General features: G+C 68.4%; 53 protein-coding genes and 2 pseudogenes (2 of these 55 running past the window's edge). 19 read left to right on the forward strand and 36 right to left on the reverse strand.

Features of this window, described 5'->3' with window-relative positions; all coding sequences use genetic code 11:
- Positions 1-657 carry the 5' portion of a YjgN family protein gene (locus tag ULB03_RS09755; protein ID WP_322482963.1) on the reverse strand. The gene continues 420 nt to the left of window position 1, outside the view, so 657 of the gene's 1,077 nt are visible here — the first part of the coding sequence; its start codon is at positions 655-657; its stop codon lies off the left edge, out of view.
- A gap of 134 nt (positions 658-791) precedes the next feature.
- On the opposite strand from ULB03_RS09755, the gene ULB03_RS09760 reads away from it, so the two are divergent.
- Both ULB03_RS09760 and ULB03_RS09765 read left to right on the forward strand, forming a co-directional pair.
- Entirely contained in the window at positions 792-1,343 is a 552-nt protein-coding gene (locus ULB03_RS09760; protein ID WP_322482964.1) for a DUF924 family protein, read from the forward strand.
- A 176-nt stretch (positions 1,344-1,519) separates the two neighbouring features.
- Entirely contained in the window at positions 1,520-2,404 is an 885-nt protein-coding gene (locus ULB03_RS09765) for a tetratricopeptide repeat protein (protein ID WP_322482965.1), read from the forward strand.
- 4 nt (positions 2,405-2,408) lie between these two features.
- Here ULB03_RS09765 and ULB03_RS09770 read toward each other — a convergent pair whose 3' ends face one another.
- Entirely contained in the window at positions 2,409-2,804 is a 396-nt protein-coding gene (locus ULB03_RS09770) for a VOC family protein (protein WP_322482966.1), read from the reverse strand.
- 93 nt (positions 2,805-2,897) lie between these two features.
- Here ULB03_RS09770 and ULB03_RS27405 point away from each other — a divergent pair.
- Together ULB03_RS27405 and ULB03_RS09775 are read left to right on the forward strand one after the other, a co-directional pair.
- Positions 2,898-3,017 (forward strand): annotated as a pseudogene (locus tag ULB03_RS27405) (cupin domain-containing protein); the annotation flags it as partial.
- A gap of 44 nt (positions 3,018-3,061) precedes the next feature.
- Entirely contained in the window at positions 3,062-3,670 is a 609-nt protein-coding gene (locus ULB03_RS09775; protein WP_322482967.1) for an AraC family transcriptional regulator, read from the forward strand.
- Here the strand turns inward: ULB03_RS09775 and ULB03_RS09780 are convergent.
- The 5 genes and pseudogenes from ULB03_RS09780 to gloB all read right to left on the reverse strand — a co-directional run bounded on the left by ULB03_RS09780 (position 3,643) and on the right by gloB (position 7,777).
- A complete protein-coding gene (locus tag ULB03_RS09780) occupies positions 3,643-4,554 on the reverse strand; it encodes a LysR family transcriptional regulator (RefSeq protein ID WP_322482968.1) in 912 nt (303 codons plus the stop codon). The two genes, ULB03_RS09775 and ULB03_RS09780, sit on opposite strands and share 28 nt — an antisense overlap.
- Positions 4,555-4,689: 135 nt before the next feature.
- Positions 4,690-5,787 carry a redox-regulated ATPase YchF gene (ychF, locus tag ULB03_RS09785; RefSeq protein WP_322482969.1) on the reverse strand — a complete coding sequence of 366 codons (1,098 nt, stop codon included), beginning with the start codon at positions 5,785-5,787 and terminating at the stop codon, positions 4,690-4,692.
- Between the two features lie 73 nt (positions 5,788-5,860).
- Entirely contained in the window at positions 5,861-6,325 is a 465-nt protein-coding gene (locus tag ULB03_RS09790; protein ID WP_322482970.1) for a cupin domain-containing protein, read from the reverse strand.
- Between the two features lie 19 nt (positions 6,326-6,344).
- On the reverse strand, positions 6,345-6,950 hold the full coding sequence (locus ULB03_RS09795) for a glutathione S-transferase N-terminal domain-containing protein (RefSeq protein WP_322482971.1): 606 nt from the start codon (positions 6,948-6,950) through the stop codon (positions 6,345-6,347).
- A gap of 39 nt (positions 6,951-6,989) precedes the next feature.
- Positions 6,990-7,777, reverse strand: a pseudogene (gene gloB / locus ULB03_RS09800) (hydroxyacylglutathione hydrolase).
- A 138-nt stretch (positions 7,778-7,915) separates the two neighbouring features.
- On the opposite strand from gloB, the gene ULB03_RS09805 reads away from it, so the two are divergent.
- The 6 genes from ULB03_RS09805 to ULB03_RS09830 all read left to right on the forward strand — a co-directional run bounded on the left by ULB03_RS09805 (position 7,916) and on the right by ULB03_RS09830 (position 13,039).
- The gene (locus ULB03_RS09805; protein WP_322482972.1) at positions 7,916-8,539 is read left to right on the forward strand and encodes a hypothetical protein; all 624 of its coding nucleotides are present in this window, start codon (positions 7,916-7,918) and stop codon (positions 8,537-8,539) included.
- Between the two features lie 8 nt (positions 8,540-8,547).
- Positions 8,548-9,084 (forward strand): hypothetical protein, encoded by a 537-nt coding sequence (locus ULB03_RS09810; RefSeq protein WP_322482973.1) that lies wholly within the window; start codon positions 8,548-8,550, stop codon positions 9,082-9,084.
- 225 nt (positions 9,085-9,309) lie between these two features.
- Positions 9,310-9,810, forward strand: a complete 501-nt coding sequence (locus ULB03_RS09815; RefSeq protein WP_322482974.1) for a hypothetical protein — start codon at positions 9,310-9,312, stop codon at positions 9,808-9,810.
- A gap of 178 nt (positions 9,811-9,988) precedes the next feature.
- Positions 9,989-10,363: a c-type cytochrome gene (locus ULB03_RS09820; RefSeq protein ID WP_322482975.1), complete on the forward strand. Its 375-nt coding sequence runs from the start codon at positions 9,989-9,991 to the stop codon at positions 10,361-10,363.
- 208 nt (positions 10,364-10,571) lie between these two features.
- A complete protein-coding gene (locus tag ULB03_RS09825; RefSeq protein WP_322482976.1) occupies positions 10,572-12,431 on the forward strand; it encodes an autotransporter domain-containing protein in 1,860 nt (619 codons plus the stop codon).
- Positions 12,432-12,535: 104 nt separating this feature from the next.
- Positions 12,536-13,039, forward strand: coding sequence for a hypothetical protein (locus ULB03_RS09830; protein WP_322482977.1), 504 nt, complete (start codon positions 12,536-12,538; stop codon positions 13,037-13,039).
- Positions 13,040-13,046: 7 nt separating this feature from the next.
- Here ULB03_RS09830 and ULB03_RS09835 read toward each other — a convergent pair whose 3' ends face one another.
- The 12 genes from ULB03_RS09835 to ULB03_RS09890 form a co-directional block, all read right to left on the reverse strand.
- On the reverse strand, positions 13,047-13,535 hold the full coding sequence (locus tag ULB03_RS09835; protein ID WP_322482978.1) for a GNAT family N-acetyltransferase: 489 nt from the start codon (positions 13,533-13,535) through the stop codon (positions 13,047-13,049).
- 5 nt (positions 13,536-13,540) lie between these two features.
- Positions 13,541-13,831, reverse strand: coding sequence for a type II toxin-antitoxin system TacA family antitoxin (locus ULB03_RS09840; protein WP_322482979.1), 291 nt, complete (start codon positions 13,829-13,831; stop codon positions 13,541-13,543).
- A 71-nt stretch (positions 13,832-13,902) separates the two neighbouring features.
- Entirely contained in the window at positions 13,903-16,281 is a 2,379-nt protein-coding gene (locus ULB03_RS09845; protein ID WP_322482980.1) for an efflux RND transporter permease subunit, read from the reverse strand.
- A 73-nt stretch (positions 16,282-16,354) separates the two neighbouring features.
- On the reverse strand, positions 16,355-17,407 hold the full coding sequence (locus ULB03_RS09850) for a WD40/YVTN/BNR-like repeat-containing protein (RefSeq protein WP_322482981.1): 1,053 nt from the start codon (positions 17,405-17,407) through the stop codon (positions 16,355-16,357).
- A 107-nt stretch (positions 17,408-17,514) separates the two neighbouring features.
- Positions 17,515-19,740 (reverse strand): DUF1302 domain-containing protein, encoded by a 2,226-nt coding sequence (locus ULB03_RS09855; protein ID WP_322482982.1) that lies wholly within the window; start codon positions 19,738-19,740, stop codon positions 17,515-17,517.
- A 239-nt stretch (positions 19,741-19,979) separates the two neighbouring features.
- Positions 19,980-22,952 (reverse strand): EAL domain-containing protein, encoded by a 2,973-nt coding sequence (locus ULB03_RS09860; RefSeq protein WP_322482983.1) that lies wholly within the window; start codon positions 22,950-22,952, stop codon positions 19,980-19,982.
- Positions 22,953-23,090: 138 nt separating this feature from the next.
- Positions 23,091-23,477 carry a hypothetical protein gene (locus ULB03_RS09865; RefSeq protein ID WP_322482984.1) on the reverse strand — a complete coding sequence of 129 codons (387 nt, stop codon included), beginning with the start codon at positions 23,475-23,477 and terminating at the stop codon, positions 23,091-23,093.
- Between the two features lie 74 nt (positions 23,478-23,551).
- Positions 23,552-23,971, reverse strand: a complete 420-nt coding sequence (locus ULB03_RS09870) for a VOC family protein (protein WP_145617217.1) — start codon at positions 23,969-23,971, stop codon at positions 23,552-23,554.
- 147 nt (positions 23,972-24,118) lie between these two features.
- Positions 24,119-24,931 (reverse strand): GIN domain-containing protein, encoded by an 813-nt coding sequence (locus ULB03_RS09875; protein ID WP_322482985.1) that lies wholly within the window; start codon positions 24,929-24,931, stop codon positions 24,119-24,121.
- A gap of 210 nt (positions 24,932-25,141) precedes the next feature.
- Entirely contained in the window at positions 25,142-27,397 is a 2,256-nt protein-coding gene (gene ligA / locus ULB03_RS09880; RefSeq protein WP_322482986.1) for an NAD-dependent DNA ligase LigA, read from the reverse strand.
- Between the two features lie 55 nt (positions 27,398-27,452).
- Positions 27,453-29,141 (reverse strand): DNA repair protein RecN, encoded by a 1,689-nt coding sequence (recN, locus tag ULB03_RS09885; protein ID WP_322482987.1) that lies wholly within the window; start codon positions 29,139-29,141, stop codon positions 27,453-27,455.
- A gap of 113 nt (positions 29,142-29,254) precedes the next feature.
- Positions 29,255-30,241: an outer membrane protein assembly factor BamD gene (locus tag ULB03_RS09890; RefSeq protein WP_322482988.1), complete on the reverse strand. Its 987-nt coding sequence runs from the start codon at positions 30,239-30,241 to the stop codon at positions 29,255-29,257.
- A 366-nt stretch (positions 30,242-30,607) separates the two neighbouring features.
- On the opposite strand from ULB03_RS09890, the gene ULB03_RS09895 reads away from it, so the two are divergent.
- From ULB03_RS09895 to ULB03_RS09930, 8 genes are all read left to right on the forward strand, one after another.
- Entirely contained in the window at positions 30,608-31,528 is a 921-nt protein-coding gene (locus tag ULB03_RS09895; RefSeq protein WP_322482989.1) for a hypothetical protein, read from the forward strand.
- Between the two features lie 258 nt (positions 31,529-31,786).
- Positions 31,787-31,924, forward strand: a complete 138-nt coding sequence (locus ULB03_RS09900) for a hypothetical protein (RefSeq protein WP_322482990.1) — start codon at positions 31,787-31,789, stop codon at positions 31,922-31,924.
- Between the two features lie 32 nt (positions 31,925-31,956).
- Positions 31,957-32,088, forward strand: a complete 132-nt coding sequence (locus ULB03_RS09905) for a hypothetical protein (protein WP_322482991.1) — start codon at positions 31,957-31,959, stop codon at positions 32,086-32,088.
- Positions 32,089-32,157: 69 nt separating this feature from the next.
- On the forward strand, positions 32,158-32,298 hold the full coding sequence (locus ULB03_RS09910; RefSeq protein ID WP_322482992.1) for a hypothetical protein: 141 nt from the start codon (positions 32,158-32,160) through the stop codon (positions 32,296-32,298).
- Positions 32,299-32,653: 355 nt separating this feature from the next.
- On the forward strand, positions 32,654-32,791 hold the full coding sequence (locus ULB03_RS09915) for a hypothetical protein (protein ID WP_322482993.1): 138 nt from the start codon (positions 32,654-32,656) through the stop codon (positions 32,789-32,791).
- 77 nt (positions 32,792-32,868) lie between these two features.
- The gene (locus ULB03_RS09920) at positions 32,869-33,006 is read left to right on the forward strand and encodes a hypothetical protein (RefSeq protein WP_322482994.1); all 138 of its coding nucleotides are present in this window, start codon (positions 32,869-32,871) and stop codon (positions 33,004-33,006) included.
- Between the two features lie 384 nt (positions 33,007-33,390).
- Positions 33,391-33,528, forward strand: coding sequence for a hypothetical protein (locus ULB03_RS09925; RefSeq protein WP_186455583.1), 138 nt, complete (start codon positions 33,391-33,393; stop codon positions 33,526-33,528).
- A gap of 77 nt (positions 33,529-33,605) precedes the next feature.
- Positions 33,606-33,758, forward strand: a complete 153-nt coding sequence (locus ULB03_RS09930) for a hypothetical protein (protein ID WP_322482995.1) — start codon at positions 33,606-33,608, stop codon at positions 33,756-33,758.
- A 172-nt stretch (positions 33,759-33,930) separates the two neighbouring features.
- On the opposite strand, the gene lpxC is transcribed toward ULB03_RS09930, so the two are convergent.
- The 17 genes from lpxC to ULB03_RS10015 all read right to left on the reverse strand — a co-directional run bounded on the left by lpxC (position 33,931) and on the right by ULB03_RS10015 (position 54,986).
- Positions 33,931-34,890: a UDP-3-O-acyl-N-acetylglucosamine deacetylase gene (lpxC, locus tag ULB03_RS09935; protein ID WP_322482996.1), complete on the reverse strand. Its 960-nt coding sequence runs from the start codon at positions 34,888-34,890 to the stop codon at positions 33,931-33,933.
- A gap of 494 nt (positions 34,891-35,384) precedes the next feature.
- A complete protein-coding gene (gene ftsZ / locus ULB03_RS09940) occupies positions 35,385-37,139 on the reverse strand; it encodes a cell division protein FtsZ (RefSeq protein ID WP_322482997.1) in 1,755 nt (584 codons plus the stop codon).
- Between the two features lie 157 nt (positions 37,140-37,296).
- Entirely contained in the window at positions 37,297-38,574 is a 1,278-nt protein-coding gene (gene ftsA / locus ULB03_RS09945) for a cell division protein FtsA (RefSeq protein ID WP_322482998.1), read from the reverse strand.
- A gap of 13 nt (positions 38,575-38,587) precedes the next feature.
- A complete protein-coding gene (locus ULB03_RS09950) occupies positions 38,588-39,538 on the reverse strand; it encodes a cell division protein FtsQ/DivIB (RefSeq protein ID WP_322482999.1) in 951 nt (316 codons plus the stop codon).
- Positions 39,526-40,458, reverse strand: coding sequence for a D-alanine--D-alanine ligase (locus ULB03_RS09955; protein ID WP_322483000.1), 933 nt, complete (start codon positions 40,456-40,458; stop codon positions 39,526-39,528). The genes ULB03_RS09950 and ULB03_RS09955 overlap by 13 nt, the downstream gene beginning before the upstream one ends.
- Before the next feature lie 248 nt (positions 40,459-40,706).
- On the reverse strand, positions 40,707-41,660 hold the full coding sequence (gene murB / locus ULB03_RS09960; protein ID WP_322483001.1) for a UDP-N-acetylmuramate dehydrogenase: 954 nt from the start codon (positions 41,658-41,660) through the stop codon (positions 40,707-40,709).
- Between the two features lie 22 nt (positions 41,661-41,682).
- Complete coding sequence (gene murC, locus ULB03_RS09965) at positions 41,683-43,128, reverse strand: UDP-N-acetylmuramate--L-alanine ligase (protein ID WP_322483002.1); 1,446 nt, start codon at positions 43,126-43,128, stop codon at positions 41,683-41,685.
- 106 nt (positions 43,129-43,234) lie between these two features.
- Positions 43,235-44,347, reverse strand: coding sequence for an undecaprenyldiphospho-muramoylpentapeptide beta-N-acetylglucosaminyltransferase (gene murG / locus ULB03_RS09970; protein WP_322483003.1), 1,113 nt, complete (start codon positions 44,345-44,347; stop codon positions 43,235-43,237).
- On the reverse strand, positions 44,344-45,468 hold the full coding sequence (locus ULB03_RS09975; protein WP_322483004.1) for an FtsW/RodA/SpoVE family cell cycle protein: 1,125 nt from the start codon (positions 45,466-45,468) through the stop codon (positions 44,344-44,346). Before ULB03_RS09975 ends, murG begins: the two co-directional genes overlap by 4 nt.
- On the reverse strand, positions 45,465-46,889 hold the full coding sequence (gene murD, locus ULB03_RS09980; protein WP_322483005.1) for a UDP-N-acetylmuramoyl-L-alanine--D-glutamate ligase: 1,425 nt from the start codon (positions 46,887-46,889) through the stop codon (positions 45,465-45,467). The genes ULB03_RS09975 and murD overlap by 4 nt, the downstream gene beginning before the upstream one ends.
- A 9-nt stretch (positions 46,890-46,898) precedes the next feature.
- The gene (gene mraY / locus ULB03_RS09985; protein ID WP_416211149.1) at positions 46,899-47,981 is read right to left on the reverse strand and encodes a phospho-N-acetylmuramoyl-pentapeptide-transferase; all 1,083 of its coding nucleotides are present in this window, start codon (positions 47,979-47,981) and stop codon (positions 46,899-46,901) included.
- Positions 47,982-47,994: 13 nt separating this feature from the next.
- Positions 47,995-49,461, reverse strand: coding sequence for a UDP-N-acetylmuramoylalanyl-D-glutamyl-2,6-diaminopimelate--D-alanyl-D-alanine ligase (locus ULB03_RS09990; RefSeq protein WP_322483007.1), 1,467 nt, complete (start codon positions 49,459-49,461; stop codon positions 47,995-47,997).
- Entirely contained in the window at positions 49,458-50,954 is a 1,497-nt protein-coding gene (locus tag ULB03_RS09995; RefSeq protein ID WP_322483008.1) for a UDP-N-acetylmuramoyl-L-alanyl-D-glutamate--2,6-diaminopimelate ligase, read from the reverse strand. Before ULB03_RS09995 ends, ULB03_RS09990 begins: the two co-directional genes overlap by 4 nt.
- A 105-nt stretch (positions 50,955-51,059) precedes the next feature.
- The gene (locus ULB03_RS10000) at positions 51,060-52,811 is read right to left on the reverse strand and encodes a peptidoglycan D,D-transpeptidase FtsI family protein (protein ID WP_322483009.1); all 1,752 of its coding nucleotides are present in this window, start codon (positions 52,809-52,811) and stop codon (positions 51,060-51,062) included.
- Entirely contained in the window at positions 52,808-53,512 is a 705-nt protein-coding gene (gene ftsL, locus ULB03_RS10005; RefSeq protein ID WP_322483010.1) for a cell division protein FtsL, read from the reverse strand. The genes ULB03_RS10000 and ftsL overlap by 4 nt, the downstream gene beginning before the upstream one ends.
- The gene (rsmH, locus tag ULB03_RS10010; protein ID WP_322483011.1) at positions 53,509-54,495 is read right to left on the reverse strand and encodes a 16S rRNA (cytosine(1402)-N(4))-methyltransferase RsmH; all 987 of its coding nucleotides are present in this window, start codon (positions 54,493-54,495) and stop codon (positions 53,509-53,511) included. The genes ftsL and rsmH overlap by 4 nt, the downstream gene beginning before the upstream one ends.
- Positions 54,492-54,986, reverse strand: coding sequence for a division/cell wall cluster transcriptional repressor MraZ (locus ULB03_RS10015; RefSeq protein ID WP_322483012.1), 495 nt, complete (start codon positions 54,984-54,986; stop codon positions 54,492-54,494). Before ULB03_RS10015 ends, rsmH begins: the two co-directional genes overlap by 4 nt.
- 796 nt (positions 54,987-55,782) lie before the next feature.
- Between ULB03_RS10015 and ULB03_RS10020 the strand changes: the two genes are divergently transcribed.
- Positions 55,783-56,677: the beginning of a PAS domain S-box protein gene (locus tag ULB03_RS10020; protein WP_322483013.1), read on the forward strand. The gene runs 2,174 nt beyond the window's last position; the window shows 895 of its 3,069 coding nt (coding positions 1-895); it begins with the start codon at positions 55,783-55,785; the stop codon falls past the right edge of the window.

Below are 56,677 nucleotides of genomic sequence, written 5' to 3' on the forward strand. Positions count from 1 at the left end.
GGCCAGCAGGCTCAAGGGAATGAAGATCGCCAGCAGCAACAGCGCAATTTTGTAAAACTGCCGTGTCGCAGGCACCATGCGCAGGGGGGTGTCGCCATAATGGCAATTATCAATGCGCCACCGATGCTGCTGATGCAGAACGTAGGGGTAGAGCAGGCCCCCCGTGAACACGCTCAGGAACGGCAGTCCCAGATAACATATGTACGCCCCCTTCAGGGCGTCCGGCGCATGGGAAAAGCCGAACCGCACGCCCCGGTAGGAGGTGACGCGCAGGCGGAAGCGTAAGGCCCGGACGGCCATCCAGGGCATCAGTAGCAGAAACACGCCCAGAGGGATGAACGCGTAGAGCGATTGCTGGTGATTCAGGATGACGTACGGCACCAGCAGGCACAAAGCGATGGCCCGGCCGATCAGGATGGCTAAAGGCGCGCCATGATACCCAAAGCGCGAACCATCCAACTCCGTCGCCTCGTGGAAATAGCGCTGGGTCCGCACCTTGGCCCAGGCGGAATAAACGCCCAGGGTGACGATGGACAGCAATACGTTCACGATCCAGATCGGGAAATACTCGCGGCCTGTTCCGTGGAAGCGGAAGGTGTACAGCTCGCGATGCGCCGGGTAGTCTGCGGCGCTGGACACATCGACAGAGTCAGGCATTGTTCCCCCATGTGCTGGCGCGGCCACTTCCCCAAAAGCAAGCCACGTCACCACTCTAACGTAATTTTATGTAAGCGATACACGCGCCGGATGAGCCGTTGCATGAATTCGGCAATCCTTGAAGGATGGGCGGCATGGGTGTGCTGACGGCGGCGGAGGTCTTGGCCTTTTGGTTCGGGGATCTGACGCCGGACGATTGGTTCGAGGGCGGGGCGGACATCGATGCGCGCGTCCGCGACCGGCTGGCCGACAGCTACCACGCGGCGGCCGAGGGGGCGCTGGACGCCTGGGCCGGCACGTCGGACGGGGCCTTGGCCTTGCTGATCCTGCTGGACCAGGTGCCGCGCAACATCTTCCGGGGTGACGCCCTGGCCTTCGCCACGGACGGGCGGGCGCAAGAACTGGCCACCCGCGCCGTGGCCCGGGCGCAGGATTTGGAACAGCCGGTGGAGCGGCGTGTCTTCTTCTACCTGCCGTTCGAGCATGCCGAGGAGATCGTGCTGCAGGATTGCTGCGTCGCCCTGGTGGCGGAGCGCATCGGGGCCGGCGATCACCTGGACCATGCCGAGCGGCATCGCGAGGTCATCCGCCGCTTCGGCCGCTTCCCCCACCGCAACGGCATCCTGGGCCGCGCCTGCACGGCGGCGGAACGGGAGTATCTGGACCAGCCGGGGGCCGGCTTCTGACGGAGGGGGTGCGGCGGACAGCCGCAGGCCATCCCGCAGATGGGCACGTCCTAAAGTGGTTCTATGACCGATCCGTCATCGCCGTTACCATCCCCACCGAAGGGTTCGACCGGACCCATCGCGGGGAGCATGAGATGAACGCGTACACCAAGGCACTGACCTTGAATGGAATTTTAATGGGTGTCGGTCTGGGGCTGCTGTTGGGGGCCAGCGTCCCGGCCTGGGCCGCCGCGACGCCGGAGCAGGTGAAGAAGGCGGTGGACGCCGGTGACCTGCCGGCGGCCGAACACATGCTGCGCGACGCCATCCGCGAGCATGGCGACAGCGCCCGCGCCCATTATGAGTTGGGCGAGGTGCTGGGCATGGAGGGCCTGCACCAGGACGCCGTGGGCGAACTGGAACTGGCCCGCAAGATCGACCCGACCCTGCATTTCGCGCGCAGCCCGGAGACGTTCCAGCAGCATCTGGCGCGCGAACAGTCCTTCCTGAAGCCGGCGGCGGCGGAACCCGCCCCGGCGCCCAAGCCCACCCCGGAGCCCAAGCTCGCCGCGCCCGTCGCGTCGCAGGCGGTGTCCCACCCGCCGGCCCCGGCACCCAAGCCCTCCGACGACGGCGGCATGACCGTCATCCTGGTGGTGGGTGGCCTCCTGCTGGCGGCCCTGGCCATCTTCATGGTGTTCCGCACCCGCCGCCCGGCCTATGGCGGCGGCTATCGCCCGGCCACCGGCCCGGTGCCGCCGCCCTATCCCCAATCGGCGCCCCCTGTCTACGGCCAGCCCGGCTATGCCCCGGTGGTGGTGCAGGACAACAGCGGCTCCGGCTTCCTGACCGGCATGGTCGTGGGGGAACTGATGTCCGGTGGCCATCGCCACGACACCGTGATCCACGAGACGGTGGTGAACAACGTCACGGAAAACCGGGTCTATGAGACGGAGCGCCGGCCGGACCCCAGCTTCAATTCCGGCAGCTCGTCCAGCGATGGCTGGGGCGGGTCGTCGGACGGCGGTGCGTCGTCCAGCAGCTTCGATAGCGGCAGCAGCAGCGACAGCAGCAACTGGTGAGGTTTCAGAAGAACGCGGCGGCGTAGGCCGGGTCGTACTGCATGGCGCCGACCCGGTTGCCCTCCGTGTCCTCCAGATAGATCAGGCGGCCCACGCCGTCGATGGTGTAGGGCGGCATCGCGATGGTGCCGCCATGGGCCGTCACCTTGGCCATGATGGCGTCCAGGTCATCCACGCCCACGGTGCATTCAAAGCCCTTCATGCCCGTGCCGGTCACGGGTTCGTGCCGTTGCTGCAGGGCGCCGCCCACGGCCCGCTCCCCCTCCGCCCCGGTCTGGATCAGGTAAAAGCCCGGTGGCCCCCAGGGGGTGATGCGCCAGTCGAACACCGCCTCATAGAACGCCTTGGCGCGCTCCACATCCTCGGCATGGATGGCGAAGAAGCGCAGGTGGTTGGCCATGGGGACCTCCGTGGTGGGAATGACTGGATGATGCCGTAGGCGGGCTTGGCCGTCTTGCGCTAGGATGACGATCTATGTCGCAAAGGCGCCAACATGGCCGACCCCTTCCTCATCCGCAGCCTGGCCCTGACCTTCAGCGATGGCCATCGCCTGCACACGCACCGGCATGACTGGGGCCAACTGCTGTACGCCGCGCGCGGTGTCATGCGGGTGACGGCGGGCGACGTCGTCTGGCTGGTGCCGCCGGCGCAGGCGGTGTGGCTGCCCCCGGGGCCGGCCATGCGGTGGACATGCGCGGCGCCGTCGCCATGCGCACCCTGTACATCGCCCCCGCCCTGGCGGCCGACGCCGGCGCCTTGCCCGATGCCTTGCCCACCGCCTGCCAGGTGCTGGGCGTGGCGCCGCTGCTGCGCGAACTGATCCTGCATGTGGTGTCCGTGGGCATGCTGCGCGCCGATCACGCGGACCAGGCGCGGCTGGCGGGGGTGCTGATGGACCGGCTGGTGGCGGCGGAACGGCTGCCCCTGTCGCTGCCTTGGCCGCGCGACCGCCGGGCCCTGGCGGTGGCTGAACGCCTGCGCCGTGATCCCGCCGATGACTCCGACCTGGATGCGCTGGGCGCCGCCGCGGGCGCCAGCGCCCGCACCCTGCAACGCCTGTTCATGGAAGAGACGGGCCAGCGCTTCGGCGAATGGCGGCAGCGCCTGCGCGTGCTGCACGCCGCCAGCCTGCTGGGAAGCGGCCTGTCTGTCACGGAGGCCGGGCTGGAGGCGGGGTACGCCAGCACCAGCGCCTTCGTCAGCGCCTTCCGCCGCCGCCTGGGCGTGACGCCATCACGCTACCGCGCCCCCATCTCGGCCTCATAGGTCTGGCGCATGAAGTCGATGAAGGCGCGCAAGGGGGCCGGCACGTGGCGGCGGCTGGGATAGTAGAGATACGGGCCGGGGAAGGGGGGCAGCCAATCCTGCAACGCCGGCACCAGCCGCCCGGTGGCCAAGGACGGGGCCAGGAAACCTTCGAAGGTGCAGATCCAACCCAGTCCAGCCTCCGCCGCGCTGACGGCGATGGGCACGCTGTTTCCCACCAGGCGCCCGTCGGGCACGATACGCACCACCTCATCCCCCCGCTCGAACTCCCAGGGCAGGGCGGCGCCGTCGGCGAAGCGGTGGCGCAGGCAGGGGCGGCCGATCAGGTCGCGCGGATGACCGGGCAGACCCTCGCGCGCGATCAGGTCCGGTGATGCCGCCAGGACATAGCGCTGCGGCGGGCTGATGGGCACGGCCACCACGTCCTGGGCCAGCGCCTCGCCATAGCGGATGCCGGCGTCGAAGCCCTCGGCGAAGACATCGACGAAGGCGTTGTTCTCGATGATCTCCAGCGTGATGCCGGGATAGGCCGCGAGAAAACGGGGCACCAGCGGCGCCAGGGTCAGCGACGACACGACGACGGGCACGTTCAGGCGCAAGAGGCCCGTGGGCGTGTCGCGGAAGCTGTTCACCTCATCCAGCGACTCCGCCACCTCGGTGAACACTGGCGCCAGCCGGGCCACCAGCCGCTGGCCCGCCTCGGTCGGGGTGACGCTGCGCGTCGTGCGGTTCAGCAGGCGGACGCCCAAATCCTCCTCCAGCCGTTTCAGCGCCAGGCTGAGGGTGGAGGGGGCGACGCCCCGCTCCTTGGCGGCGCGGCGGAAGCTGCGGTGGCGGGCCACGGCCAGGAACAGGTCCAGGTCGGCCAGGTTGGGCGCGGGCATGGGGGCACCGTTGTTCGCTTGCCCGAACAGGGTATCGGTGTGGACGCGCCGGGCAAAGAGAAAGGCGGCCGGTATGACCCGCCGCCTTTCTCATTCCGTTAGCGAAACGGGCCTTCCGCCCGCCGCTCCGAGGTATCAGACATTAAACCGGAAATGGAAGATGTCGCCGTCGTTGACGACGTATTCCTTGCCTTCGATGCGCAGCTTGCCGGCATCCTTGGCGCCGGTTTCGCCGCCCAGGGTGACGTAGCTGTCGAAGTCCACCGTCTCGGCCTTGATGAAGCCGCGTTCGAAGTCGGTGTGGATGACCCCGGCGGCCTCCGGCGCCTTGGCGCCGCGGCGCACGGTCCAGGCGCGGGCTTCCTTCGGGCCGACGGTGAAGAAGGTCAGCAGGTTCAAAAGGCCGTAGCCGGCGCGGATCAGGCGGTTCAGGCCCGGCTCCTCCAGCCCCAGGGAGGACAGGTACTCGGCCTTGTCCTCATCGCTCAACTGCGCCAGTTCCGATTCGATGGCGGCGGAGATGACGACCGACACGGCACCCTGGGCCTTGGCCATCTCGGCCACCTTGGCCGACAGGCTGTTGCCGGTGGCGGCGGACGCCTCTTCGACATTGCAGACGTACAGCACGGGCTTGGCGGTCAGCAGCTGGAGCTGGCGCCAATACGGCCGCTCCTCCTCCGACACCTCGGCCACGCGGGCGGGCTTGCCGTCGCGCAGCACGACCAGCGCGCGCTCGATCAGGTCGGCGAAGATCTTCGATTCCTTGTCGCCGCCCTTGGCCTTCTTCTGCAGCGCGGGCAGGCGCTTCTCCAGGCTGTCCATGTCGGACAGCATCAGCTCGGTCTCCACCGTCTCCGCGTCGCGGGTGGGGTCGATGGAACCTTCGACATGGGTGATGTCGCCATCCTCGAAGCAGCGCAGCACATGGACGATGGCGTCCACTTCGCGGATGTTGGCCAGGAACTGGTTGCCCAGGCCTTCACCCTTGGAGGCGCCGCGCACCAGGCCGGCGATGTCCACGAACTCCAACTGGGTGGGGACGGTCTTCTGCGACTTGGCGATGGTCGCCAGCTTGTCCAGGCGCGGGTCGGGCACGCCGACGCGGCCCACATTGGGCTCGATGGTGCAGAAGGGGTAATTGGCCGCTTCCGCCGCCGCCGTGCTGGTCAGCGCGTTGAACAGGGTCGACTTGCCGACGTTGGGCAGGCCGACGATGCCGCAATTGAATCCCATGGGAATACTCTGGATGTAAGGGGCCGCTTTGGCCGCGTTTATCGGGCAAAGCCGGCCGGATTGCAAACCGCCGTTATGCAGATCCGCCATCGGCGGGATGGCCGTTCCCGGGCACCCAGCCGGCGGGCGCCATCTCGAACGCCTGGAACTCGAACGCCGGCGCCACGGTGCAGCCGACCAGGGTCCAGTCGCCCAGGGATTCGGCAGCCTGCCATTGCCCGGCCGGCACCACACCCTGGGGCCGCTGGCCGGCCAGCAGGTCGGTGCCCAGGATCAGCTCGGCCGTGGCCCGGCCGTCGGCGGACAGCGACAGGCGCAGGGGGGCGCCGGCATGCCAGTGCCACACCTCATCCGCATCCAGCACCCGGTGCCAGTGCGACCGCTCCCCCGCCTTCAGCAGGAAATAGATGGCGGTGGAGCTACCCCGGCCACCACCCGCTGGGGCGTGGCGGTAGGTTTCCACATAGTGCCCGCCCTCGGGATGGGGCTTGAGGCCCAGCAGGCGGATGATGCTGTCGGCGTCCAAGGGGACGTCCAAGGAGGTGGGCTCCATCGGCTCAGCCCCGCGGCGGCACGGTCAGGCGGAAGCTTTCCCGGTCCGATGCCTGGGTGAACCAAGTGGCCAGCTTGGGCGCCCGCTGACGCCAGTGGTCGCACTCCCACCGCAGGTCCAGGTAGGCCAGGGCGATCACCACCGACAGGGTGCCGATGGTCAGGCCCTGCAACTGGTCGACCTCGGTTTCCAGCAGGTCCACGGCGCGGGTCATGGCCTGGCGCTGGCGGTCCGTCCAACTGGCGGAGCGCAGGTTCTCCGGCCGCAGGCCCTCCATGCGGCGCAGGATGGCGGCGTCGCACATGCCGTCGGCGATGGCCTGCTGCCGCAGCGCCAGCCAGCGCGCCGGCCCCGCCGCCGGGAACAAGGGCTGCCCCACCGTGCCCAGGCTGTCCAGGTATTCGGCGACGACCGGGCTGTCGAACAGGGTCAGGCCGTCATCCGTCACCAGGGTCGGAATCTTGCCCAGGGGGTTCAGGGTGGGCACCACCGTTTCCGGCGACCAGACATCGGTGGGCGACAGGTCGATCCGGGACGCCAGTCCCCGCTCATGGGCGACCATCAGCGCCTTGCGCACGAAGGGGGACGTCTGGCTGTAGAAGAGCTTCATGAGGCGGGCTTTCGGGAAAGGCTGGAACGCAAGGGCTTCTTATCCCCGGAAATCGTCTTTCCGGCGGCGGATTTCGGCGAAGACGGCCACCGGGTCGCCACCCTCCAACCCCACGGCGGCGGCCAGGGCGGGCAGGTCGGCGCGCAGGAAGGGGTTGGTCGCCCGCTCCACGGCCAGGGTGGTGGGCAGGGTGGGGCGGTCGTCGGCGCGCAGGGCGGTGACCTCCCGCATGCGGGCCGCCAAGTCGGCGTTGTCCGGCTCCAGCGTCAGGGCGAAGCGCCCGTTGCCGGCCGTGTATTCGTGGGCGCAATAAACAGTGGTTTCGGGCGGCAGGGCGCGCAGCCGGGTGAGGGAGTGCCACATCTGCGCCGGCGTGCCCTCGAACAGGCGTCCGCAGCCCATGGAGAACAGCGTGTCGCCGGAGAACAGCACGGCGTCCTCCCCCCATGGTAGGCGATGTGGCCCCGCGTATGTCCGGGCACGTCGATGCCAATGAAGGGACAGGCGCCGATGGTGAAGTGGTCGCCATCGGCGATGGCGCGGTCGATGCCGGGAATACGGTCCCGGTCGGCGGCGGGGCCGATGATGGTGGCGCCGTGGCGCGCCTTCAGGTCCAGGTTGCCGCCGACATGGTCGCCATGGTGGTGGGTGTTGACGATCAGGTCCAGGGTCCAGCCGCGCCGCTCCAGCACCGCCGTCACCGGGGCGGCCTCAGCCGGGTCGACAACCGCCACCGTGCCCGTGGCGCCGCAGCGCAGCAGGTGGATGTAGTTGTCGCTGAGGGCGGGGATCAGCGCGACGTCCAGGCGGTTTTGGGGCGGTGTCATGGGCGCAAACCTATCGCAGCGTGGGATGTAATGCTAATCCTTGCGGCAACCGCCCGCACCATCGCTTGACAGGGCGCCAACGCCGGGATTGCCTACACGGGAAGTCCCCCCTCAACCATACCCGAACCGAAACGGCTTATGAGTGATCTGCTGACGGCGGTGGCGATCTTTATGATGGTGGCGGGGCTGTCCTACCTCGCCGCCCTGGCCGTTTCCCATCTGGTTGAACGCCACCTGCACCTCAGCGAAGGGGTGGACCGGGTGGATGAGCGCTTCCAGGAGGCGAACATCCTGCATCGCAAGTTCGAGGACCGGGGCGCCAAGATCATGCCGCGCGTCGCCCGCCTGGACAACGCGCTGAAGTCCGCCCGCCGCCAGAACTACATGTCCACCCGCCGCGTCGCGGATTTGGAGGCCCGGCGCGACCAGTTGATCCGCGTGCTGGGGGAGGAGGAGGCCTTTTCCCGCCCCGGCCGGCCCGCCCGCCATTTCGTGGCGGCGGTGATCAACCGCCATGTGCAACGGGCCGTGCTGGAACAAAAGGAGGTGCTGGGCCTGTCGCGCAGCTGGGCGCGTACCCAGAACGTCCACGCCTGGGCCCCCAACGCCGCCGACGCCAAGACCTTGGTGGAAAGCTATTACCCCCATTCCATGGGCTTCCACATCATCGAGATCCGCGAGCCGTCGCAGGATGGCCCGGGGGATGAAGAGGGCGATGAGGTCATCCACGACGAGGCGGATGCCTCGCCCGCCCGGTCCTGAGCCTGCCCATGACCATCAGCTTTTCCCTGCTGTTCGGCATCGCCGCCGGTCTCACCGCCGCCGGCCAGGTGGCCAGCGCCACCGCCCGGCGCATCCGGCGCATGCGGCGCGACACCCGCGCGCGCCGCATGCAGGTGGAGGAGCTGTTCCAGACCGTGCGCGGCCAGGCCAAGCTGACCCTGGATCTGAAGCGCGAGGAGCGCAAGATGACGGCGGAGCTTGAGCAGTTGCGCAGCAGCGTCACGGAACATGACCGGCTGGCCGAGGCCCGGCGGGCGGATGAGGCCCTGCTGTATGTCTATGACGAGCGCCGCATGCCGAACGACAGCGGCTTCACCGTCACCATCAGCCATTCCAATTTCCAGATGGTGTCGCGGGGCGCACCGGAGCCGGTGGTGTCGTCCTGGCGTCTGGGGCGCCGCTACCTGGTGTGGGCGTCCAGCGCCAAGCTGGCCGTGTCCAAGACCTTGCAGCGCTTCCCGCCCGAGCGGGGCTATGCGGTCAAAGGCGGAGAACTCTACCCCACCGACCCGGAGGAGTTGTAGGACGGGTGGCGCAGGGTGTCGCAGGGCGATGCGTCGCCTTGCGGGGGGAATGTGCGCTTGTCTCCAAACGCCCTGCCATGGTCCCAGCCTTGCCCGCCTTCCGCCGCAATCCCGGTGCTGAATAAGGCCATCAACGGTCGCTTTCCTCCCATGGCCCCCTAATGGTGGCCGCCAATCGGGGTAGGGGCCGGACGGATGTTCCTCCTTCGGGATCAGCGTGACGCCATGTTGCTCAAGACAGTCTTCCTTCCCCTGACCGCCGCGGGCTTCGGCGCCGTGGCCGGGTTGTGGGACCTGACGTCCGCCAGCCTCGACGGCACCTTGGTCATGCTGGCCGTCGCGGGCTTCCTGCTGGCCGTGGCCGCGCCCCAGCAATGGGGCGTGTGGGTCCTGGTCATCGGCGTGGGCGTCCTGCTGGCCCATTTGGTGACCCCCGCCCGTCCCGGCATGCTGTTCGACCTGACGGTCGTGTCCGGCCTGGTGGCGGGGGCCGTGGCCCTGCTGCCGGCGGCGGTGGGGGCGGTGGTGGCCCTGGCCGTGCTGTGGGTCCTGCGCCCCGCGCTGCCGATCGGCCAATCCACGCAGGGCAGCCTATCGCCGGCCACCTTGGCGCACCGGGGGGCTGATGCCGCCCGCCGCGTGGCCGGCCGCGTGGCGACCTTCAACGGTAACTCCCTGGGCGGTGGTCCCCTGGGTGGGCGGGCCAGCCTGGATGCCGGCGACTGAGTCCTCGCACCACCACGCACCATCCGGTGGCACCACCTGGTGGACGTGTGGAAACGGTCCGGCGTCTGTCTTCAGGGCGTTTGTTGACAGCGTCATCGCGCCCACCCTACGGTCGCGCCGCCTCTCCCGCCGTTCCAGGGCGGGGATCGACACCATGCAACGCCGTAGGGACCATCCCATGAAAATTGCTGCCGCCGTCGCCTTCCTGGCCATCGCCGTCGCCGGTTCCGCCGCCGCCGATCCGGCCGGCGATCCCGTGAAGGGTGAAAAAGTCTTCCTGCGCTGCAAGGCTTGCCACAGCGCCGAAAAGGACGGCGCCGACAAGCTGGGCCCCAACTTGTGGGGCGTGGTCGGCCGCGCGTCCGGTAGCAAAGACGGCTTCAACTACTCCCCCGCCATGAAGGGCGCCGGCAAAACCTGGGATGCCGCCACGCTGGACACCTACCTGACCAATCCGCGGGCCTTGGTGCCGGGCAACCGCATGGCCTTCCCCGGCCTGCCCAACCCCCAGGACCGCGCCGACGTGATCGCCTATCTGTCGACCTTGAAGTAAGCGCCGGTATCCGGCCCTGATCCCAATGGGTCGGGGCCGGATCGTTGCGATCGCGCGACTGCTGCCGCCGCGACACAACCGCGGACATTCGCCGGAATGTGACTTTTGATCCCTTGACGGCGGGGGATGCTTTCGTGGGACTTTGCCTCCGCGTCAAGAACGAGCAGGCCGCCTGAACGGCCCGCCGTGGAGGGAATAGAGGGAGCCCATGACCAGCCGGATGTTACGCACGACCACCGCCATGGCGGTGGCGATGATGGCGTCTTTCGTCGGTTTCACCGCGCACGCGCAGCAATATTCCGCCGGCATCGTCTTCGGCGACAGCCTCAGCGATCCAGGCAATCTGGTGCCTTTGGGCTTGGCCCCGCCGCCGCCCTATTACAATGGCCGCTTTTCCAACGGCCCGTTGTGGGATGAGAAGGTGGGCGCCCTGATCGGCGGCGTGCCGTTCAAGAGCTACGCCTATGGCGGCGCGCGGTCGACGGCCGAGCGGCCCATCGATTTCCTGAACCAGATCAACGCCTTCCTGGCGGCCAAGCCGACCATCACCAGCAGCCAGCTGTATTCCCTGTGGATCGGCGCCAACGACTATTTCCAATACGCCACCAGCGGCTCCACCGTGGATCCGGCGACGGAGGCGGCCACGGTGGTGGGCAACATCGGCACCGGCGCCAACAAGCTGATCGCCGCGGGCGCCCGTAATTTCCTGATTTTCAACCTGCCCAATCTGGGCAACACCCCCTCCATCTCGGCGCAGGGGGCGGCGGCGGCGCTGCAGGCCAACCAGCTGACGGCCATCCACAACGCCGACGTGCTGAACCTGACCAAGAGCCTGAACGGCACCAACGGCGCCCGGGTCATCCTGGTCGACGTGAACACCATCTTCAGCATGATCCAGGCCAACCCGTCGGCCTATGGCATCACCGACGCCACCCATTCCTGCCTGCTGGGCGGCAAGGCCACCGGCTACTGCACCGCGTCCAACATCAACACCATGCTGTTCTGGGATGATGTGCATCCCACCACCACCGGCCATACCCTGGTGGCGGAGTATGTGGCGGGCACCCTGACCACGGTGCTGCAGGCGCCCCAGGCCGCCGTGGCCGCCACGCAGTTGAACTTCATCGCCGATGACGGCATGACCGGCGCTGTCCGCGCCCGCCTGAACGGCATCCGCTCCGGCACCGGCGTGGCCGGTGTGGGTGGCGGCATGGGGACCGGCACCTCGACCGGCCGCGACGGCCGCGTCGGCGTGTTCCTCTACGGCAACTACGGCACCGGTGACCGCGACGCCATCGCCGGCCAGATGGGCTATAATTACGACAGCTACACCGGTGCCTTGGGCGTCGATTACCGGGTGTCGGACACCGTCACCACCGGCATCGCGCTGGGCTATGGCGACAACCGCATGCGCTTCCAGAACAATTTCGGGAAGGATGAGCTGCATGCCTACAACCTGATGGCCTATGCCACGGCCAATATGGGCGCGTTCTACGCCGACGGCATGATCACCTACGGCTATGACGAGTTCACCCAGATGCAGCGCCAGACCGGCTTCGCGCCGCAGCCTTGGGGCAACGCCACGCCCAACGGCTCGACCTACGGCGCCAGCCTGTCGGGCGGATACAGCGTCAATCTGGGCAATGTGGCCCTGGGCCCCACGGCGGGCCTGCGCTACACCCGCGCCAGCATCCACAGCTATACGGAAAAGGATGCCGGCGCCCTGGCGATGAGCGTCCCGGACTTCGACGCCGAAAGCTTCCGCGCCCAGGCGGGCGGCCAGCTCGCCGTGCCTTTCGTGATGGGCGACGTGGTGGTGGCGCCGCAGATCCAGGCCGGCGTGCAGCATGAGTTCCTGAACTCCGGCCGCATCTTCCAGGCCACCCTGCCGGGTGGCCAGGTGGCGGAGACGGATGCGGGTGCCGGTAAGCGCACCTCCTACTACGGCGGCGGTGGCATCGCCATTCAGGCCAACGGCTTCAACGTCGCCGTCTCCTACCAGGGGACGTTCGACAATGGCGACCGCACCGACCATGCCGTCATGGGCCACATCCGCGTCGGCTTCTGAAGCCACAACAACAGCGCAAGGTTGACTAGGGGCGCGGGATATTCCCGCGCCTTTTTTATTGCTACCCTTGCCCAATCCGAACAATGACGCGAGGGGATGAGATCATGTCCCGTTTGCGGTTTCCTCTGGGCCTAGCCGCCTCTGCCCTGGCCGTGCCCTTGCTGACGGGGGCCGGCCCGTTGCCCGGTGTTCCCGCCGCCATTAACCCCGCTCAGGCCATTCTGGACACCGACCGCGCCTTCGCCGCCCAGGCGCGGGAAGTGGGGGTGGGGGCCGCGTTCCAGGCCTTTGCCGCCGAGGAGGTCACCCTGCTGAACCGGCCCCAGGCCAAGGTGGACCGGGCGGCGCTGGCCACCCTGTTCCCGGCGGGGCTGGAACTGGAATGGGCGCCGGAGGACGCCTCTGTCTCCGCCGACGGCACCCTGGGCTATAGTTGGGGCAAGGCCCGCTCCCGTCTCAAGAAGCCGGACGGCACGGTGGTGGAACGCCCGCCCGTGCGCTACGTCACCATCTGGCGCCGGGCCACCCGGGACGCCCCCTGGCGCTTCATCCTCGACGGCGGCACGGTCGATCCGGAATGGGAGGCGGCGCAGCCCAAGACGCGGTGATGGCCGGTCAGGTGATCGTTCGCCGCACATCCTTCAGCAAGATGTAAAGGTGATAAAGGTCAGTGGGCGACGGGGCGAAACCATACCGCTCATAGAAGCTGCGGGCCTCATCATCCTTGGCGTGAACAACAAGCGCGCGTATGCCCGCGAGGTCCGCCGCCCGGAGCGTCCGCGTCATCGCATCCTTCAGCAGCCCAGAGCCCAGCCTTTGGCCCTGGCAATCCGTCGCCACGGCCAACCGGGCCAGCACCATGACGGGGATCGGATGGCGGGCCATGCCCTTGGTCAGTCGCTCGGCCGCTTCCGCATGGGCGATTTCACCGACGGCAAGGCTGTAGAAGCCGACGACACGATCACCTTTCAAGGCAAGATAGGTGTTTGAGGCGCCGGCTTGTTGGCTTTGCGTGGCATGACGGATCAGGAAACGGTTGAGTGCCTCCCGGCCGCAGTCGAAGCCCTCGACGCCATGGGTCCGGTCGAGCTTTTCGATACGCAATCCGTTCATTCGTTGGAAGGCCGCTCGAACACGCTCGGTTCGGTGAGGAGGGCTTTCAGTTCCGCGATTGGTTTGGCCGGGGCATCCAAGGCGTCCTGAAACGCCTGCCACCTTTCGGCATCCAGATCGAAGCGCGTACGATCCGGCAGCGTTTCCGCCGCCCGGGCCAGCGCGCTCTCTATCACGAACTCACTGACAGAGCGGGAGGTGGCGCTGGCCGCCAGCTGCAGCGTGCGCTTGGCACTTGGGGTCAGCCTCAGGTCCAGCTTCTGGGTGCGGGGGCCGGTTTTGGCCATCGGATATCTCCTTGACTCCGATTTATGCCAAAACCGCCCGACAGTGTCATGACAAAAGGTGGCCCGCCAGATCAATGCGCCGCGAAGGTCCGCTTCTGCGCCCGCTTGACCTCGCCTTCGAACAGGCGGGGGAACAGGCGGTAGAGCGTGGCGGCGATGGCGGGCAGCAGGATGATGGCGCCCAACATGTTGGCGATGAAGACGAAGGTCAGCAGCTCGCCCATGTTGGCCTGGAACTTCAGGGCGGAGAAGGACCAGGTGGCGACGCCCACCGCCAGGGTGAGGGCGGTGAACAGGATGGAGCTGCCGGTTTCCTGCAAGGTCTTGTAGTAGGCCTCGGCGAAGCCCAGGCCGTGCTTCAGGTAGGATTGCAGGCGGTTGAAGATGTAGAGGCCGTAGTCCACGCCGATGCCCACGCCCAGGGCGGTGACGGGCAGGGTGCTGGTCTTCAGGCCGATCTTCAGCTCGGCCATCAACGCGTCGCACAGCACCGAGACGACGATCAGGGGCAGGACGGTGGCGATGGTGCCGACGACGGAGCGGAAGGTGATGGCGCAGAACACCAGCACGGTGGCGTAGACCCACAGCAGCATGGGCGTCTCGGCCGTCGTCACCGCCTGGTTGGTGGCGGCCATCACGCCGACGTTGCCCGTGGCCAGGCGGAAGTGGATGGGGCCCTTGTCACCGGCATCCGTGCCGTTGGCCTTGTTGTAGGCCTCCACCGCCTTGACCACGCGGTCGATGGTCTCCGCCTTATGGTCCTTGGTGAAGATCATGACCGGCATGACGGAGCAGTCGGCGTTCAGCAGGCCGGTGGACGTCTCGACGGGGGAGACGGCGCGCACCAGCACCTGGCTGTTGCGGGGTAGCACCCGCCAGTTCAGGTTGCCCTCGTTCCAGCCCATGTTGACGGTCTTCATGACCTGGGGCAGCGACAGGGTGGACTGCACCCCATCCACATTGCGGATCCGCCAGGCGAAGTCATCCACCTTCGAGATGACGTTGTAGTCGATGCAGCCGTTGGCCGGCGCCTCGGCGATGACCTGGATGATGTCCACGCCGATGGCGAAGTGGCTGGCGATGAAATCCGCATCCTTGTTGTAGCGGCTGTCCGGCCACAGCTCCGGCACGCCGGCCTCGGCGTCGCCGATGACGCGGCGGCCGGACTCGTGGTGCGCCCAAGCGAACACGGCCAGGCCGATCATCAGGGCGGGAATGGCGCCCTTGGGCCGGGCGAACACGGTGAAGACCTTCCACACCGCGTCGAAGCGGTCCACCTGGCCCGACACGCGCCGGCGGTAGCTGTCGCCCAGAGACAGGAAGGACAAGGCCACCGGCAGGATGACGAGGTGGGTGATGACGATGATGACCATGCCCACCGACGCCGACAGCGCCAGTTCCTGGATCATCTGGATCTTGACGATGCGGATGGTGAGGAAGGCGATGGCGTCGGCCACCAGGGCGCTGGTCCCCGGCACCAGCAGGCGCTGGAAGCTGATGCGGGCGGCGGAAAAGGCGTCGGCGCCCTTGCCGATCTCCTGCGTGATGGTGCCCACGTTCTGCACGCCGTGGCTGATGGCGATGGCGAACACCAGGAAGGGCACCAGGATGGACATGGGGTCCATGGCCAGGCCCATCAGCACCAGCAGGCCCAGTTGCCACACGACGGTGACGACCGACAGGGCCAGCAGCACGGCGGTCATGCGGAAGGACCGGCCGTAGACATAGACCAGGATGGCGGTGATGACGAAGGCGACGCCGAAGAAGCCGATGACGCCCACCGTGCCGTCGGCCACGTCGCCCATGGCCTTGGCGAAGCCGATGATGTGGATCTCGACGGTGTCGTCGGCGTACTTGGCGCGGATGGCCTCCAGCTTCTTGGCCACCTCCATGTAGTTCAGCTTGGCGCCGGTGCTGGGATCGCGGTCCAGCAACTGGATGCTGACCAATGCCGCGGTGAAGTCCTCCGCCACCAGGCGGCCCACCTGGCCCGATTTCAGGACGTTGCCGCGCACCACGTTCAGCCAGTCCGGCGTGGCCTGGAACTCCGCCGGGATGACGTTGCCGCCGCTGAACCCGTCCTCCACGATCTCGATGAAGCGGACGTTGGGGGTGAAGAGCGAGGTGACGCTGGCCCGGTCCACGCCGGGGATGAAGAACACCTCGTCCGTCACCTGCTTCAGCTTGGTGAAAAACTCCGGCGTGTAGATGTCGCCCTTCTTGACGCTCAGCGCCACCACCACCCGGTTGGCCCCGCCGAATTCCTTCTGATACTGCAGGAAGGTCTTCATGTAGGGGTGTTCTTGCGGCAACTGCTTCTCATAGGCCGTGTCCACCGCCAGGTGGCTGGCCTGCCAGGCGAAGAAGGCCGTGGCCAACGCGAACAGAACCAGCACCACCTGGCGGTGGCGGAAGATCACGGCGTCGAGGAAACGGGGCAGGGAGGTCATCGGGCACTCGGGGGAAACGGGGAAACCGGAAAGGGCGTAAGCGGCCGGGGGGCCGGACTGTCAGGCGGGAGCGTCAGGGCAGCGTGCCCGCCAGCTTGGGCCCCTCGTCGCCCAGCAGGACCAGGCTGCCATCGGCGCCCCGCACCGCGTCGGCCAGGGCCAGGCGATCCGGCCGATAGCTCAAGGTGAAGCTGGCGCCGCCGTCGGCGCTGTTCAGCACCGTGCCCAGGGCGCCCACCAGCACGACATGGCCGTCCGGGGTGGCGACCCCGCCCATCAGGCCCGCCTTGGTGCCCGTATCGACGGCCTGCCAGCTTTGGCCGCCGTCGGTGGAGCGGAAGGCATGGCCCTGCAGGCCGAACACCACGACCGTCTTGTCATCCACCATCAGGCCGCCAAACAGCGAGCCCTCATAGGGCAGCGCGCGCTTGGTCCAGGTGTGGCCCTTGTCCGGGCTGGTGTAGACACCGCCGGCCTCACCCACCACCATGCGGGTGTCGCCACCGGTGGCGAAGATGGCGTTGAGGTGGAGGTCGTCGTCGGTGATGCGGCGCTTGGTCCAGGTCTTGCCGCCATCGGCCGTGTCCAGGAACAAGCCATAGGCCCCCACCGCGATGCCATGGTCGGCATCATCGAACAGCACGTCCATCAGGGGCTGTTCCCAGTCGGGCGCGAAGTTCTGCAGGGTCCAGCTTTCGCCGCCATCGGTCGTGTGCAGGATGGTGGCGTCGTGGCCCACGGCCCAGCCCTGCTTGGCGTCGATGAAGCGCACGCCGGTCAAGGTGGCGTTGGCCGGGGCCGGCACCTGGCGCCAGCTATGGCCGTTGTCGTCGGACAGCAGGATGTGCCCGCGTTCCCCCACCGCCACCAGCCGCGTTCCCGCCAGCGTGCCGGCCAGAATGAGGGAACGTGGGGCGAGGGGCGCCAGCAGCGCTGGGATGGGGGCGTTGGCGGCCGGTGTCTTCGCGGCGATGGGCGCGGTGACCTTGATCGCCGATGATGAGGGGTTGTCGCCGGCCACCATCTCCCTCGCTCTAAGGTTGTCCACAGGGGCAAGGCTGGAGGCCAGGGCCAGGGACAGGGCACCGGCGGCAAGCCGGGCGGCGAGGGGGCGGCATCTCATCATTCAAGTCGCCTGCCACCTCTCGGCGGCCGGCGCCCATAAAACCGGGAAAGGGATTCTGCCCTGTCACGGTCCGCCGGGGAAACCTGGCGGCCCGTGACGGCGCAGGATTAGAAGGAATACTTCAGGCTGAAGCTGACGAAGTCACGGTCGTTGATCAGGTTGAAGTCACCACCGCCGAAGAAGTTGGTGTAGTTCACATCGGCCGACCACTTGTCCAAGAAGGTGGCGGTCAGGCCCACCGACACGGCCTTGCGGCCATCGATGAAGGTGCCGACGGGCAGGGGCGTGGTGCCGTGCACGTCCTGTTCCCAGACGATGCGGGGCATCAGGTTGATGCCGCCGATGGCGTTCAGATAGTCGAAGCGGGCGACGATGCGGTAACCCCAGGAGAACTCGGTGCCGAAGCCCTTGGTGGCCACGCTCTCCATGCCGCCCAGGCCCAGGAAGTTGGCGTTGCCGCCCACATTGGTGCCCGTGCCGCTGAAATGCACGCCATCGGGCATGTTGTGCACGAAGTCGGCGCCCACCTCGCCCAGCAGGATGACCTGGCTGGCGCCCATCATGGGCGGCAGGTCCTTGGTGAAGGTCATCTGCACCTGGCTGATGTCGTAGCGGTCATAGCCCTGGATGGTGCTGCCGAACAGGCGGGACGCGCTCTGCTCGATTTCCGCCGTCGTCGTGCCCTGGATGCCGCCCAGGCGCTTGATCAGCGCGTTGGTGTTGAAGATGTGGGCGGCGGCGGTGGCCGCCTGCTGCGCGCCGGCGGTGGCGCCGGCGGTGCGGCCGGCGGCGGCACCCTGGGCGGCGCCCGCCGCCTGGGCCGCGGCCAGCGAGGCCGGCCCGCCGGCGGCGGCGATGGCGGCCTGTACCTGGGCCTGCACCGGCGCCGGCAGCGAGGTGAAGCTGGTGCCTGCCAGGGATGGGGCGGCGACGGACAGGACCCGGTTCACCGCCGTCTGATAGGCGGCGGTGGCTGCGGCGGTGCCCTGGGCCGCACCCTGGGCGGCGCCCAAGGCCGCGCCCTGCTGGCTGCCGGTCTGGACGAAGCCGAAGACCGAGGGGGCCGCCAGCATGGCCTGCAGCACGTCAACAGCGTCATACTGCAGGGGCTGGCCCTGGCGGTACGAGTATTCGCCCTGGATGGCGACGCCTTCAACACTGGTGTTGAAGCTGACGCCGTACATCTTGATGTCGTTGACGTAGTCGGCGTAGTAGCCGCTGTGGTTGCTGAACGTCTCGGGGTTGGAGGCGAAGTCGCCGAAGCTGCCCACCTTCACCGACAGGTCCGGCAGCCGGTTGTTGTACTTCATGAAGAAGACGCCGAAGTCGGTATCGTCCAGTTCCGGCACGGAATAGTGGATGCCGAAGCCGAACTGCCCGTCGTCGCGGCCGTTGTGGTCGTTCAGGCGCGGCACGTTGGTGCCGAATGGGGCGATGGGGGTGACCTGACCCAGGATGGGGTTCTTGACGGTGCCGTTGGTCTCGATGGCGCCTTGGAAGGGGCTGTCCTTGGCCAGCGGGTTGCCGAAGGGCAGGGACAGGTAGCGGGCGCCCGGCGACAGCGCGTCGTCGCTGCTGAAGTAGGTGCCCGCCGGGTCCAGCAGCGTCTTCTCCCATTTGAACTGGTAGAAGGCTTCCACGCTGAGGTTGGTGGTCAGGCCCAGGTTGGCGCTGATCATCGGCACCGGCAGGAACACTTCCTTCAGTTCCGTGCCGGGCTGGTGCAGCGCCGAGACGTCCACCGGGTTGATGGCGTTGATGCCGTTGGGAATGAAGGTGCTTTCGCCCCAGCTCAGTACCTGGTTGCCGACGCGCATGCTGAGCGACGTGCCGCCGCCCAGGTCGAAGTTGCCATAGGCGTAGGCGTCCAGCAGCCGGGCGTAGGCCGCCGACTGGTCGCGGGCGGTGGAGCTCAGCGTGAAGGCGCCGGTGCGGGCGCCAGAGGTGCTGTTGGCGTCGTTGTTGATGGGGTCGTAGAAGAAGGTGGCGCGACCGAAGAAGCCGATGTTGTCGTAGTCCAGCTTCAGTTCATTGGTCATGCGGCCGGTGGTCGACACCAGGCCGGTGCCATAGTTCAGGTCGCCGTTGTCCTGGTTGATGGAGGACGCGTTGCCACCGTTGGCCTTGCCCACCAGGTTCTTGTCACGCTCCTGCACGCGGATCAGGCCGCCGAAGGTCAAGGTGGTGTTGAAGCTGCCCTGAAGGTCGCCGGAATTGAAGTCCAGGGCGCGTGCCGGCATCGACGCGAACAGCGACGTGCCCAGCGCGGCAACGCTGACACCCGTCAGGATACGAGATTTCAGGCACGACTTTCCAAAGACGTTCGCCACCATGCGTCTTTCCTCCCTGTACGTTATTTTTTAAGACGCGGCCGTTCCTGGCATTCCTGCCAGGGACCGACGTCCAGCCTCTCTGACCAAAGCGTCGGTTTTCCCGCCCGCCTCGTCAAGCATTGATGAGCAGGATCAAGGGATTCCGGGCCGGATAGGGCAAATCTGCAACGCCGTTCAACTCGGATTCCGAGGGGCCGGCGGGGATGTTTGTAGGGTTGCCAGTAGGCGTCAAGCCGGGTTCAGGAGGCGACCACCTGCATCTTTGCCGGCTTCAAAAAAGTTTTGCAGAAGTCGTCGGCGGGCCGCGGTTTTGAGAAGAAGAAGCCCTGAAGCTGGTCGCACTGGTGCCGACGCAGGAAGTCCAGCTGCTCTTCCGTCTCGATTCCCTCCGCCACCACCGTCAGGCCCAACTGCCGTCCCATGGCGATGATGGTGGCGGCGATGGCGGCGGTGTCGGTGTTCGACGTGGCCTCCGACACGAAGGAGCGGTCGATCTTCAGCGTGGTGATGGGCAGCCGGCGCAGGTAGGACAGCGAGGAATAGCCCGTGCCGAAATCGTCGATGGCGATGGAGATGCCCTGCGAGCGCAATTCCGCCAGGGTGTCGGCGATGTAGGCCAGGTTGGACATCATCGCCGTTTCGGTGATCTCCAGCTCCAGGAACTCCGGCCCCACGCCATACTCCTGCAGCAGTTGGCGCACCCGTTCCGCGAACTGGCCGGACGACAGCTGGCGGACGGAGACGTTGACGGCCACGGGCAGGGGTTGCAGTCCCTGCTCCTGCCAGGCGCGGATCTGGGCCAGGGCGGTGCGCATCACCCATTCGCCGATGGGGACGATCAGGCCGTTCTCCTCCGCCATGGGGATGAAGCGGGCGGGGGAGACCGACCCCATCTCCGGGTGGTTCCAGCGGATCAGGGCCTCGGTGCCCACCGGATTCAGCGTTTCGAGGTCGATCTTGGGCTGGTAGTGCAGGCTGAACTGGTTGAGGTCCAGGGCCTCGCGCAGCGCGTGCTCCATGGACAGCCGGGCCACCGCCTCCTCATTCATGCGGGGCGTGAAGAACTGATAGCTGTTGCCGCCCGCCGCCTTGGCGTTGTCCATGGCGGTGGCGGCGTCGCGCAGCAGGGCGTCGGTGTCGGTGGCGTCGCCCGGGAACAGGCTGATGCCGATGGAGGTGGTGATGAACAGCTGCTGGTTATCGATGGCGAAGGGCCGGGTCAGGCCCACCAGGATGGCCTCGGCGATGCGGGCGGCCACCTGCGGCTCCGGCAAATCCTCCGCGATCACCATGAACTCGTCGGCGCCCATGCGGCCCACCGTGTCGGCGGCGCGCACGCAGGACACCAGGCGTTGGCCCAGGGCGCGCAGCAGCTTGTCGCCCACCTGGCTGCCCAGGCTGTCGTTGACCAGCTTGAACCGGTCGAGATCCATGACCAGCACGGCGACGGAGGTGCCCTTGCGCGCGCCATGGGCGATGGCGTGCTGCAACCGGTCCTGCAGCAGGGTGCGGTTGGCCAGGCCGGTCAGCGGGTCGTGGGTACTGACGTACAGCAGTTGCTCTTCGAAGCGCTTGCGGTCGGTCACGTCGGTCATGGTGCCGGTGAAGCGCAGCGGGCGGCCCCGCTCGTCCCGGATGGCCAGGCCGCGCGCCTCGATCCACAGCCAGCTGCCATCGCTCTTGCGCAGGCGGAAGACGCTGAGATAGTCGCCGCTGTCCCCGGACAGATAGCGCTCGATGGTGCTCATGGTCGCCGGCGCGTCGTCGGGATGCAGCAGCGCTTCCAGCGGCTTGTCGTGCCACGGGCTGGGCCCGCCGGGATAGCCCAGCATCTCCAGGAACTCCGGGCTCCACCACGTCAGGCCGGTGGCGAAATCGGCGTCGAACACGCCGGAGCGGGTGGCGCTCACGGCCTGCTTCAGCCGCTCCTCGCTTTCCCGCAGGGCCCGTTCCGACCGTTTGCGCTGGGTGATGTCCTGGATGACGCAGATGGCGGTGCGGCGATCGCCGGACCGCATCTGGCTGACGCCGAAGGCCATGGCGAAGGTGGTGCCGTCCTGCCGGCGGCCCTGCACCTCCGCCCGCTGCTCGCCGCCATGGCTCCCGCCTTGGCGGCGCAGGCAGGCCATCAGCTCCGTCGAAACGCGCGGCCAATCCTCGTCGGCGATGAAGCCGACGAAGGGCTGGCCCCCCGCCCGGCCCGGCTCATAACCGAACAGCAGATGGGCCGCGCGGTTCATGGTGGCGACCCGCAAATCCTCATCCAGGGTGATGATGCCATCCGCCACGTTGTCCATGATGCCGGACAGGTGCGTCTCCCGCTCGCGCAGGCGGGCCTCCACCCGCTCGCACTCCACCAGTGCCCGGTCGAATTCCAGCAACAGGTCGTTGGTGGTGCGGGCCAGCAGACCCAGCTCGTCATCGGCATGCTGCGGGGGCACGGTCAGCAGCACATCCGCCGGACGGCGGGCGTCCACCGCGGCGATGCCGTGGGTCAGGCGCAGGAAGGGCTTGGACAGCGAGATGTAGAAGACCACGACCAGGATCAGGGCCAGGGCCACCGTCCACACCAGGCCGACGCCCAGCACGATGGCGGAGCGGCGGAAGAAATCCAGCGCGATCAGGTAGCGGTCGACGCTGACCTTCAGCACGCCCACGTTCTGGTTATGGCGCTCGATCACCAGTTGGATCGAGAAGGTTTTTTCCTGCGGCAGCAGGATTTCCGCCAGCCACTTCAGCCCGCCTTCCGCCTCCGGCCGGTCCTTGGCGGCCAGCTGATTGCCGAAATCCTCATAGATCACGGCGTGATACAGTGGGCGGTATTCGAACAGGCCGGTCAGCACGCGTTCCGCCAGCGCCTGGTCGAAGGCGTAGGCGGCCTCCGCCGCCGGCTGCCGCGCCGTGCTCAGCACCTGCTGCACCAGCTGGTCGGTCTGCTGCTCGACGTTGAACAGGTCGTAGGTGATCTGGGCGGTATTGAGGATGATGCCCAGCGCCAGGGTCAGCAGCGCGGTGTTGCGCGCCTGCTTGTACGAGAGGCGCTTGCGCAACGGCAGCCGCCCCTTCCGGCCGTCGCCGGCCGTGTGTTGGGAGCCCATGTCCGAGGGACGCGCGCCATCGTGGGGCCCGCTGTTGGTGACGGCGTGCGCGGTCCCGAACCGCGCCAGGATGCGGGACGACGACGGTGCCTCGGAGGACGGTGGGGGCGTCATGCCAACCTTCAGGTCACGGGGCGTTCACAGGGCCCAGGGTGGGGGCCAGGGGCGGCAACACAACCCCTGGGTCGACCTTAAGACTTATGGGGGGCCGGAGTCTCGCACTTCCGTATGAGTGACCCGGTGGGATAGGTGTCAGCGACCCTCCACGATGTTGCGGAAAATCTTCAGCCATTCGTCCGCGGTAGCCCGTTTGCGGAAGCTGACGACCAGCGGCTGGGACAGGCGCCGCGCCCGCAGGGTCATCTCGAAATGCTGGTCCTTGGCCTGGTAGCGCCAGGCCGTGAGGTCCTTGGCCGCCAGCAGCACGGGGGGCCGCCCACCCAAGCCCTTGCCGACCACCGCCACCAGTCCGCGCGCCTCGTCGGCGGCGATGCCGGTGCCGTCATGCGCGTGGCGTTCGGTGATGGTGAACCCGTCCAGCGCGTCGAAGCGGCGGAAAATCTCCCCCTCCGACGGGCCGCGCGTCGCCAGCCAGGCGACCAGCGCCAGGACCAGCCCCACCCCCATGATAGTCAGCACGATCAATAGCATATTGGTATGGATAGAATGAATGGGCGCCCACCGCAACCCGGCGCTGCGGGGGCGCCTTTCCCTTACCAGGTGCCGGTGTTGGGCATGGAGGCCCAGGGCTCCTGCGGGGGCAGGGCGTCCCCCGCCTGCAGCAGCTCGATGGAGATCTGGTCGGGGGAGCGGACGAAGGCCATGTGGCCATCGCGCGGCGGCCGGTTGATGGTGACGCCCGCGTCCATCAGGCGCTGGCACGTGGCATAGATGTCATCCACGGCGAAGGCCAGGTGGCCAAAGTTGCGGCCGCCGGTGTAGACCTCCGGATCCCAGTTCCAGGTCAGCTCCACCTCCGACTCCGGGGAGCCGGGGGCGGCCAGGTAGACCAGGGTGAAGCGGCCCTTCTCGTAATCGCGGCGGCGCACCAGTTCCAGCCCCAGCTTGTTGACGTAGAAGTCCAGCGAGGCGTCCAGGTCGGTGACGCGGACCATGGTGTGCAGGTATTTCATCGACGCATTCCCGGATGATGGCGTGTGCGCCGACCTTAGGCCCTTGGCCTCAAAGACGAAAGCCCGCCGATTTCCCGGCGGGCTTTCTCTAGGGACGGCACCGCCCCGCGCAGCGTCGTCCCCGGGGTTGGCGCGGTTGATTGAGGCTCAATGCCCGGCGTTGCGGATACGGACCTGGCCGGAGCCGTGCTGGCTGATGGATTGGTTGGTGGCGACGCCGTCCAGGGTGAAGTCGCCCGAGCCGGCGATGTCCACCGACAGGGGGTCGGCCTTGCCGGCATGGATGGTGACGTTGCCGCTGCCATGGATTTCGGCTGACACCGCGCCGTTGACCGAGGCCATGTCGACATTGCCGGAGCCGCTGATCTCCAGCGACACCTCGCCATTGGTCTTGCCCGTGCGCACCTTGCCGGAGCCCTTGATCTCCACCGAGACGGCCTTGGCGATGTCGCCCACGGAGATGTTGCCGCTGCCGGTCACGTCCAGGGCGGCGGACTGCACGCGCCCGACGGTGACGGAACCGGAATGCAGGTCCCCGATCGCCAGGTCGGCGTTCAGGTCGCCCGCGGTCAGGTCACCGACGAAATCGTCGATCGCCAGGCTGGTGCCGGCGGGCAGGGTGATGCTGACCTTCATGAAGTCGCGGTCGTTGTACTGCTCATGGTGGCGGTGCTCCTGCTCCACCTTGGCCTTGTCGCCCTCGCTGTGGAAGGACAGGCGGTTCACCTGGTCATCCTCGCCGGTGGCGGTGACGGTGATGTCCTTGGCGGAGGATGACACCGTGATCTCGACATTGGCCACCAGGCCTTCCAGCTCCAGCGTGCGGCCGTGCAGGGTCTGCGGGCCGACGGTGCCGGCATAGGCCGGGCTGGCGGTGAAGGCGATGAGCGCCGCGGTCAGGGGGGCGGCGGCCAGAGGTGCCAAAGACAAGGTGGCCAGGCGGTGGGGCATGCGGAACATAAGCGGGGTCTCCCTGACGAAAAGGCGGGAAGCGCCAGCAGGGCGGGCTTCCAGATCGGTCCGGCCCATCGTGCCGGGCCGGTTGCGGCCTCTTTCGCAAGGGGTATGCCAACCGCGAGATTGGCGGAAAGCCTGGGGAGGGTGCCATGCGGCCCAACATGAAGGGCGATTTAATCGCCGTTCATGCCAATCGCGTGGCGAATCTCGCAATTATTCCGGCGCGGCGGTCTTGCCGCTGATGAGGTCCACCCACTCCTGCTCCGTCAGGATGGTCAGGCCCAGCTCCCGCGCCTTGGTGGCTTTGGAGCCGGCGTCGGCGCCGACGACGACATAATCGGTCTTGGCGCTGACGGACCCCGCGACCTTGGCGCCCAGGCTCTCCGCCTTGGCCTTGGCCTCGCTGCGGCCCATGGTCTCCAGCGTGCCGGTGAAGACCACGGTCTTGCCCACGACGGGGGAGCCGGTGGTGGCGGGCCGCTGGTAGGTCTCCACCGTGATCTGGGCCAGCAGGCGGTCCAGCAGGGCGCGGTTATGCTCTTCGCGGAAGAAGGCCATCATGTCGTCGGCCACGCCCACGCCGATCTGCTCGATGGCGCACAGCTCGGCATAGGCCTCGCCCACCAGTTCCGGCTTGCGCTCGGTGGGCTGGGCCGCCCGTTCCTCCGCCGCCTTGATCATGGCGTCGCGCCAGTGATCCACGGTCAGGTAGTGGCGGGCCAGCAGCTTGGCCGTGGCCTCGCCCACCTGGCGGATGCCCAGGGCATAAATCAGGCGGTCCAGGCCGATGGTGCGGCGGGCCTCGATGGCGGCGAACAGCTTTTCCACCGATTTCTTGCCGAAGCCGGTCATGGTGACGATGCGGTCCAGCCGCTCGTTCTCCCGCGCCTCCAGGGTGAAGATGTCGGCGGGTTCGCGGATGCGGCCCTGGCTGTGGAACAGGCGCATGCGCTCGATGCCCAGGCCCTCGATATCGAAGGCCAGGCGGCTGGTGAAATGGATCAGCCGTTCCACCGCCTGCGCCGGGCAGATCAGGCCGCCGGTGCAGCGCCGCACCACGCCGTCGGGTTCGGACGTCGTCTCTTCCCCGGTAGGCGCGTCCGTCGCCTCCGCGATGCCGTCATCCGGCGTGCCGCTTTCCACCGCCACCACTTCCGCGGCCGCGTCCGCCTTCTCAGCGGTGGAGCGGACGGCCAGGCTGCCGCAGGCGGGGCAGTGGGTGGGAAACTCGAAGGGATGGCTGTTGGCGGGACGCAGGCTGGGAACGGCGGCCACGATCTGCGGGATGACGTCACCAGCGCGCTGGACGATGACCGTGTCGCCCACCCGCACGTCCTTGCGGCGGATCTCATCCTCATTGTGCAGGGTGGCGCGGGAGACGACGACGCCACCCACGGTGATGGGCTCCAGCTCCGCCACCGGGGTCAGGGCGCCGGTGCGGCCCACTTGGATGCTGATGGCCTTGAGGATGGTCTGCGCCTGTTCCGCCGGATATTTGTGCGCCGTGGCCCAGCGCGGCGTGCGGGTGCGGAAGCCCAGGCGCTCCTGCAAATCCAGGCGGTCCACCTTGTAGACCACGCCGTCGATGTCGAAGGGCAGGGTGGCCCGCTGCCCGCCAATCCAGCGGTAATAGTCCAGCAGCTCGTCGGCCGTGCGGCACAGGCGCGAGGGTTCGCTGATGGTGAAACCCAGCTCGGCCAGGCGCTGGCGGCTTTCCGCCTGGGTGGCGCCCAGCGGCTCCGACAGCTCGCCCCAGGTGTAGGCGAAGAAGCGCAGGGGGCGTCCGGCGGTGATGCTGGCGTCCAACTGGCGCAAGGACCCGGCGGCGGCGTTGCGTGGATTGGCGAAAACCTTTTCGCCCTTCTCGGCCTGGGCCTTGTTCAGGGCCAGGAAGTCCTCGCGCCGCATATAGACCTCGCCGCGCACTTCCAGCACCGCCGGCGCCTTGCCGCGCAGGGTGTTGGGGATGTCGTCGATGGTGCGCACGTTGGCGGTGACGTCCTCGCCCTCCGCCCCGTCGCCGCGCGTGGCGGCCTGCACCAATTGCCCGTCCTCATAGCGGATGGACAGGGAGAGGCCGTCGATCTTGGGTTCCGCCACGAAGTCCAGCGGGGCCCCGTCATCCAGCACCAGGAAGCGGCGGATGCTGGCGACGAAGTCGGTGACGTCCTCATCCTCGAAGGCGTTGCCCAGCGACAGCATGGGCACCTTGTGCTTCACCTTGCCGAATCCGGCGGCGGGGGCGGCCCCCACCGTGGCCGTTGGGCTGTGGGCGCCGGCCAGCGCCGGGAAGTGCTTCTCCAGGGCCGCCAGGCGCTTTTCCAGCGCGTCGTACGCGGCGTCGGAAATCTCCGGCGCGTCCTTTTGGTAATAGAGGGCGCGGTGGTGCGTGATCTCCGCCACCAGGCGGGAATGTTCCGCCTGGGCATCCTCAAGGGTCAGGGCGTCGATGGCTTGCGTGGCGGCCATGGCATGTACTCAGGTGAAGGCGAGGGGGCGAAAAGCGGTTGAGAAGGCGCCGGGCTCAGCCGGCGGCCATCAGTTCGGACGCGGCGGCGCGGGCGGCGGCGGTGATCTCGGCACCCGACAGCATGCGGGCGATTTCCTCCCGCCGCTCCTCGGGCGATAGCATGACCACGTCGGTGGTGGTCTTGCCGGCGGCCACGCGCTTGCGCACGTTCAGGTGCTGCTGGCCGCGCGCCGCGACCTGCGGGCTGTGCGTCACCACCAGCACCTGGACACCGGCGCCCAGGCGGGCCAGGCGTTCGCCCACGGCGTTGGCCACGGCGCCACCGATCCCGGTGTCGACCTCGTCGAACACCAGGGTGGGCACGGTGCCGACCTGGGCCAGGATGACCTTCAGCGCCAGCATGAAGCGGGCGAGTTCGCCGCCCGACGCGATCTTGGCCAGCGGGCCCGGCGGGGCGCCTGGGTTGGTGGCGACGGTGAAGGCCACGCGGTCGGCGCCGCCAGGCCCCCAGTCCGCCTCGGCCACCGCCTCCACGGCGGTGACGAAGCGGGCCCGGTCCAGCTTCAGCGGCGCCAGCTCGGCCATCACCGCCTTGTCCAGCTTGCCGGCGGCCCGGCGCCGTTCCTCCGTCAGGGTGGCGGCGGCGGCGGCATAGGACTGCTTGGCCTCGGCGGCGTCCTTGGCCAGGCGGGTCAGCAGGTCGCCCTGGTCCTCGATCAGCGACAGCCGCCGGGCGAAGTCGGCGCGCAAGGTGGCCAGGCCGGCCACGGCGATGCCGTGCTTGCGCGCGCAGGCGCGCAGGGCGAACAGCCGTTCCTCCAGCTTTTCCAGGCTGGCGCCGTCATGCTCCATGTCGCCGGCCATGACCTGAAGGGTGCGCGCGGCCTCCCCGATCTCGGCGGCGGCCTGGTCCAGGACGGCGATCAGCGGGTCCAACTGGCCGGCGGCCTTGTCGGCCACGCGGGTCAGGTGGCGCAGGGCGTTGGCGAGGGCGCGTTCCGCCCCGCGTTCGCCGGAGATTTCGCCGGCCGCCCCCGTCAACGCCTCCACCAGCTTTTCCCGGTGCATCATGACGGCGCGCTTTTCCGCCAGCGCCTCTTCCTCATTGTCTTTGGGGTCCAGCGCGTCCAGCTCGGCCAGCGCGTGGCGGACGTAGTCCTCCTCCTCGCGTGCCCGGGCGGCCTCGCGGTCGGCGTCGGCCCGCGCCGTTTCCGCCGCCTGCCAGGCGCGGTAAAGGGCGGTCAGGGCGGCGCGCTTGGGCGCCAGCCCGGCGTAGTCGTCCAGCAGGTCGCGGTGGGTCAGCGGGTTCAGCAGGCCATGGGTGTCGAATTGGCCGTGCACCTCCACCAGCGTCTCGCCGATCCGGCGCAGCAGCGCCACGCCCACCGGCTGGTCATTGATGAAGGCGCGAGAGCGGCCATCGGCGGTGACGGTGCGGCGCAGGACCAGCGTGGTGTCGGCGTCCAGATCCTGCTCACGCAACAGGGCCAGGGCGGGGTGGCCGTCGCCGCCCTTGGCGCCGGCGAAGGCGCCTAGGTCGAATTCCGCCACCACCGTCGCCTGGTCGGCGCCGTGGCGCACCAGGCCGCTGTCGCCCCGGCCGCCCAGCGCCAGGCCCAGCGCGTCCAGCAGGATGGACTTGCCGGCGCCGGTCTCGCCGGTCAGCACGCACAAGCCTTGGCCGAACGACAGGTTAAGCCGTTCGATCAGGACCACGTCACGGATCGAGAGGGACGCCAGCATGGCACTCACCCGGTTTTGCGAGCCTTGGGACGATACTCCCCAGACGACAAGGGCCCCGGGCCGGTCCGCGACCGATCCGGAGCCCCGCTGTCGGGATATGATTTTTCTAGGGCTTAATCGCCGAAAAGCCAACCCAAGAAGCCACGGTCCTTGCCTTCCTGGCGGGGCTTGTCGGCTTTCTCGTCCGCCGGCTTCTGGTCGGCGGGCTTTGCCGCGTCCGCCGTTGGGGCCGCCTGACCAGCCGGTGCCGGGCCGGCCGCCGGAGCCGCCCCCACCGCGGCGTCGCCCGTCGGGGCAGCACCCGTTGGGCCAGCACCCATTGGGGCAGCGGCATTGGCCGGGGCCTTGGCGGACAGGTTGACCGGGATGACCCGCGGCTTGGGCAGGTCCTTCATCAGGTCGTAGGTGTTCTGGTACCAGTCGCTGCCCGGGTAGTTGTAGCCCAGCACGGCGGCGGCCTTGCGCGCCTCATCCAGCATGCCCAGGGACAGGTAGACCTCCACCAGGCGGTGCAGGGCCTCCGGCACATGGCTGGTGCTCTGGTACTGGTCCACCACCTGGCGGAAGCGCTTCATGGCGGCCAGGTTCAGGCCCACGCTCTGGTAATAGCGGCCGATGTCCATTTCCTTGCCCGCCAGGTGGTCGCGGGTCAGGTCGATCTTCAGCTTGGCGTCGCGGGCGTAGGGGCTGTTGGGGAAGCGGCGGATCACCTCTTCCAGGGCCTTCAGCGACTGCACGGTCGGGGTCTGGTCGCGCCGCACGTCGGAGATCTGCTCATAATAGCAGAGGCCCTTCAGGTAATAGGCGTAGGCGACGTTGGGGTTGCCGGGGTGCAGGCTGATGAAGCGGTCTAGCGAGCCGATGGCCTCTTCATACTTGTTGGCCTGGTAATAGGCGTAGGCGGCCATCAGCTCGGCGCGCATGGCCCAGGTGGAGTAGGGATGCTGCTGCTCCACGGCGCCGAACAGCAGGGCCGCCTTCTGGTATTCGCCCCGGTCGATGGCGTTGCCGGCTTCGGAATAGATTTGCTCCACCGGGCGCTCGATATAGGGCGCCTCCTTCTCATCGCTGGAGCAGGCCGCGACCGCGAGCAGCGCCACGGGGGCGGCGAGCGGGACCAGGCGGCGGAGGCGACGGGGCGACAAGGCAATGCGAGGGAAGGACAAGGGCATCTTCTCGGAGCGGAATAGGCGGCGGGATGCGCGACGGCGTGTTATAGCACGGTCATCCCGTCCATCGCCAAGCGGCACATTGTCGGGCGAACAGCGAATTTTTTCAAAAAACCCACCCGCTCGGCAGACGGGTACGCCGTTCCCCCACCCTACACGGGCGTATAGGATCGGTCCTGGCGGGGCATTTTCGCATCGACAGGCGCGTTCGTTCGCGTTGGATGTGCGATACGTCAATCTCCACTTTACTATTTGGGCCCTATCGTAAGACGCCTCCCAGGACAGTCTCCCATCGCCATGTTCGACAAGTCGGCCAAGCCCAACGTCACGGAATTCCGCTTCGCGCACCCGGCGTTGTGCCTGCCCAATTCCTTTTTCACGCTCAGCCACGGTGAGCCGGTGCTGCAGGTCGACCTGGGCGACGCCCGGGGCGCCATACCCTTGCGCCAGGTGTCGCAGATGTTCTCCATCGCACCCGACAGTGGCGATGGCCAATTGCTGGGCATGATCGCGCAAAGCCTGAAGTTCGTGCGCATCATCCACAACGGCGACCGCATCCCGTCCGAAATCCTGGACGGCACCGCCAGTTGGTCCATCGAATCCCGCCACCGCGACATGGCTTTCCTCAAGATCGGCGGGTCCTTGCTGAAAGCCATCGCCGGTCATCGCGCCGACAGCGCCGCCCTGGATGAGAGCGAGGAAGCCAAGCGCCGGATGCGGGAGCAGGCGGCGGAAATCGCCGCGCTGGTCGGCCTGGCGGTGGAGCGCAAGCAGGAGGTGGTGGACAGGGTGGAGGTGCTGGCCAATGAGCTGGCCTTCCTGGAAGCGCTGCGCGAGTACTTCAAGCCGGTGTTCGACATCGGCCGCAAGCTGCGCGAGATGCAGAAGCTGGCGCGTGGCGACCGGGAACTGGACCACCAGCTGCGGCGCATCCAATCCCTGCTGAAGGTGCCGGTGGACAAATACCGCGGTTGGTTCGACGAGGTGGAGGCAGGCACGGGTGAGGCCGTCGCCGCGCTGAAGCAGTTCGAGGGCACGGTCGCCATGCTGCGCCGTCACCGCGACAACCTGCACTTCGAAACCCTGGCCTGGGAGGACATTCCCCAGCGCTGGAAGTCCGTGGACCCCGCCAAGGATGAGGCGATGCTGGAGATCGGCCGCCTCTATCGTTTCCTGGCGTCCCGTTATCTCGATACCAAGGTTTGGTTCGGCGCCTGAGTGGCGTCGATGTCCAGTGGTGTCGATGTCCAGCGGCGGACGATGAAGCTGTCCGTTTGCGGACAGTGGGCAATTCCGGACGCTGGAATGGTGGCCATATTCACCAAATGTGGCGAATGCGGCCATTTAGTGGCGCCGTGTGGTCAATGATCCATAAACCTTAAGCCGTGAACGACGGAAATCCGCCGGTTTTGGCGGTTGGCACACCCCTTGCTGATATGGGGTCATCCTCACCAACCGCCTCCGATGGAGAAAAAGATGTCGTCCTTCACCGCCGCGCCCCGCACCGCTTCCTTCCGCTTTTTCAAGTACTTGCCCAGCACCGACCTCGTCGAGGCCGTCGCCATGCTGGCCGTGGCGCTGGTGATCAGCGTCAGCGTTAACACGATGCTTTGATCCAGACCGCTAGACCAAAGGGAAACGCCATCATGACCACCGTCACCGCCCCCCGCCGCGCCGCCGCCCCCAGCCTGATGAGCCGCCTGACCGGCCTGGTCGAAACCGCCGGCATGCTGGGCGTCGCCGCCGTCATCGCGCTGTGCATCAACGCCATGCTGTGAGCCTGAGACCGACCACCGCTCAACCGCCGCCCGACCAGCGGCCAGCCAGAAGAGAAGGGGATAGCCATTATGACCACCATCACGACCAGCCATACCGCCAGCCGCACCGCCACCCCCAGCCTGATGAGCCGCCTGACCGGCCTGGTCGAAGTCGCCGGCATGTTGGGTGTCGCCGCCATCATCGCGTTGTGCATCAACGCCATGCTGTGACGCCGCTGACTATTCCGCGCGCCCTGCCGTGATTGGGGCGCGCCGGCCGGGTTTCCGGTGCAAACGAAAAGGCCTTCTTCCCAGACGGGGAAGAGGGCCTTTCGCTTTTGCGCCTGGTGGCGGCGTCCGCTGGCGGACAGCGCCAGGTGTCCGTAAACGGACAGTGTTCGGTGTCGCACAGATGGAAGTAAGGATTATCGCTACTAAATTGTTATTTTGGCAAAAATATTGCGGCGGCATTGCGATAGCGGTCTGAGGCTGAATTTAAACCCCAGGATTTCCGCCATGTCGGGCGGTTGGCACGGCCCTTGCTCTTATAGGGACATCACCGACCAACGCACCGATGGAGATAGAAATGACCGCCTTCGCCGCTTCCAGCCGCACCGCTTCCTTCCGCTTTTTCAAGGTGTTGCCCGACATCGCCGCCGTCGAGGGCGTAGCCATGATGGCCGTGGCCCTGCTGATCGCCGCCAGCATCAACGCCATGCTGTAACCGTCGCCACGCCCGCCGCTTGCTGCCAACCGACCATCGCCCGACCAGCGATCATCATTCAAAAGGGGACCAAGATCATGACCACCGCCGCCATCACCGCCACCGAAACCGCCGTCACCACCAGCCTCTATGCCCGCCTGTCCGCCATCGTCGAGACCGCCGGCATGCTATCCATCGCCGCCGTCATGGCTCTGTGCATCAATGCCATGCTGTGACGCCACGCTGATTAAGACGCGCGCCCCGCCGCACTGGGGCGCGCCGGCCGGGGTTTCCGGCGCAATCGAAAAGGCCTTCTTTCCGCGCGGGGAAGAGGGCCTTTCGCTTTTGGGCCTTATGGCGGTGTCCCGCGTTCAGCGGATTTGCGGAACTGTACGCGGATGGGCAAAGCCGGTGTTCGTAAACGGACAGTGTTCGCTGCCGTACAAATAAAAATCGCCCACTCTCAGATTAAATAGCCATTACGGCCAATTTTTGGCGATGGCTCGGCGATCGGACGATAGATGCGGTGGCAAACCCCAGGATTCCCGCCGTCTTGGGCAGTTGGCACGGCCCTTGCTCTTATAGGGACATCACCGACCAACGCACCGATGGAGATAGAAATGACCGCCTTCGCCGCTTCCAGCCGCACCGCTTCCTTCCGCTTTTTCAAGGTGTTGCCTGACATCGCCGTCGTCGAGGGCGTGGCCATGATGGCCGTGGCCCTGCTGATCGCCGCCAGCATCAACGCCATGCTGTAACCCTCGCCGCGACCGCCGCTTGCTGCCAACCGACCATCGCCCGACCAGCGATCATCATTCACAAGGGGACCAAGATCATGACCACCGCCGCCATCACTACCGCCGCTGTCACCGCCACCGAAACCGCCGTCACCACCGGCCTCTTTGCCCGCCTGTCCGCCGTCGTTGAGACGGCCGGCATGCTGTCCGTCGCCGCCGTCATGGCCCTGTGCGTCAATGCCATGCTGTGAGGGGCGCCGCCGATCCAGACCGGCCGGCCGGAGTTTCCGGGCCGAAACGGAAAAGGCCTTCTTCCCGGATGGGGAAGAAGGCCTTTTCGTTTGAGGCTCAGGTATTGGTGTTTTTGTTTGATTGGTGCTTGTTGGCCGGACGGAGGACGGCGTGGTTCGGTCTGCTCAGGGCTCAAGCGGTAGCGACCAGGCGCGGACGCTCCCAAGAGGCCGGGACGAAGGCGGCATCCACCTCTTCGACGATCTCGTAAGCGGAGGCGTCGGCGAACAGGGCATGCAGCAGCTTGTTGTTCAGGGCGTGGCCCGACCGGATGCCGGAGTAGTGGCCGATGATGGCGTGGCCCGCCATGTACAGGTCACCCACGGCGTCCAGGATCTTGTGGCGCACGAACTCGTCATCGAAGCGCAGGCCGCCCTCGTTCAGGATGCGGTCGCCGTCGATGACGATGGCGTTGTCCATGGAACCGCCCCGGGCCAAGCCCGCACGGCGCAGCATGTCCACTTCCTGCAGGAAGCCGAAGGTGCGGGCCTCGGCCACCTCATCCTTGAAGCTTTCAGCCTCCAGCCGGACGAAGCCTTCCTGGCGGCGCACGGCGGCGCTGGCGAAGTCGATCTCGAACGCGAAGCTGGAGCCCGAGGCGGGGGTCAGGGTGGCGACCTTCTCGCCCTCCACCACCGACACGGGGCGCAGCACGCGGATGACGCGGCGGGCGGCGTCCTGCTGGGCGATACCGGCGCACTCGATCAGGAACACGAAGGGGGCGGCGCTGCCGTCCATGATGGGAACTTCGGCCCCGTCCAGGTCGATGACCAGGTTGTCGATGCCGCAGCCGCGCAGGGCCGACATGACATGCTCAACCGTGCCCACCGTGGCGCCGGTGGCGTTGGCCACCACCGTGCACAGGCGGGTATCCACCACGGCGTCCCAGCGGGCCGGCACCGTGGCCTGGGCCTCCGTCGCGCCGCCGCGCAGCAGGTCCACCCGACGGAAGACGATGCCAGTGTTCACCGGCGCCGGGCGCATCGTCATGGCAACGGGCAGGCCGGAATGCAGGCCGACACCGGTGCAATTGATGGGGGCCTTCAGCGTCTGCTGGCGGGCGGCGATGATGGGTTCACGATCGGCGTACACGATTCCAACTTCCTTATTCGGCCATGATACGGATGGGCCGGGGCCTTTCCTGCATCATGCTCGCCCCAAGGTTTCATCCCTGGGGGCTTGGGTTCGGACGGGGAGGGACGGAGCGGGCGGTCCAACCGTGACTGCCTCAATCGCGACTGCGAGCCCTGTCATCCACGTCCGGCGACCGGTTCGACTTGCGGTCAAATTTTCGACCGTGCCGCCTTGCCGCCTTGGGCTTGACCCTCCGCCTTGGGCTTTAACCGCGTGTTGCGGTGCATCCAAAGCGGAACGTCACGCTGCCTAAGTAACAACGGCGGCGCCAGGCATCAAATCACTCTTTGTTACCGAATGTTACGCGGCGCTATGCGTATCTATTTGAGCACAAATGCAATTTCGCCTTCTTTCCGCCGCAAATGAAAAGGGCCGCTTCCCTGCGGGAGGCGGCCCTCGACATGATGCAATGCAGTGATGCCAGTCACATGGATGGCATCAATTCACCAGGATCAGTTCGCCTGGCGACGCAGGAAGGCGGGGATGTCCAGCGAGCTGTCCTCACCCGGCGCGCGGCCCAGGCCCGGCTCCTGGTGGACGGCGGGGGCGGGCTGGCGCGGCGCCACCTGCGGGGCCGGGGCGTGCTGCTGCACCGGCTGCTGATGCTGGACCTGCGGCGCATGCTGCTGCGGCGCGTAATGCGCGGCGGGGGCGGGCTGGCGCGGCGCCGGCTGCGGGTGCTGGACCTGCGGGGCCGGCTCGTCACCGCCGAAGCCGAACATGCGCTGGAAGATGCCCTTCTTGCGCGGCTCCGCCTGCGGCGGCGTATAGCGCTCGGGGTTGGGCGCACCCAGGCGCGGGCCGGCATCGGCCGGCCGCGGCGGGATGAAGCCACCGGCGCTGCGGTCGCCGCGCAGGGCGCCCGGGGCCGGCGCACGCATGGGCACCTCGGCCCGGGGGGCGGGCTGCTCGGCCACCGGTTCCGGCGCCATCTCGGCGACGGGGGCCGGCGCCGGCTCGACCGGGCTGTAGGGCGACGGCTGGGACACGGCCATCTGCGGCGCCGGGGCGGCGGCCGCGACCGGGGCAGCGGCGGGGGCTGCGACCGGCGCGGTCGGGGCGGGGGCCGTGGGCGCCACCGGGGCCGGCGTCAGCGTGGAGTGATAGCTGGCCGTGGCGGGGCGCACCGGCGTGCTGACCGACGGCGTGGCCGCCGGGGCGGGCGCGCGGCGGACGGCGTTGGTGCTGACGACCGCCAGCTGCGGGGCGGCGGGCTGCTGGCGCGGCTGCTGGCCGGCCAGGGTCTCGATGCCCGTGGCCACCACCGACACCCGCATCTTGCCGTCCAGCTGGGCGTCGAAGGTGGAGCCGAAGATGATGTTGGCGTCGGGGTCGACCTCGTCGCGGATGCGGTTGGCCGCCTCATCCACCTCGAACAGGGTCATGTCGTAGCCGCCGGTGATGTTGATCAGGACGCCGCGGGCGCCCTTCATCGACACGTCGTCCAGCAGCGGGTTGCTGATGGCGGCCTCGGCGGCCTCCACGGCCCGGCGCTCGCCCGTGGCCTCGCCCGTGCCCATCATGGCCTTGCCCATCTCCGTCATCACGGTGCGGATGTCGGCGAAGTCCAGGTTGATCAGGCCGGGCATGACCATCAGGTCGGTCACGCCGCGCACGCCGGAGTGCAGCACGTCGTCGGCCATCTTGAAGGCGTCGGCGAACGTGGTCTTCTCATTCGCCACCCGGAACAGGTTCTGGTTGGGAATGATGATCAGCGTGTCGACGTAGCCGGCCAGCTCATTGATGCCGGATTCGGCGATGCGCATGCGGTGCGCGCCTTCGAAGTGGAAGGGCTTGGTCACCACGCCCACGGTCAGGATGCCCTGTTCCCGCGCGGCGCGCGCGATCACCGGGGCGGCACCCGTGCCCGTGCCACCGCCCATGCCGGCGGTGATGAAGCACATGTTGGTGCCTTCGAGGTAGGAGAGGATCTCCTCCAGCTGTTCCTCGGCGGCGGCACGGCCCACGTCGGGGCGCGAGCCGGCGCCCAGGCCGCGGGTGATGGTGCTGCCCAGCTGCAGGCGCTTGGTCGCCTCGCTGCCGGTCAACGCCTGCGCGTCGGTGTTGGCGACCACGAACTCCACCCCTTCCAGGTTGGAGCGGATCATGTTGTTGACGGCGTTGCCGCCGGCGCCGCCGACACCGAACACGGTGATGCGCGGGCGGGTCAGCACTTCCACCGGCGGAATGGTGACTTTGATGGTCATGGCGTTGTCCCCTTTGCGGAGCGTCCGGAATACGGTGCGGTTAGGTCTTTGGCGTGTTTCGGTCTTCGACCGACGGATCGGGGGCCGGTACATCGGCCCGTCCAGGGGGACGGGCGCGATGGGGGCGGCCTGAATTTCTGCAGGGCGATGGCCGGGGTCATAGGTTGTCCCTCAGCCAGTTGCCCATGCGGCCCAGCCAGCCGGTGCCGGCGGGCTCCATCAAGGGGGCCAGGGCCGGGGCCTCGGCATGTTGCTGCACCGCGTAGGCCAGCAGGCCGGCGGCGGCGGAGAAGGCGGGACCGCCCACGGATTCAGCCAGGCCGCCGATGCGCAAGGGGCGGCCCAGGCGCACCTGCTTGTCCAGCACCTGTTGCGCCAGCTCGCGCATGCCGGGCAGTTGGCTGGCGCCGCCGGTCAGCACCACGCGGCGGCCGGCCAGCTTGGCGAAGCCCGAGGCGTCCAGGCGGCCGCGCACGAACTCGAACACTTCCTCCAGCCGGGGCTGGATGATGCCGACCAGCAGGGACTTCGGCACGTGGTGGGCCTGGGCCCGATCCTCCTCCCCGATCTGCGGCACGTCGATGATCTCGCGCTCATCCGACGGGGCGGGCAGGGCGCTGCCGTACAGGGTCTTCAGCCGCTCCGCATGGGCCAGGGGCGTGGTCAGGCCGCGGGCGATGTCGCTGGTGACGTGGCTGCCGCCGATGGGCACGCTGTCCGTCCACACCATCTTGCCGTCGAAGAAGACGGAGATGCTGGTGGTGCCGCCGCCCATGTCGATCAGGGTGACGCCCAGGTCCATCTCATCCTCCACCAGGCAGGACAGGCCCGCGGCGAAGGGGGACATGACGAAGCCTTCCACGCCCAGGTGGCAACGGCCGACGCAGGAGTTGAGGTTGCGCACCGGGCCGGCGGCGGCCGTCACCACATGCAGGCGTACGCCCAGCTTCTCCCCCACCATGCCGCGGGGGTCGCGGATGCCGCTCGAGCCGTCCACCGTGTAGCCCACGGGGATGGAGTGGATCAGCTCCGCATCGGCGGAGACGTTCAGGTTGCGGGCATGGGCCAGGGCCCGGCGCAGGTCGTGGTCGGTGATCTCGGACCCGGAAATGCCGGTCTCGACCGTCAGGGTCTGGCTTTCCGGCTGGCCGCCCGACAGGCCCACCAGCACCTCGCGGATCTGCTCGCCCGCCATGGTCTCGGCGGCATGGACGGCTGTGCCGATGGCGGTCTCGGCCGCCTCCATGTCCACGATGGCGCCGGCGCGCACGCCGCGCGACACCTGGTGGCCGATGCCCACCACGCGGATGGCGCCGGGCTCCTCCACCCGGGCGATGAAGCACACGACCTTGCTGCTGCCCACGTCGAGCGCCGCGATGGTGCCGCCGCGCGCCACGCGCTTGGGCTTGGACCGGCCGGTTACGGTGAATGCCATGGTCTGGTCCGCCTCAGTTCTTTTTCGCCGCAGCCTGGCGCTTCTTGTCCGCGGCCTTCGCCGCCGCCTTGGCCGCGATCGCGGCGGGCGACGCCTGGACAACAAGCCGGTCCGGCACGCGCAGGTCGATGGCGACCACGTCGCGTTCCAAAATCTTGTCCGATGCCTCAAGGGCGGCCAGCTGGTGGATGGCCGCCTCGTAATTCAATTCCGGCAGGCGCACTTCCATCCCGCCCTTCAGGTGCAGGTCCCAGCGCCGGGCGCCCACCAGCACGGCAGCGTCGACGCGGGACTGGATGGCGGGTTCGGAGGCCAGCGCCGCCAGCAGGGCGCGGCCCTGCTTGGGCGCGCCCTCGCCCACCAGGATGGGCAGGTTGGGGAAGTGGTCCAGGTTGTGGTCGGTCAGCACCGTGCCCTCGGCATCCACGAGGGCCAGCTTCTGCTCATGCTGCCAGATGGCCATGGGCTGGCGCTCCGTCAGCACGACGAACAGGGTGTCGGGCAGGCGCCGCTCGATGCGGGCGCTGGCGATCCAGGGAATTTGCTCCAGCTGCTTGCGCGCCGCATGCGGGTCGAAACCCAGGATGGGCGAACCGCGCTCTACGCCCAGCGCCGCCAGGACCTGGGCGCCGTCGGTTTCCTTGCGGCCCTTGACCAGCACTTCCTGCACCTGCAGGCCGCCCCGGGCGGTGATGTCCAGGAAGGCGGCGTCCACGGCGTTGCCGGCGGCGGTCAGCTTGCCGCTGGCCCAGCCCCAAAGCGCAAGGCCGCCGACCAGGGTCAGCGGCACGATAATGGTGGCCCGGCGGCCCAGGAACTGCTGCCAGCGCGGGACGGCGCGGCGGCGGTTGGCGGCCTGGGCGGCCTTCTGCGTCGTCCGCCGCGTCTCGTACGCGATGCGGCTGCGCGGGGTGTCGCCTTCGGGGAACAGCCCGGGGCTGGAGGGATGGGTCACCCGTGGCATGCCGCGTGCTCCACAATCCAGCCGCACAGGTCGGCATAGCTGAGGCCGACGTAAGCCGCCTGTTCCGGCAGCAGCGACAGGGGCGTGAAGCCCGGCTGGGTGTTGGTTTCCAGGAAGCAGAGGCCGGTGACGCCGGGCTTGCCGTCGTCCCAACGGAAGTCGCTGCGGCTCACGCCGCTGCAGCCCAGGGTCTGGTGGGCCAGCAGGGCCAGGCGCTTGGCCTCCTCCGCCACCTCGGCCGGGATCTGGGCCGGGCAGACATGGACGGCGTGGCCCTCGGTATACTTGGCCGTGTAGTCGAAGAACTCGGTGCTGGCCACGATCTCGGTAACGGTCAGGGCGCGGTCGCCCACCACGCCCACGGTCAGCTCCCGCCCGGGGATGAACTTCTCCACCATGACGGTATCGCCGTAGACCCAATGCTCCGCCTCGACGGCCGGCCCGTTGTGGCCCGCATGGACGATGCGCACGCCGACGCTGGAGCCCTCGTCCACCGGCTTGATGACGTAGGGCGGTTCCATGACGTGGCCGGCCAGCACCGCCTCGCGGGTGGCGATGACATCCTCGGCGATGGGCATGCCCACGGTGCCCAGCACCCGCTTGGTCATGGCCTTGTCCATGGCGACGGCGGAGGCCATGACGCCGGAATGGGTGTAGGGCACGGCCAGATATTCCAGGACGCCCTGGATCATGCCGTCCTCGCCGCCGCGCCCGTGCAGGGCGTTGAAAACGACGTCGGGCTTGGGGGTCAGGGCCGCCAGCAGGCCGGCCAGGTCGCGCTGCACATCCACGGCGCGCACGACATATCCCTTGGATTCCAAGGCGGTGACGATGGACGCGCCGCTGACAAGCGACACCTCGCGCTCGGCAGACCACCCGCCCATCAGGACGGTGACATGCTTAGGCTGGTGACCACTCATCAAACGGCTCCCTATCGGCTGAGGCGGTTCAGCCAGGCGACACAATCCCTAGAGGATAGCCCACCTTTGCAGAACCGCTGGGAAACGCAACATTTTGTGAGTTTCTTGGCGCCTCTTTTTGAAAACCGCTAGCTATAGCGTTGAAATGTCCAGGCCGCTGCAACCGGGGTATAACTACCCGTAGTCTTTCCCTATGTCCTCCGGATGGGTCGAAAATCGACTCGGGCTCCAGAGGTTGCCGCACCCGCTCAGAACTGATTCGCGGGCGTGTCAGACATGTCCAAGGGCACCCCGATGCGGCGGATTTCCCAGCGCAGGGTGATGCCCGAGGTTTCCAGGACGCGGCGGCGCACTTCCTCGCCCAGGGCCTCGATGTCGGCCGCGGTGGCGTCGCCCAGGTTCAGCATGAAATTGGCGTGCTTTTCCGACATCTGGGCGCCACCCACGATCAGGCCGCGGCAGCCGGCCTTGTCCACCAGGGCCCAGGCCTTCTCCCCGGGCGGGTTGGCGAAGGTGGAGCCGCCGGTGCGGGCGCGCACGGGCTGGCTAGCGGCGCGCGCGGCCGCGATCTCCTCCATGCGGGCCTGGATGGCGGCCTTGTCGCCGACCGTCCCGCGCAGGGTGGCGGCGGTGAAGATCACCTCTTCCGGCACGCCGCAGTGACGGTAGGTCAGGTGCAGCGCGTCGCGGCTGTAGTCGCGGCGGGTGCCCTGGCGGTCGATGCCCACGGCGCTTTCGATCACATCCACCGTTTCGCCGCCATAGGCGCCGCCGTTCATGCGGATGGCGCCGCCGACGGTGCCGGGGATGCCGGACAGGAACTCCAGCCCGGACAGGCCGGCGGCCTGCGCCGTCTGCGCCACGGTCAGGTCCAGGGCGCCGGCGCCGGCGTGGACCCGGTCACCCTCGACGGAAACCTGGGCGAAGCTGCCGCCCAGGCGGATGACCACGCCGCGCACGCCGCCGTCGCGGACCAGCAGGTTGCTGGCGACACCGATGACGGTGACCGGCACGTCGGCGGGGCAGGCGGCCAGGAACTGGGCCAGATCCTCCTCGTCCGCCGGGCGGAACAGCACGTCGGCCGGGCCGCCCACGCGGAACCAGGTCAGGGGACCCAGCGGGGCGTCGGGCGTCAGGCGGCCGCGCACGGTCGGCAGACGGCGCAGCAGGGCGGTGCCCCGGCTGACCTCTCCTTCATCCATCGCGCGCCGTTCCGCCATCATGTCAGCCCTGGCTCCCCCCGTGATGCGAACCGGGAATGGCGGTGCCGAACAGGCGGTCCAGTTCGGCCGGCAGGGCGTTGGCCCAACTGGTGATGTTGCCGGCCCCCAGGCAGACAACCAGGTCGCCCGGCCGCGCCATGTCGCGGATCATGGACGGCAGCGCCTCGGGCGAGGACAGGGGCAGGGCGTGGCGGTGGCCATGGGTGCGCAGGCCGTCGACCAGCGCCTCCTTGGCGACACCGGGGATCGGCGTCTCACCCGCGGCATAGACATCGGCGACGATGACGGCGTCGGCGTCGTTGAAGCAGGTGCAGAACTCCTCGAACAGGCTCTGCAGGCGGGTGTAGCGGTGGGGCTGGACCACGGCGATGGTGCGGCCGGTGCCGGCGGTGCGGGCGGCGCTCAGCACCGCGGCGATTTCCACCGGGTGATGGCCGTAATCGTCGATGACGACGATGCCGTTGCTCTCCCCCGTCTTGGTGAAGCGGCGCTTCACACCGCTGAACTTGGCCAGGCTCTGGCGGATGCTGTCGTCGCGAATGCCCATGTTGAGGGCGACGGCGATGGCGGCCAGGGAGTTCTGCACGTTGTGCAGGCCGTACATGGGCAGATGCAGGCCGGTGATGGTCCGCTCCTCCCCCGCCACGCGGTCGGAAACGACGACGTCGTAGAAGGCGCCCTGCACCGTGGTCTGCAGGTTGGTGGCGCGCAGGTCGGCCTGGGGGTTGAAGCCATAGGTGACGATGCGGCGGTCCACCCGGCTGATCAGGGCCTGCACCTCGGGATGGTCGATGCACAGCGCCGCGAAGCCGTAGAACGGGATGTTCTGCACGAACTGGTCGAACGCCTCGCGGGCCTTGTCGAAGGTGCCGTAGAAGTCCAGGTGCTCGGGATCGATGTTGGTGACCACGGCGATGGTGGACGGCAGCTTGGTGAAGGTGCCGTCGCTCTCATCCGCCTCGACCACCATCCAGTCGCCGGAGCCCAGCTTGGCGTTGGTGCCGAGGGCGTTGATGATGCCGCCGTTGATGATGGTGGGGTCGAAGCCGGCGCCGTCCAGCAGGGCCGAGACCAGCGAGGTGGTGGTGGTCTTGCCGTGCGTGCCGGCGATGGCCACCGACCACTTCAGGCGCATCAGCTCCGCCAGCATCTCGGCGCGCCGCACCACGGGGATCAGCGCCGCGCGGGCGGCCATGACCTCGGGGTTGTCGCGCTTCACGGCGGAGGAGATGCAGACGACGGCGGCGTCGCCCAGATTCTCCGCCCGCTGACCGATGGACACGGGAATGCCCAGGTCGCGCAGGCGCTTGACGTTGTAGTTGTCGGCCAGGTCGCTGCCCTGGACGGAATAGCCCAGATTGTGCAGCACCTCGGCGATGCCGGACATGCCGATGCCGCCGATGCCCACGAAATGAATGGTGCCGATGGACAGGGGCATCGCCCTCATTGGCCGTCTCCGCTGCGATAGGGGGATTGCGCCCGGGCCGGCCCCGGGGCGGCGGGACCATAGGCGAAGGGTGCCGCGGGAGGGAAGCCTGTCTTACGAGGGGGGCTCATGCGGCGGCCCTCCGGTTCCGGGCGGTGTCCAGCACGGCGTCGGCCAGGCGTTCGGCCGCGTCCGGAATGGCGAAGGACCGGGCGCCGGCCGCCGCCAGGGCCAGCGGCGCCGGGTCGTCCAGAAAGGCGGCCAGGCGGTCGGCCAGGGCCTCCGCCGTGAATTGGGCATGCGGCATCAGCCAGGCGCCGCCAGCCTCCACCAGGGCCTTGGCGTTGGCGGTCTGGTGGTCGTCCATGGCCTGGGGGTAGGGCACCAGGATGGCGGGGCGGCCAGCAACGGCCAATTCCGCCACCGTTCCGGCACCGGAACGACAGATGGCCAGGTGGCAGGCGTCCAGCCGGCCGGCCATATCGCGGAAGAAGGGGGCCAGTTCGACATCCACGCCCAGGCCGGCATACCCCTCCCGCGCCTGCTCCATCGTCTCCGGCCGGGCCTGCTGCTTGATGCTCAGGCGCAGGCGATGCTCCGGCGACAGGCGGGCGACGGCGGCGGGCAGGATGGTGCTGAAGACGGAGGCGCCCTGGCTGCCCCCGGTCACCAGGATGGACAGGGTGCTGGTGGGGGCGGCGTAGGGACGGCTGGCGAGGTCCAGGATGGCGGGGCGCACGGGGTTGCCGGTGCGCAGGCTTGCCACATGGCGGGGCAGGCCGCTGACCTGGGGGAAGGAGGTGGCGATCAGGCGGGCGCCGCCGGCCAGCAGCTTGTTAGCCCGGCCCATCACGGCGTTCTGCTCATGCAGCACCACGGGGATGCCCAGGCGCTGGGCCGCGAACACGGTGGGGACGGAGGGATAGCCGCCGAAGCCCACCACCACGGCGGGCTTCAGATCCTTCAGAATACGGCGGGCCTGCATCGTGCCGGCCAACAGGGACAGGGCCGTGCGCGCCTTGGACGCCAGGCCGCGGCCCGGCGTGCCGGCGCGGACCCGATGCACCGGGATATCCGCCAACCCCTCGCCAAAGGCGTGGCCGCGCGTGTCGGTCACCAGCACCACGGCCTGCCCCCGGGCGCGCAGCGCCCTGGCCAGCGCCTCCGCCGGAAACAGGTGGCCGCCGGTGCCGCCGGCCGCCAGAACGATAGTGCCCGTGGGGGGCTGCTGGTGGCTCACGGCAGATCCCCCTGGCCGAAGCGCTTGCGGGTCAGGGCCAGCAGCATGCCGACACCGATGCCCAGCGCGATCAGGGAGGAGCCGCCATAGCTGATGAAGGGCAGGGTCATGCCCTTGGTCGGCATCATGTGCAGGCTGGAGGCCATGTTGATGCAGGCCTGCAGGCCGAACTGCATGGCCAGGCCGGCGGCGCCCAGCATGACGAACAGGCTCTGCTCGCTATAGGCGCGGGCGAAGCTGCGCATCACCACCACGCCGAACAGCAGCACGATGAACAGGCACCACAGCATGCCCAGCTCCTCCCCCGCCACGGCGAAGATGAAGTCGGCATGGGCGTCGGGGATGGTCATCTTGACGGTGCCCTGGCCGGGGCCGGTGCCCCACAGGCCGCCATGCTGGAAGGCGTCCAGGGCGCGCTGGACCTGGTAGTTGTCGCCGGCGGCGGGGTCCAGGAAGCGGTTCACGCGGCTCTGCACGTGCGGGAACAGGAAATAGGCGCCCACCAGGCCGGACAGGCCGCAGACCACCAGCACCGCCACCAGCAGGATGGGCAGGCCGGCGATGAAGAACTGGCCGAACCACACGGCGCTGACCACGAAGGTCATGCCCAGGTCCGGCTGCATCAGCAGCAGGGCCACGATCATCAGGTAGAAGAGGATGCAGACGCCGAAATAGACCACGTTGTTGGTATGACGGGCCTGGGCGAACAGCCAGGCGGCCACGACGGCGAAGGCGGGCTTGATGAATTCCGACGGCTGGACCGACAGGCCGGGCAGATGGATCCAGCGCGTGGCGCCCTTGATCTGCACGCCCGACACCAGGGTCAGCGCCACCCCCGCCAGCGACAGCAGGAACAGGATCATGGCCATGCGCCGCACGCCCTTGGGCGACAGCAGTGACACGCCCACCATGATGATCAGGGTGGGGATCAGCATCATCACGTGATGCTGGATGAAGTGGAAGTTATCCAGGCCGATGCGCTCCGCCACCGGCGGGCTGGCGGCCTGGATCAGCACCACGCCGATGGTGGCGATGAGGAAGACGGTGGCCAGGGTCCAGCGGTCGACGGTCCACCACCAGCGGCCGATGACGGATTGGTCGGTACGCGACAGCGTGATCATGACGCCCCGTCCTTTCCGGCTTCCGACTGGTCCGCCAACTGGCGCACGATGCGGACGAAGGCGTCGCCCCGCACCTCGAAATTGGGATACTGGTCAAAGCTGGCGCAGGCGGGGGACAGCAGCACCGTCCCGCCGCCGGCTTGTTTCGCCAGGGCGTAGGCGGCAGGCACGGCCTGGTCCAGCGTGCCGTAGCGGCCGTAGCTGACCTTGCCCTCCAGCCAGGGGGCGAATTCCTCCGTCGCCTCGCCGATCAGGAAGGCGTGGCGCACCCGGCCCATGAAGGGTTCCAGGCCGCTGAGCCCGCCCTCCTTGGCCTTGCCGCCGACGATCCAGTACATGTCCTCGTAGCAGCCCAGGGCCTTGGACGCCGCGTCGGCGTTGGTGGCCTTGCTGTCGTTGACGAAGCGGATGCCGTCCAGGGTGGCGATGGTCTGCTGGCGGTGCACCAGGCCGGGGAAGGTGCGCATCGCCTCGGCGATCACCTCGGGCGCCACGCCCACGGCGCGGGTGGCGGCGTAGGCGGCGCAGGCGTTCTGCCAGTTGTGGCGGCCGGGCAGGGCCGCGCACTGGCGCAGGTCGACCACGGTCCGGGCCTGGTCCTCGGCGGCGTCCACCAGCACGCCATCGGCGGCGTGGACGCCGCCCGGCACCGCGCGTTCCGAGGAGATGCGGATGACTTTGCGCCCGCCCTCCGCCTCCAGGCTGTCGGCCATGGCGGCGGTGTTGGGCTCGTCCACGCCCAGGATGGCGACGGGCAGGGGCTTCGCCGGATCGCGGGCGCCCGGCTGGAAGATCAGGCGCTTGGCGGCGATGTAGCCGTCCATGCCGCCGTGGCGGTCCAAATGGTCGGGCGTGATGTTCAGCAGGACGGCGGCGTCGAAACCCAGGGAGGGGGTCAGCTCCAGCTGGTAGCTGGACATCTCCAGCACATAGACGTCGCCCTCGCCCAGCGCCGGGAAGGTCAGGACGGGGATGCCCAGGTTGCCGCCCACCGCCAGGGTGCGACCGGCATGGGCCAGGATGTGACCGGTCAGGGCGGTGGTGGTGGACTTGCCGTTGGTGCCGGTGATGCCGACGTAGGCGGCGTCCGGTTGGGCCAGGCGCAGCAGCTCCACATCCCCGATGATGGGCACGCCGGCCTGCTTGGCGCGGGCGGCCACCGGGTGCGGCGCCGGGAAGGTGTGGGGGATGCCGGGCGACAGCACCAGGGCGGCGACGCCGGCCAGATCGGCCTCATGCAGGTTGGTCAGGGGGATGCCGGCGGCTTCCGCCGCCTTCTGGCCCCCGGCGCCGTCGTCCCAGGCCAGGACCTCCGCCCCGCTGGCGGCCAGCACACGCGCCGCCGCCAGGCCGGACCGCGCTAAGCCCATCACCGCCACGCGGCGGCCTTTGAAGGAGGGGAGGAGGATGGGCTGGGACATGGGCGGGGCTTAACGCAGCTTCAGGGTGGACAGGCCGGCCAGGGCCAGGATGACGGCGATGATCCAGAATTGGATGACGACGGTGGGCTCCGACCAGCCCTTTTTCTCGAAATGGTGATGCAGCGGGGCCATGCGGAACACCCGCTTGCCCGTCAGTTTGAAGCTGGCGACCTGCACGATGACCGACACCGTCTCCAGCACGAACAGGCCGCCGATGATGGCCAGCACCAGCTCATGCTTGGTGATGACGGCGACGGTGCCCAAGGCGCCACCCATGGCCAGCGAGCCGGTGTCGCCCATGAACACCATGGCCGGCGGCGCGTTGAACCAGAGGAAGCCCAGGCCGGCGCCCACCAGGGCGCCGCAGAACACCGCCAGCTCACCCGTGCCGGGCACGTGATGAATTTGCAGGTAGTTGGCGAAGACGGCGTTGCCCGACAGATAGGCGATCAGGCCGAAGCTGGCGGCGGCGATCATGATGGGCACGATGGCCAGGCCGTCCAGGCCGTCCGTCAGGTTCACCGAATGGCTGGACCCCACGATGACGAACACCGCCCAGGGCCCGAACAGGAAGCCCAGGGGGACCAGCACGTCCTTCAGGAAGGGCACGGCCAGGCTGGTATCCAACGGGCTCTGCGCCACATGCAGGTACCAGGCGGTGGCCACACCGGAGACCGCGATCATCGCCACCATCTTGCCCCGGCCCGACAGGCCCTTGGTGTTGCGCTTGGTCAGCTTCAGGAAGTCGTCGCCGAAGCCCACCAGGCCAAAGCCCACGGTCACCAGCAGCACGATCCAGGTGTAGGCGTTGGTCACGTCCACCCACAGCACGGTGGAGATCAGGACCGAGATCATGATCATCAGGCCGCCCATGGTGGGCGTGCCCTTCTTCTTCAGGTGCGTCTCCGGCCCGTCGGTGCGGATGGGCTGTCCCGCGCCCTGCATGGACTTCAGCCAGCGGATGACCCCCGGGCCGATCAGGAAACTGATGATCAGCGCCGTCAGCATGGCCCCGCCCGTCCGGAACGTGATGTACCGGAACAGATTGAAAAGCTGGAAGTCGTCGGCCAGCGGGAACAGCAAATTGAACAACATGGGACGGGTCTTAGCTCCCGGAGACGGCGGGTGAGGGGGGCGGAGGCGGAGTATCCAGGGCCTTCAGGGCGTCGACCACCAGCGCCATGCGGCTGCCGGCGGATCCCTTGACCATGACGATGTCGCCGGCGCGCACGGCGGCCCCGACCAGGGGGGCCAGCTCGACGCTGCTGTCGGCGTGGGCGCCCCGGCGGTCGGCCGGCAGGCGGTTGAACAGGTGGCGCATGAGGGGGCCGCAGGTGAAGACCAACTGCACGTCGGCGGCGACCAGGGGCTCGGCCAGGCCAGCATGCAGGGCGGGGGCGTCGGCGCCCAGCTCCAGCATGTCGCCCAGCACCGCGATGCGCCGGCCGCCCGGGCCCGGCTGGGCCTGGCCCAGCACAGCGGCGGAGGCCGCCACCGATACGGGGCTGGCGTTGTAGCTTTCGTCGATCAGGGTCAGGCTGCCACCGCCATGGGGCGTGGTGGGCAGCGGCACGGTCTGGCGCACACCCCGGCCCTTGACCGGGGGCAGGGTGGCCAGGGCCTGGGCGGCGACGGTGACGTCGCCCCCCGCTGCGGCCACGGCCAGCAACACGGCCAGGCTGTTCAGCGCCTGGTGGCGGCCGGGCACGGCCAGGGTATAGCGGATGACCTCGCCCTGGATTTCGGCGGTCACGTCGCTGCCGGTCGGGCCCAGATCCAGGTCGATCAGGCGGGCGTCGGCCCCGGCGGTGGCGCCGAAGCTCAGCACCTGGCCCACGCCCTGGGTGCGGGCGGCGGCCAGCAGGCGGGCGTATTGCGGGTTGTCCCGGTTCAGGATGGCCGTGCCCTGGCGCGACATGCCCTCGAAAATCTCGGCCTTCGCGTCGGCGATGCCTTCGATGGAGGCGAAGAACTCCAGGTGCACCGCCTCGACCGTGGTGATGATGGCGATGTCCGGCCGCGCCATGCGCGACAGCGGGCCGATCTCCCCCGCGTGGTTCATGCCCATCTCGAACACGCCATAGCGCGCATCGGCCGGCAGGCAGGCCAGGGACAGGGGGACGCCCAGATGGTTGTTCAGGTTGCCTTCGGTGGCGAAGGTGGGCCCCAGCGCGCCAAGGGCGGTGCGCAGGAACTCCTTGGCGCTGGTCTTGCCGACGGACCCGGTGACCGCGATGATCTTGGCGGTGGCGTTCAGCCGCGCCACCCGCGCCAGATCCTCCAGCGCCGCCTGGGTGTCATCCACCAGCAGCAAGGGGGCGTCCGCCGGCAGTCCTTCGGGCACGCGGCTGACCAGGCAGGCGGCGGCCCCACGCTGCAAGGCCACCGCGACGAAGGCGTGGCCGTCGAAGTTGGGGCCCTTCAGCGCCACGAACAGGTCGCCGGGGTTCAGCGTGCGGGTGTTGATGGACACGCCGGTGGCGGCCCAATCGGCGCCCAGCGCGCGCCCGTTGGCGGCGGCGGCGGCATCGGCCGCCGTCCACAGCATTGTGCTGGTGGGGGGCGGGGTCATGACGCGCCTCCCACCGGCGTTTCCCCGGCCAGGCCCAGCACGCTACGGGCGACGGCGGCGTCGTCGAACGGACGCACCTCCTTGCCCACGATCTGGCCCTGTTCATGGCCCTTGCCGGCGATGACCAGCACGTCGCCGGCCTTCAGCTCGCCGATGGCCAGCGCGATGGCGGCGGCGCGGTCGTCCACCTCGGTGGCGCCGGGGCAGCCGGCCAGCACCTCGGCCCGGATGGCGCCGGGGATTTCCGTACGCGGGTTGTCGTCGGTGACGATGACGCGGTCGGCCAGGCGGGCGGCGATGGCGCCCATCATGGGACGCTTGCCCCGGTCACGGTCACCGCCACAGCCGAAGACGACGGACAGGCGGCCCTCGGCATGCGGCCGCAGGCTGTTCAGCACCGTCTCCAGCCCATCGGGCGTGTGGGCGTAGTCGACATAGACGGCGGCGCCGTTGTCCAGCGTCGCCACCAGTTCCAGCCGGCCGCGCACGCCGTCCAGCTGCGACAGCAGGCCGGCGGCGGCCTGCGGTTCGGCGCCGCTGCCGATGACCATGCCCAGCGCGCACAGCGCGTTCCACACCTGGAAGCGACCCACCAGCGGCAGCACGATGTCGTGGCGGGTGCCCATGACCTCCAGGGTCAGGGCCTGGCCCTGGGGCAGGGGGCGCAGGGTCGTCACCGCCAGCTCGCGGCCTCGTTCGCCAAAGCCGATCAGGGTCTGCTTGCGGGCGCGCGTCAGGTCGGCCAGGGCCTGGAATTCCGGGATGTCGGCGTTGACCACGGCGGTGGCGCCGCGCGGCATCACCCGGTCGAACAGCATGGCCTTGGCCTTGAAATAGGCCTCCATGGTGCCGTGATAGTCCAGGTGGTCGCGGGTCAGGTTGGTGAAGCCGCCCACGGTGACCAGCACGCCATCCAGGCGGAACTGGTCCAGGCCGTGGCTGCTGGCCTCCATCGCCAGGTGGGTGATGCCGCCCTCGGCCAGGCGCGACAGCGTGCTGTGCAGCGCCACCGGGTCGGGCGTGGTCAGGCTGTCCTCCCGCGGGAAGCCGGGGGCGATCAGGCCCAGGGTGCCCATGGCGCCGGCCTGGTGCCCCTGCAGCGACCACAGCTGGCGGGTGAACTGCGCCGTGGAGGTCTTGCCGTTGGTGCCGGTGACGGCGGCGATGGTGGCCGGCTGGCGCTTGTAGAAGGCCGCCGCCAGCAGGGCGAAGCGCCGCCGGGGGTTGGCGTCCTCGATCAGGCTGACGGGATGGGGCAGGTTTTCAGGCAGCCTGGTGCCCTTGGGCGCCAGCACGGCCACGGCGCCGGCGGCCACGGCCTGGGGTATGAAGTCCCGCCCATCGCGGGCACTGCCCGGCATGGCGGCGAACAGCATGCCCGGCTTGACGGCGCGGCTGTCCGCGGTCAGGCCGGTGATCTCGGGGTCCCGTTCCAGGGCCAGCGCCGATACGGCGATTTCGGTGCGCGATGCCATCAGATCGGTCAGACGCAAGGGTCCCTCTCACACGTGATGCCGGGGCGGGTTGATAGCGCGCTCCCCGGCATCGGTCGACCCCCACCTTGCGGTGCCCTGTCGTCGGGTTTCAGGGGGGGCTGGTTAATTGATGGCCATGGCCTGCAACACCTCGGGATCGTTGCGGACCACCGGCTTGACCCCCAACAAGGGGGCGGCCTGCCAGACGATGCGCTGGACGGCGGGGGCCGCGACCCAGCCAGCGGTGGCGAAACCGAAGCTCTTCTTGTTGCCATGCGGCTCGTCCACCATGACGAACACCACATAGCGGGGATCGGTCATGGGGAAGGCGCCGGCGAAGGAGGTGCGCAGCGACTTGTGGGCGTAGCCCTTGCCGCTGACCTTTTCCGCGGTGCCCGTCTTGCCGCCCACCAGATAATCCAGGGTGTCCGGCGCCTTCAAGTCGCCGGTGCCGAAGGCCGTCTTGCCCGTGCCCTCCGTCACCACCAGGCGCATCAGCTTGCGCAGGATGGCCGACGTCTGGGGCGAGATCACCCGCGTCTCGGGAATCTCCGCGTTGGGATCGCGCTTCAGCAGGGTCGCGGGGCGCATGATGCCACCGTCCACGACCGCGCCCACGGCGGACACCATCTGGACGGGACTGACGGACAGGCCATGGCCGAACGCCACGGTCAGCAGCGTGGTCTGGCGCCACGGGTTGGGCACCAGCGGGGCGCCGACCTCGGGGATTTCCAGCGAGGGGGCCTTCAGCATGCCGAAGCGGCCCATGTAGTCGCGCTGGACGTCGATGCCGAACTTCTCCGCCATCTTGGCGGAGCCGATGTTGGACGACTTGCGGAAGATGTCGACCACATCCATCCAATAGTTCACCGGCTCATCGTCATGGATGGTGAAACGGCCGATCTTCAGCGGGTGGTTGGTCTCGAACGTCTCGTGCAGCTTCACCGATCCCGTTTCCAGCGCGATGGCCGTGTTCAGGATCTTGAAGACCGAGCCCATCTCATAGACGCCCAGGGTGGCGCGGTTGAACTTCGAATCGTCATGCATCTCCCCCGGGTTCTGGGGGTCGAAGTCGGGCAGGCTGACCATGGACAGGATTTCGCCCGTCTTGATGTCCATGATCAGGCCGGCGCCGCCGATGGCGTTGAAGTCCTGGATGGACTGCGTGATCTCCTTGCGCATGATGTGCTGCAGACGCACATCGATGGACAAGCGCAGCGGTTCCGCATTCTCACGCAGGCGCTTGTCGAACGACTGTTCGATGCCCATCAGGCCGTTGTTGTCGATGCCGGTCAGGCCGATCAGGTGCGCCGTCAGGCTGCCCTGCGGATAGATGCGGTGCTCCTCCTGCTGGAAGAACACGCCGGGGATACCCAGCTTGTTGACCTCGAACTCCTGGCGGGGCGTCAGGTTGCGCTTGATCCAGACGAAGCGCTTGTCACCCTTCAGGTCCTTCAGCACCTGGCGATAATCGAGGTCGGGCAGGGTGGCCACCAGCTTGCGCGCGGCCTCCTCCGCGTCGATCACCAGCTTGGGATCGGCATAGGCGGACGCGGTGGCCAGCGAGGTGGCCAGCAGCACGCCGTTGCGGTCGGTGATTTCCGCCCGGGTGACGGGCAGGGGCCGGGCGGTGGTGTTCTCGGCCACCGGCGGCTCCGCCTCGCGGCTGAACACCATGGTGTCGGCCAGGCGCACGCCGATGGCGCCCAGCACCAACGCGAACAGGGCCGCCGTCACCAGCAGGCGCGACCGGCCCTGTTCCAGCGCGTGGCTGGTGGGGTTGTTCAGACGGACCCTGCCTTCCGGCCGTGGGGCCTGGATGCGCTCCATGCCCGCGATGTCGAAGCCGGTCAGGGAAAAGGGGGCGTCGCTCATCGTGCCGCCCCCAGTTTGGCGCTCAGGGTCTGCTCCGCCATCACCATGGGCTGGGCCTTGGACTTGGCGGCGGCGAGGGTCACCTTGGCATCCCGGCCGGTCTTATCGGCGGCGTCCAGGCTGGCCATCAGCGCGCCGATGCTGTCCATGCGCTCAGGGCGCGCGGGCTGCTTGGGTCCAGTGGGCGCCGGCTTGGGGGCGGCCACGGCCTTCACCGGGGCGGCCGGCACGTCCGGCGCCTTCAGCGCCACGACCTGCGCCTTGGGTTGGGCCAGCGGCGCCCGGGCGGGGGCCTGGGCGGCGGCCACCTGCACCGCCGGCGCCGCGCTGGCGACGTAGGTGGACTCCGGCGCGGGGGCCGGCTTGGCCGTCGGCTGGTCGGCGGGGGCGGGGCTGGCCGCCGGTGTGACCGGCGCGGGCGCCTCGGGCTTCACCGGGACGGCGGCCATGGCCACCATCTGCTCCGCCTTGGTGGGGCGCAGGGTCAGATGTTCGGTCGCCAGCCGCTCCAGCCGGGTGGGATCGTTCAGGTAGGCCCATTCGGCCCGCAGCACCTGGATGGACTGCTGTTCCTGCGCGATCTGCCGGTTCAGCGAGGCCAGGTGCTCCTGCTCCTCCTGCACGCGGTAGCTGGTGTGGTAGAGGATGCCGCTGGCGACGGTGGCGAGGCACAGCCAGACGAGCGTGGACTTGCCTATCATGCTGCTTCTCCCATGGGCCAAGCGGGGGCGTTGGTGCGTTCGGCGGCGCGCAACCGAGCGGATCGGGCGCGCGGATTGTGGCGAAGTTCCGGCTCGCCGGGGGTGACCCCGCTGCGGCCCAGAAGATTGAATGTGGGGGCGGGGCCGCTGTGCGCGGCCGGCATGTGGCGCGAGGGCGCGCCCTCCGACCCGCTGCGCTGGCGCAGGAAGTCCTTGACCCGGCGGTCTTCCAGGGAATGGAAGGAAACGACGGCCAGGCGGCCACCCGGCGCCAGCACCCGCTCAGCACCCTCCAGGCCGCGGTCCAGCTCCCCCAACTCATCGTTCACATGCAGGCGCAGGGCCTGGAAGCTGCGGGTGGCGGGGTCGATGCCGTCCTTCTTCGACCGGGGGACCACGCCCCGGATGATGTCCGCCAGCTGGGCCGTCGTCTCGATTCGCGCGGTCGCACGGGCGGCCACGATGGCGCGGGCCACGCGGCGGGACATCCGTTCCTCGCCCAGGCGCCACAGGATGGTGGCGATGTCGGCCTCGGCGTACTCGTTGACCACATCGGCGGCGGTGGGGCCGCTCAGGCTCATGCGCATGTCCAGCGGGCCGTCGAAGCGGAAGGAGAAACCGCGCGAGGGATCGTCGATCTGGGGGGAGGAGACGCCGATGTCCAGCGCCACGCCGTCCACCGGGCCGATGCCGTGGGCGGGCAGCAGCTCCGCCATGTCCCCGAACCGGCCTTCGATGATGCGCAGGCGGCCGGGGAAGCGGGCCATCAGGGGTTCCGCCCGCTTGATGGCGGCGGGGTCGCGGTCGATGCCCACCACCTGGCAGTCCGCCGCCTCCAGGATGGCGCGGGTGTATCCGCCGGCGCCAAAGGTGCCGTCGACGTAGACGCCGCCATCGCGCACGGCCAGCGCCGTCAGCACCTCCGCCAGCAGGACGGGGATGTGGACCTGCGCGCTATCAGCCTGTGTAACGGTCGCGGTCATTGCGCGCCCCCACCATTGGACCCGGCCGCCAGCACCGAGTTGGTGCGGGCCAGGATGGTGGACAGCGAGATGTTCTGGGCGCGGCTGCGGTCGCGGCTGGCGGCCTCGTGGGCGGACAGCGCCTCGGGGTCCCAGATCTGGAAAGTGTGGCGGCGGCCGACGAAGGCGGCGCCCTCGGTGATGCCGGCGAAGGCCAGGAAGTTTTCCGGCAGGACGATACGGCCCTCGGGATCGATGGCCAGGCGGACGGAACCGCCGAATACCGTCGTCTCGATCAGGTCACGCATGTCATCCGGCATGTTGGGGTTGTCCAGCGCCTCTGACAGGCGATCCATGTAGTCGACGCTGCACGCATCGATGGCGTTGGCTTGCAGCGACCGGAAGACGATCAGCTCCGTCTGCCCACCAAGGACGCCGCGGAAGGAAGACGGGACTGAAACCCGACCCTTCTTGTCGACCTTGTTCACGTATGTGGACAGGAACAAGCCCATCGATCCCCGCGTCTCCTGCGCCTCCGCGCCCCATCCGATCCGGCACCAGGCCCGCCTTCAGAATGCGCCGCACCTCCGGGTAAGACCGGACAGGCGTGCGCGCCCTGTTTTTGGGTCCATATGGGGTACCATGGGAAGTTATGGGCGTCAATGGGAGGAGGGCGCGAATGCTTGTCCACACTGTGCTTTTCCACAGTTGTGGATAAGGTTCTTCTTGGTTGCGACCTTAAATCGAATGGGTAGGTGCGCTTGCCCCCTATTCCTGGGTTTCCGCCGAATTTAATAGGCGGCGGCGCGGCGGCACCTATCCTGTGGATAAAGGCCGTGCCGATACCCCAGTTAATGAAAAGGGCGCGAAATCTTTTGGATATGCCATCCTGGTTATTCGGCGACCGCATTTAAGGCCAAGTAGTCGTCGGCCCTAAGGCACCCACCAAATATGGTAAGGGAAAGGTGATAGGCCCCGATATGTAGGCCATAAGGGGCGCCGATGCGGGAATTTCCCATAAATTCCCACGACGGGCCCGTTTTGGGCGGTGGCGCCCATGCCGTCCCATGCCCCTCCGCCGCGCCGGCCGTCTGTGGGGCGAATTGGCATTTTCCCATGCCATCCCATTCCGGAACGGCGCCGGCCCTGCCTGTTTGTGCCCGCAGGTCGAACGGAACCTATGCCCTTGCACCAGTCTCCGCAGGCGGCGTTGGTGGCCCTGCCAAGATAAAATTAAGCTTTCCCGTCGTATCACCAGAGGCGGAAGGGGGCTTTCCTCCCCGGTCCTTTCCTTGATGGGTGTGATCCGTGGCGGCACTGTTTCCTTCGGAGGTTGACCACCGGTCCGGCGGCATCGTCATGAGCCGCCAATTCCTGATCCTGTTCCTGCCCATCGCCATTCTTCTGCTGGCCGCTGTCTTGCTGATCGGCCAGGCCCGGGTGACGGCGGAAATGGATCGCATGGCCATGGCGGATGCCGGCGGTGTGGATTTGGGTGCCGGCCGTCTGCGCGACCGGCTGGAAGAACCGCTGCGGGATCTGCGCTCCCTCGCCACCGAGCCCGCCACCCGCGCGGCCGTCGCGGTGCCCACGGTCTCCACCCTCGACCAACTGGCGGGGGAACTGACGACCCTGCTGCGCCGCGACCCCCGATATGAGGGCGCGATCTGGGTCGACCAGACCGGCAGGGAACGGATTCGGGCGTGCCGTGCCGGGTCTGGGCCCGACCCGGTCACCGTTCCGCCGGAGAGGCTGACGGACCTCTCGGGCGACGCCTTGTTTCTGCGGACCGTGAACGGGTTGCCGGGCGCTATCCATATCACCGGCCCGGATGGGGGCCAGGCTGGGCGGGCGTCCGGCCGAGCCCTGCGCCTGGCGACGCCCGTGGCGGCCGCTGACGGAACGGGCCGTGGCGTGATGATGCTGGCGGTATCCAAGACATACCTGTTCCAGGACCTGCTGGCGCTGCCCGGCGGCGCGTGGCCCATGGTCCTGGACCAATCGGGGGGGTGGCTGTTCGGCGGCAGTGAGACGGACCGGTGGGACTTCGTCGCCGGCCGCCAGTCCTTGGCCAGCGCCTACCCGGTGGTTTGGGCGCGGATGACCGCGGCGGCGACCGGCCGGCTGGTCGATGCCAGCGGCATCTGGACCTGGCGGCTCGTCCAGCCCACGGTCTGGGGGACGGTCGCCGACGGTGCCGGCG

Origin of the sequence: Nitrospirillum goiasense (assembly GCF_034427435.1) — a bacterium.
Classification (GTDB): domain Bacteria; phylum Pseudomonadota; class Alphaproteobacteria; order Azospirillales; family Azospirillaceae; genus Nitrospirillum.

Coding starts and splice junctions, on each gene's coding strand:
- ULB03_RS09855 (WP_322482982.1), bottom strand. CDS start 19,740: ATGGTGGCGAACGTCTTTGGAAAGTCGTGCCTGAAATCTCGTATCCTG.
- recN (WP_322482987.1), bottom strand. CDS start 29,141: ATGCTGGCGTCCCTCTCGATCCGTGACGTGGTCCTGATCGAACGGCTT.
- ULB03_RS09925 (WP_186455583.1), top strand. CDS start 33,391: ATGACCGCCTTCGCCGCTTCCAGCCGCACCGCTTCCTTCCGCTTTTTC.
- ULB03_RS09975 (WP_322483004.1), bottom strand. CDS start 45,468: ATGATCACGCTGTCGCGTACCGACCAATCCGTCATCGGCCGCTGGTGG.
- ULB03_RS09825 (WP_322482976.1), top strand. CDS start 10,572: ATGACCAGCCGGATGTTACGCACGACCACCGCCATGGCGGTGGCGATG.
- ULB03_RS09810 (WP_322482973.1), top strand. CDS start 8,548: ATGACCATCAGCTTTTCCCTGCTGTTCGGCATCGCCGCCGGTCTCACC.
- ULB03_RS09915 (WP_322482993.1), top strand. CDS start 32,654: ATGACCGCCTTCGCCGCTTCCAGCCGCACCGCTTCCTTCCGCTTTTTC.
- murC (WP_322483002.1), bottom strand. CDS start 43,128: ATGAGGGCGATGCCCCTGTCCATCGGCACCATTCATTTCGTGGGCATC.
- ULB03_RS09820 (WP_322482975.1), top strand. CDS start 9,989: ATGAAAATTGCTGCCGCCGTCGCCTTCCTGGCCATCGCCGTCGCCGGT.
- rsmH (WP_322483011.1), bottom strand. CDS start 54,495: ATGACCGCGACCGTTACACAGGCTGATAGCGCGCAGGTCCACATCCCC.
- ULB03_RS09910 (WP_322482992.1), top strand. CDS start 32,158: ATGACCACCATCACGACCAGCCATACCGCCAGCCGCACCGCCACCCCC.
- ULB03_RS10015 (WP_322483012.1), bottom strand. CDS start 54,986: ATGGGCTTGTTCCTGTCCACATACGTGAACAAGGTCGACAAGAAGGGT.
- ULB03_RS09930 (WP_322482995.1), top strand. CDS start 33,606: ATGACCACCGCCGCCATCACTACCGCCGCTGTCACCGCCACCGAAACC.
- ULB03_RS09830 (WP_322482977.1), top strand. CDS start 12,536: ATGTCCCGTTTGCGGTTTCCTCTGGGCCTAGCCGCCTCTGCCCTGGCC.
- ULB03_RS09895 (WP_322482989.1), top strand. CDS start 30,608: ATGTTCGACAAGTCGGCCAAGCCCAACGTCACGGAATTCCGCTTCGCG.
- ULB03_RS09815 (WP_322482974.1), top strand. CDS start 9,310: ATGTTGCTCAAGACAGTCTTCCTTCCCCTGACCGCCGCGGGCTTCGGC.
- ULB03_RS09850 (WP_322482981.1), bottom strand. CDS start 17,407: ATGATGAGATGCCGCCCCCTCGCCGCCCGGCTTGCCGCCGGTGCCCTG.
- ligA (WP_322482986.1), bottom strand. CDS start 27,397: ATGGCCGCCACGCAAGCCATCGACGCCCTGACCCTTGAGGATGCCCAG.
- murB (WP_322483001.1), bottom strand. CDS start 41,660: ATGGATGAAGGAGAGGTCAGCCGGGGCACCGCCCTGCTGCGCCGTCTG.
- ULB03_RS10000 (WP_322483009.1), bottom strand. CDS start 52,811: ATGAGCGACGCCCCCTTTTCCCTGACCGGCTTCGACATCGCGGGCATG.
- ULB03_RS09875 (WP_322482985.1), bottom strand. CDS start 24,931: ATGTTCCGCATGCCCCACCGCCTGGCCACCTTGTCTTTGGCACCTCTG.
- ULB03_RS09955 (WP_322483000.1), bottom strand. CDS start 40,458: ATGAGTGGTCACCAGCCTAAGCATGTCACCGTCCTGATGGGCGGGTGG.
- ULB03_RS09870 (WP_145617217.1), bottom strand. CDS start 23,971: ATGAAATACCTGCACACCATGGTCCGCGTCACCGACCTGGACGCCTCG.
- ULB03_RS09770 (WP_322482966.1), bottom strand. CDS start 2,804: ATGGCCAACCACCTGCGCTTCTTCGCCATCCATGCCGAGGATGTGGAG.
- ychF (WP_322482969.1), bottom strand. CDS start 5,787: ATGGGATTCAATTGCGGCATCGTCGGCCTGCCCAACGTCGGCAAGTCG.
- ULB03_RS09760 (WP_322482964.1), top strand. CDS start 792: ATGGGTGTGCTGACGGCGGCGGAGGTCTTGGCCTTTTGGTTCGGGGAT.
- ULB03_RS09860 (WP_322482983.1), bottom strand. CDS start 22,952: ATGACGCCCCCACCGTCCTCCGAGGCACCGTCGTCGTCCCGCATCCTG.
- ULB03_RS09905 (WP_322482991.1), top strand. CDS start 31,957: ATGACCACCGTCACCGCCCCCCGCCGCGCCGCCGCCCCCAGCCTGATG.
- ULB03_RS09845 (WP_322482980.1), bottom strand. CDS start 16,281: ATGACCTCCCTGCCCCGTTTCCTCGACGCCGTGATCTTCCGCCACCGC.
- ftsZ (WP_322482997.1), bottom strand. CDS start 37,139: ATGACCATCAAAGTCACCATTCCGCCGGTGGAAGTGCTGACCCGCCCG.
- murD (WP_322483005.1), bottom strand. CDS start 46,889: ATGTCCCAGCCCATCCTCCTCCCCTCCTTCAAAGGCCGCCGCGTGGCG.
- ULB03_RS09780 (WP_322482968.1), bottom strand. CDS start 4,554: ATGCCCGCGCCCAACCTGGCCGACCTGGACCTGTTCCTGGCCGTGGCC.
- ftsL (WP_322483010.1), bottom strand. CDS start 53,512: ATGATAGGCAAGTCCACGCTCGTCTGGCTGTGCCTCGCCACCGTCGCC.
- ftsA (WP_322482998.1), bottom strand. CDS start 38,574: ATGGCATTCACCGTAACCGGCCGGTCCAAGCCCAAGCGCGTGGCGCGC.
- ULB03_RS09990 (WP_322483007.1), bottom strand. CDS start 49,461: ATGACCCCGCCCCCCACCAGCACAATGCTGTGGACGGCGGCCGATGCC.
- ULB03_RS09840 (WP_322482979.1), bottom strand. CDS start 13,831: ATGGCCAAAACCGGCCCCCGCACCCAGAAGCTGGACCTGAGGCTGACC.
- ULB03_RS09950 (WP_322482999.1), bottom strand. CDS start 39,538: ATGCCACGGGTGACCCATCCCTCCAGCCCCGGGCTGTTCCCCGAAGGC.
- ULB03_RS09795 (WP_322482971.1), bottom strand. CDS start 6,950: ATGAAGCTCTTCTACAGCCAGACGTCCCCCTTCGTGCGCAAGGCGCTG.
- ULB03_RS09765 (WP_322482965.1), top strand. CDS start 1,520: ATGGGTGTCGGTCTGGGGCTGCTGTTGGGGGCCAGCGTCCCGGCCTGG.
- ULB03_RS09900 (WP_322482990.1), top strand. CDS start 31,787: ATGTCGTCCTTCACCGCCGCGCCCCGCACCGCTTCCTTCCGCTTTTTC.
- ULB03_RS09805 (WP_322482972.1), top strand. CDS start 7,916: ATGAGTGATCTGCTGACGGCGGTGGCGATCTTTATGATGGTGGCGGGG.
- ULB03_RS09920 (WP_322482994.1), top strand. CDS start 32,869: ATGACCACCGCCGCCATCACCGCCACCGAAACCGCCGTCACCACCAGC.